Raw genomic sequence first — 57,671 nt, forward strand, 5'->3', positions numbered from 1 at the left:
ATTGGGCCATATTCCAAAGCAACCTTGTTTCGGTCTTCTTTAACCTTCTCATTGGCCAATACTTCGCGAACTTCCATAGGAATGTTTAAGTTAATGGTTTCTCCTTTTTTCCAGCTTCGTGTAAGCGTTATGTATCCATTTTTGATGGAAGCCTCAACCTGTTCTCCATTCACCTTTATTTGTGGTGTTGCATGTACTTTCTTTTTGTATGAATACAGTGTTCCCGGGAGTACTTCGTTTCTGGCCCAGCCCGGAATCCTTAATTTTAGGGTAAAGTTTGATTCGGTTTCGGGAGTGACCGTTAATTTTACATTTCCGTCCCACGGATAAGCGGTTTCCTGGGCAATTTCCAGATTTGTATGCGCTAGGTTAATTTTTGCATGATTGGATGCGTATAAATTAACAAAAACGGTATCGGCTGTTTTAGAATAAATTAGCCCCGGCAAGGAAGGGATAAACCGAATAACATTGGTTGGACAGCAAGAGCAATCAAACCAATCCTGCCGTGTACATGCACCCCTGTTGAATTTATAGACCCCATCTGATTCCAATGCATTTGGATAGAAAAATTGAGTACCATCGAGTGAAAGTCCGGAGATTAAACCGTTGTACAACGTTCTTTCGATTACATCGAAATATTTTACGTCCCCGGTCATATTGTGCAATCTATGATTCCAATACACATCTCCAATGGCGGCACAGGTTTCGCTGTATGCCGTTAAGTTTGGAAGTTCGTAATTTTCTCCAAAAGCCTCTCCTTCATGCTTCGCGCCTATTCCACCGGTAATGTACATTTTTTTGTTGACCATATTCTCCCAAAGCTTGCTTATTGCTTTTGCATATGCCGTATCGTTTTCAATTGCGGCAATATCGGTCATTCCCGCATACATATAAATTGCCCTTACAGCATGCCCCACTACTTCATCTTGTTGAACTACCGGAATATGGTCTTGGGTATATGGACCAAAATCTTTTCTTCCTTCATGGTGCCCTCTTCCGTCAAGAAAATACTTAGCTAGATTTAAATATTCTTTTTTATCGGTAATTCTGTACAGCCTTATCAATCCGGTTTCAATAATTTGATGTCCTGGAACTGTATGTATTTTGCCTTCTTCCGGACCAAAGGTCTTCACCATTAAATCGGCGTTCTTTAATGCAATTTCCAAAAAGTTTTTCTTTCCGGTTGCTTCAAAATGTGCCGCGGCAGCTTCATATAAATGCCCTGCGTTGTATAATTCATGGCTAGCCTCTAAAGATTCCCAACGCTTTCCTTGGTCAACGTTTACCCATGTTGCTGGCGGATGCGCTGGATTTATGGTTCGCCATGTAGTTAGGTAACCATCTTTTTCCTGCCCTACTTTTACAATGCTTATCAGGGAATCCAATATTTTTTCAAGTTGTGGATTTGGGGTACTAATTAACGAATAAGAAGCCCCTTCAATAATTTTATAAACATCGGTATCGTCAAAGGGCATGGCGCCTTTTACCTCGCCTTCCATTTTTCCTCCAGCCACAAGAAAGTTATCTAACCGCCCTTCTTGCTCGCATTTTTCCAGTGCATATTCAATTGTTTTGTTCTGAACCTTTTCAATAATGGGAAGCCAGAAATCATCGTTTAATTTTACATGCTGAATGTTAACCGATTCTATTTGGTACCCTTCTATTTTTTCTTGTTCCTCTTTTTTTTCTTCTGAAGAATTACACGCAACTAAACAAAAGCTCAAAAAAGGAATTAATACATATATTTTTGTGATTCGTTTCATAATTTCACACTTGCTTATTGGCTATTTACCTTCAATCACAACCACAGAAAAAGGAGGCAAATCCACACTTAACATTCCTTTTTTCAATTTAAAGTCCTTAAATTCTCTAGACTGGACCTTATTTGGTTCCTCAAAAGTATTATGATCCTGAAGTTTCTCGGAACTTAAAATTGTTGCCGATACATTTTTTATGTTCAATCCGTTCATATTTACAGTAACTGTGTTTGTTTTATGGGCATCTATATTTACCAAGGAAACATGAACAGTATTGTTACTGTCTTTTGAAGCAGAAGCCGATATGGCGGGCAACGATTTTCCATCAACTTTATATTTTGGTGATTCAAAAGATATTGGCAAGAGTTGTGCATCGTGGTGTACGGTATACATTTTCATTACATAATAAGTGGGCGTAAGCAACATTTTCTTTTCGTTGGTTAGTATGACTGCCTGTAGCACATTGACCGTTTGTGCTAGGTTGGCCATCTTTACCCGCTCACTGTGATTGTTAAAAATATTGAGTGTTGCGCCTGCAATCATGGCGTCGCGCATGGTATTTTGTTGATATAAAAACCCAGGGTTGGTGCCCTCTTCCACATCATACCAACCGCCCCATTCGTCTACAACAAGGTCTATTTTGCGGTCTGGATCGTATTTGTCCATAATGGCCGTATGTTTGGTAACAAGCTCGTCCATTTTTAAAGCTTCCCGCATAGTTAAAAAGTACTCTTCTTCGCTAAAATCGGTTGCAGAACTTTTATTGTTCCAATCAATTACGGAATACGAGTGAAGGGCAACTCCTTCAACAAGGTGTTTTGGAATGTCGCGCATTAAAACTTCTGTCCAATGATAATCATCGACATTTGCCCCAGAAGCAATTCTGTAAATCCCCTTATCGTTGCTCCAACTACTCATAAACGTTGCATATTGGCGGTATAAGTTTGCGTAATGTTCTGGTGTCATGTTTCCACCGCATCCCCACATTTCGTTTCCTACGCCCCAATATTTTACACCCCAGGGCTTTTCCCGGCCGTTTTCCCTACGAAGTTTTGCCATCGGGCTTTCCCCGTCATGATTTACATACTGGATCCAATCGGTAAATTCCTTGACAGTACCGCTGCCTACATTTGCCGCCAAATAAGGTTCGGCACCCAAAGCTTCGCACAAGTTTAAAAAATCGTGGGTGCCAAAACTATTATCTTCGGTTACACCGCCCCACCATTGATTTACAATAGTTGGTCTCTCTTTTTTTGGACCAATGCCATCTTTCCAATGGTACGTGTCGGCAAAGCAGCCTCCGGGCCACCTCAAATTAGGGATTTCTATAGCTTTTAGAGCTTCAATTATATCGGTGCGCACACCATCTTTATTTGGAATATCGCTATTCTCGCCTACATAAAAGCCATCGTAAATGCATCTTCCCAAATGTTCTGAAAAATGTCCGTAGATATGTTTGCTGATGATTGGTGCATCCTCTTCAACCTGTATTTTTATTTCAGATTGTGCCTTTATACCCGTTATCGAGAGTATACCGAATGCAAGCAGTGCTTTTAAAGTTTTCATTTTATTAAGATCTGTTTGGTTAGTTATTTTTATAAGTGTTAATGTTACATTTACAAATAAATTAAGAATAATCCATAAAAACAAATAAAACTTTAATCGCAATACTATTATTTTGAAGATAAGCCAAACATAGCTTAACCAAGTCTTAGCTTTATGCAGACATAAAAAAAGATCTGTTAAACTTATTTTTGCAAAAAATCTGTAAGTTTACATAAACTTATATTGCATAAATCTACCCACATGTTAAACAGTTATAGTAAAGAAGATAAGGTTTTATTAGCCGTTGATTGCATAATATTTGGTTTTGATAATGAAGAACTTAAAATTTTATTGATTAAAAGGGATTTTAAGCCCGAAAAGGGAAAATGGTCGCTTATGGGCGGCTTCCTAAAGCGAAACGAAACCCTTGACGATTCGGCCAATAGAATTTTGCACACTCTTACCGGAATAAACAATATTTACATGGAACAGCTCTACGGATTTAGTAAGATAGACCGTGACCCGGTAGAGCGAACTATTTCTGTGGCTTATTATGCACTTATTAATATTGAAGAACACAATGAAGAACTTATTGAAAAATATTCGGCCCGTTGGTTTAATGTAAAAGAAGCCCCAAAACTAATTTTTGACCACGACCAAATGGTAAACCACGCCATAAGGCGTTTACGGTATAGAACTTCCAACAAACCTATTGGTTTTGAGCTTTTACCGGAAAAATTTACCATGAGACAATTACAGAAACTGTATGAAGCCATTTTGGATGAAGAACTTGACAAAAGAAACTTTATCAATAAAATAAACAGTCTGGACATTCTTGTTAAATTAAAGGAAAAAGATATGACCTCGTCCAGAAAAGGTTCTTATTTATATCAATTTGACAAGGACAAATACGATAAAAAGGTAGAAGACGGATTTACTTTTAAAATATAAAAAAACACCACGGTACAGAAGCCGTGGTGTTTTATGATTAACTAATTTGAATTTGGCGCCCCATCGCCAAAGTACTTCCGGCAAATGGAGCATCCAAAATCCAAACCATGAATGAAGAATTATTTAAGTTGCTTTTTTTCAACTATTCCACTACAGAATCTGGAAGCAGGCCCAAAGCCTTAAAAAGCGACACCCGCTCCTTAAGCTCCTGTCCGAAAAGCTGAACGCTTAACTGTTCTGCCTCCAATGCCTGTCTTTCTGCATCTACTACATCAATGTAGTTTATAAGCCCTTTTCTATAACGCTCATTGGTTAACCCGGCCGCACTGTTGGCTGCTTGCACAAAATCCTGCTGAGCCAACAATTGTTCGTGTATCCACTTAATATTGGAAATGGAATTTTCTACTTGCCTGTACGAAACCAAAACACGTTGGTTATATGCTGCTTCGGCCTGTTTTAACTCACTTTTTCTAAGCTTGATTTCCGAACGCTTTTTACCACCTTCAAAAATTGGCAATGAGGCAGAAACCCCGGCAACCCATGTCCTGCTGTCGTTTTCGATCCAATTATCGCTGGCTCCCGATAAATAGCCAAACGAACCATTTACGTAAAATGAGGGCAACAATTGTTTCCACTGATTTTTCACTAGGCTTTTGGAAGATTCCAACATAAGCTTAGCCGATTTTAAATCGGGGCGCGTGGCTGTTAAGGAATCTTTTTCCAAGAAAATTAAATCTGGTGGCAAGAAGCTTATTTCTGTTTTGTTTATACTGAAATTACTCGCGTCCACGCCCACCAATGGTGCCAAAATAAGCTCTATTTCCGTTCTTAGTTTATGTATTCTTTTTAATTGAACCTGCACTGAAGACAACTCGGTTTTAGCCCTCAAGACATCAATTTGGCTCACCAGTCCGGCTTCATACCGGGTCGTGGTTATTTCCAGATTGTTCTGCCTTGTTTTTTCGGTTTCCTTTAAAAGGTCCTTTTCGGCATCGACCTGTAACAGCAAAAAATAATTTTGAGCTACTTCTGTAATAACCTGTAGCAAAATATCCTTTTTGTCTTCCATACTTGCATCGGCTGCCAATCGGTTTGCTTTTACATTATCAATGTTTTTACCAAACACGTCCAGCTCGTAATTTACCGTAAGCGGAATATCAAAAGTATTAATGGTAACCCTGTCCAATTGCCCCCCAAAAGGGTTTGGTCTATTTGCAGAAAACTCTTGTCTGGCGATAGATGGTTCTAAGCGCAGACTGGGCAACAATGTAGAAAAAGCTATTCTTTTTTGGGCAACTGCCTGTTCTACCCTAGCCTGAGCAATTTTTAAGTCTTCATTGTTCTGCAACGCCAGTCTTATTAAACTGTCCAGCTCTTTATACCCAAAAGCCTCCCACCATTTATCTGTCTCGATTACCGGCGTGGCACTTTTGGTAATGGTATCTGTGCCAATGTATAAAACTTCGTTTATCTGTTGGGGCACATTCCATTTCCACGTGGCAGTTGTATCTTTATCTTGACCATAACCAATTGTTTGGATCAAGAACGCCAAAATAAATATGGTTTTTAATAATATCTGTTTCATTTTTATTTTTTTACTTATCATCAACTGTTGCTTTTTTTAGTACCATTTTTCTACAGAGAACATAAAACACGGGCGTAAACAACAGTCCAAACAAGGTTACACCCAACATTCCGCTAAATACTGCTGTACCAAGGGAACGCCTCATTTCTGCACCTGCCCCTGTAGCCGTAACCAATGGGATTACCCCCAATATAAAGGCAAAGGCAGTCATTAAAATGGGTCTTAGCCTCAATCTTGCCGCTTCTTTTGCAGCCTGTTGCAAATTGTAGCCTCTGTCTTCAAGCTGTTTTGCAAATTCTACAATTAAAATGGCATTTTTACTGGCAAGCCCGACCAGAACAACCAAACCAATTTGTGTTAAAATATTATTGTCCATGCCCATTATGCCTACTCCAAACATTGCAGAGAGCAAACACATTGGTACAATAAGGATTACTGCCAAAGGCAATACCCAGCTTTCGTATTGTGCGGCCAAAAGGAGGAACACAAACAAAACGGCCAGTGCAAAGGCAATTCCTGCCGTATTTCCGGTACTTTTTTGCTGATAGGCAATCTCTGTCCATTCGTAATCAATTCCTTCGGGCAATATCTGGTCGGCCAAACGCTCCATGGCATCCAAGGATTCCCCGGAACTATGCCCAGGCGTAGTATTTCCGGTTAATGCAAGAGAAGGATATAAATTATACCGTGGTACCCGTGCCGGCCCCGAAATATTTTTTAGATCGCCAACGGCACTTAGCGGAATCATGTTTCCGTATTTGTTACGTACCCTAATATGCTCTAAATCCTCGGGCGTATATCTAAATTCGCCATCGGCCTGTGCCGTTACCCTAAAGGTTTTACCCTGCAAGTTAAAGTCGTTTACAAAGGCAGAGCCCAGATAAACTTCCAAGGCACTTGAAACTTCTTCAATGGGAACGCCCAATTTTTGAGCTTTTTCTTTATCAAGGTCAAAAAACAATTGTGGCGAACTGGTATTAAAAAATGTAAATACGTTTGTCATTGCGGGATCCTGGTTGGCCGCCCCCATGAGCTCGTAAGCCGATTTCAACAACTGTTCATTGCCTAATCCACTTCTGTCCTGTAGCATCAGTTTAAATCCGCCGGCATTACCAATTCCCCGTACAGGAGGAGGTGGAATGACAATAACGTAAGCATCGGTCATCTTACTTAACGAACCACTTAAAGACTGTTGAATATCTTCATAAGAAACACCTTTGTCCTTACGTTCTTCAAAACTTTCCAATGCCGTAAAAATTACCCCGGCATTTGATGAATTGGTAAATGTTGCCGCATCAAAACCTGTAAATGCAACCGCATCCTTGACCCCTTCAACCTTAAGTACACTATCTATTGCCTTATTTACCACTTTGTCTGTGCGTTCAAGCGAAGATCCCGGCGGCAACTGTATTACTGCAATAAAATATCCTTGATCCTGCTCGGGAATAAACCCAGTGGGAACTTTATAAAAAGCATAAACCGTAAGTGCTATAAGCCCCAAATAAATAAGCATTACCCCTTTTCTAATACCGATAAGCCTTGAGGTGAGATTTGCATATTTTACTGAAATCCAATCCATTGCCTGATTAAATTTATCAAAGAACTTGGATACAATTCCTTGAGCGGCCACATTGGTATGCCCTGCTGAATCGTCGTGCTTTTTCATTACTTTGGCAGCTATTGCCGGGCTTAATGTAAGCGACACAAAAACAGAAATCATGGTGGCTACGGCGATTGTAACGCCAAACTGGCTGTAAAACTGCCCACTTATTCCTTTTAAGAATATGGTTGGCAAAAACACGGCTACAAGTACGAGCCCCATTGCCACCAAGGCTCCACCAACCTCGTTCATTGTTTTTTGTGCGGCTTTTTTTACGCCCATGCCCTCTCTAAGGTTCCTTTCCATGTTTTCCACCACGACTATGGCATCATCTACCACAATCCCGATGGCCAATACCAATCCAAATAAGGTTAAACTATTGAGTGAATAACCCAAAGCCTGCATTACGGCAAAAGTTCCGATAAGGGAAACAGGAATTGCAAGGATCGGTATAATAGCTGCCCGCCAGGTTTGGAGGAATAATATAATTACCAAGACCACCAAAATTATGGCTTCGTAAATGGTTCCCCCGACTTCATCGATTGATTGCTGAATAAACTCCGTAGGGTTATAGGCTATACGGTACTCTATACCCTCTGGAAAATCTTTTGATGCTTCTTTCATGGTGTTGATCAAAGCATCGGCTGTTTCCAGCGCATTGGTTCCGGGACGCTGGAATACCGGTAAGGCCACGGCTGGATACTTGCTTAAATATCCTTTGGTAGCATAACTTGCAGAACCAAGCTCTACGCGGCCGATGTCTTTTATACGGACCAATTCTCCATCGTCTCCGTTTCTAATGATGATATTTTCAAATTCCTCTATTGAATTTAACCTTCCTTGAGTCTGGATATTTATTTCGAAGGCATTTTGCGTTGTTAAAGGCTGTTGGTTTAATGTACCTCCCGCAATTTGAACGTTTTGTGCCCTCAAGGCTGTTAACACCTCGTTTGGCGTCATGTCCAGGTTTGCAATCAAGTCGGGGTTTAACCATATTCTCATGGAATATTGGTCGCCCCCAAACATTCTTACCGCACCAACACCATCGATCCTTGAAAGTTTATCGATAATTTGAAAATTGGCATAATTGGCCAAATAGGTTTGATCATATGTATTTTCGGGAGAAATTAAATGGATAACCAACATAAGGTCGGGCGCACTCTTTTGGGTGGTAATACCCAATCTCCTAACAGGTTCTGGCAACCGTGGCTCTGCAATGGCCACCCTGTTTTGTACCAGTACCTGTGCATTATCTACATCTACGCCTTGCTTAAAGGTTATGGTAAGTTCCATAACGCCATCGTTTGTTGCTTGAGATGCCATATACAGCATCCCCTCCACTCCGTTAATTTCCTGCTCCAAAGGTGTCGCCACCGTTTTGGAAATTGTTTCTGCACTCGCTCCGGGATAGGTTGCGCGAACCACAACCGTTGGCGGGGCAACTTCCGGGTACTGAGAAACCGGGAGCGAGAAATATGCCAATCCGCCAACTATCATTAAAATAATAGAGATAACGATCGACAATATTGGACGCTCTATAAAAGTATGCGTGAATTTCATGTTATTGTTTCTTTTTAATTTTTATTGGATTTTGGTAAAAAAAGAGCCTCCCTTGAATCAAAAAACATGATAAAAGGCTCTTTTATAAATAGTTGAAAAATATTCGTTGCTTTTCCAAATACTTTTTAAACCATTAAATTATATGTGAACTAGAAATTTATTTATAAGCTACACTGGTAGAATCTTGTTGAACTTTAAACTTATCTTCAGACGGAGCTACCTTCATTCCCGGACGAACTTTTAAAAGGTTTCCGGTAACAATCCTATCGTCTGGGGTTAAACCTTCTTTTACAATTCTGTACTTCATTTTATAAAGTTTTCCAAGCTTGACAGGTTTTACGTGCACGGTACTATCTTCGGCAATTACATAGACTACCTTGTCTGACTGATTGGTGCTTATTGCTTCTTCGGGGATTAAAATAGCCGAGGAATTTCCTTTTATGAGCCTTAGCCTCCCGAACATCCCAGATTCTATTTTCAGGTCTGCATTGTCAAAAACAGCACGGCCTCTAATGGTTCCCGTATTCCTGTTTATTTCATTATCGACAAAGTCCATTACTCCCGTTCTACTGTATTTATCTTCTGTTGAAAGTTTTACGGTCACGGGCGTATTGCTTACACCATTTTGATTGATAAAGTCCTTTTCACTTCCTTCAAAATAAAAATGAATGGGAGCTATTTTAACAATGGTAGTTAAAGGAGTAGCATTGGCAATGCCACCGGTAACATAATTTCCTGCATCGATAAAATCGTCGCTTATTTTACCACTTATAGGCGCCTTTACTTCTGTGTAGCTTAAATTTAGCCTGGCCTGTTCCAATCGTGCGTTTGCCGCCATTAATTGTGCTTCGGCAGATTTGGCAATTTGTTTGCGCTGCTCTACTTCTTCCATGGAAACGGCACGGGAATCTTTAACCGACTCAATTCTATTGTAATCGCTTGTGGTACGATTAAGGTCGGCTTCTGCCCTTAATTTTTCGGCCTCTGCCTGTTTTAGCTCTATGTAAAATGGTCTTTGATCGATTACAAAAAGGACCTGCCCTTTCTTAACGATATCGCCATCTTTAAAATTCACAGATTCTATATAACCATTAACACGGGAGCGCACTTCAACCCTTTCTGATGCTGCGAAACGCCCAATGTATTCATCCCAATTACCTACAGAATCCTGAATTGGATGAACAAAAGGGGTCTCCAACAAAGCCATGTTTCCATGTCCGGCCGCTTTAGAATCACTACAGGAATGAAGCGTAAATGCTATTATTGCAAGCAAGGGAACCCCAAACATAATTTGCATTACTTTTCTTTTCTTTTTCATTTTTTGGATTTTTAGTTGTTTTTAATTGTAATTGACCGGTCGTCTATTAATAGTCAAAAAAAATTATTTTAAAATAAGGGTTTTCAAAAAGTATAAAAAATTGTTTAGTGGGTCTGCACATTTGTTTTCTTTCATGGAAGTAAGCATTCCTTTGTAAGCATCTTCAATAAAATCAACAATTTTACCAGCATCGATATTGGCATCAATACTGCCATCTTTTTGGGCTTCTTTAACTACATCAACAATTATTTGCCTTGTTTTTTGTTCTTCGTGTACAATGGTGGTCCTAATACTTTCGCTATGTTCTGCCATTTCGAGGCCTATGTTGCACCCCATGCATCCCAAAGAACAGTTTAACTGATCCCTAACAATAACAACTCTTTTGTTGTAATAATTAAAAAGCCTTTCTACCGCCGGAATATTTTCTTGGTTAAGAAGCTCTATGGTTGCAGCCCTTTTTAAAGAAAAATACCGTTGCAGTGCCCGAACAGTGAAATCCTCTTTTGATTTAAAATAAAAATAGAAAGACCCTTTAGGAACATCTGCGGCCGACACAATATCGTTTACGCTCGTTCCATTGTATCCTTTAGACCATAATATGTTCAGTCCTTTGTCTAAAAGATAGTCTGCCTTATCTATATTTTTAACTGTTGCTGACAATTATTTTAAATTTAAAGTGCAAATATATGACCAGTCGTCTAGTAAACCAAAATAAATGATGTTAAATTTATGTGAATTGATTATAATTAATTGATATATAGATGGTTAAAATAAATAATTGGTAAGGAATTTTAAATGCCATATTTTTATGGTGAATTTAATTTTGTGCTTCATTCTGCATAAAAACCAACATATATACAGCTATATCAAAATGAAAAATTACAGAAAAATAAACAGGGCCGAAAAGAGTGAATACCCCAGTTATTCTCAATACTATTTCGACTTGATCGCTACCAATGACAATATTTTAAACGATCTGCACGATAATTTTTTTAAAATTAAAGATTTTATTTACTCCCTTCCTACGGAAAAGCTAACATACCGTTACGATACCAATAAATGGACGATAAAGGAAATATTGGTCCATTTAATAGACGATGAGCGAATTTTTGCATACAGGGCATTGCGCTATGCCAGAAACGACGATACGCCTTTACATGGATTTGAAGAAAATGCATATGCAAGATATTCCAATGCAAACGAGCGTAGCCTGGACAATATTTTTGAAGAATATTGGAGCGTTAGGCTTTCTACCCTGTTACTTTTTGAAAACCTTCCCGAGGCATCTTTTTTAAGGGCCGGCAGTGCAATTGATATTGATGGGGTAATTAAAAACAAAAGAACGGTCAGGGCACTAGCCTACCATATTGCAGGCCACGAACTAAGCCATATAAAAATAATAAAAGAGCGTTACCTACACCAAACCGTTGATGCCCTTCAAGTTTTATTATAATAAAATTTTAAAAATAAACCACATACCACCAAATATGAAATATATATTCTTTTTATCCATAGCAATAGTTATATCCAACTGTACCAACCCCAATGCAAAACAAGCAAATGCTTCAAAATTGTTTGTATCGCTAAACAAAATGGCAGAAGCCCATAACTATTTTGCACTGGAAGAAATGTATCATCAGCAAAAAAATAAATTACAAATACCCTATTCGTTGTATTTTGAAGCAATCCTGGCAAATGCATTCAACAAACCGCAGGAATCCAACAAAACAATAACCGCGTTTTTAAATGCATACCCTGAAAAAGACAGCCTTAGCAAGAAGATGCTACAAGCCGAGCTTATTAATCATATATATTTATCTGAATATGAAAAAGCGCTAAAAACCAATGAGATTTTACAAGAAGATTATGTCACGAAATTGGATTCCCTAGAGCTGGCCGATTTAAAAAACACCCATAAAATATGGAGCGCTCTTAAAAATATAGCAAAACAAGAAGTTATTAAAAAAACAGCTGTAACGCTTCCCGTAAAAAAGGACATGGCAGGGCTTTCTACTATTTTAATAACATCCGGTGGGAAATCTATGGATTTTGTTTTTGATACCGGTGCAAACTTTTCTGTAATTCAAAAATCGGTAGCTAGGGAATTGGGTATGAAAATAATCCCGTCCAATTTCACGGTCGAAGCTGTTACCGGGCTGGAAGTTAAAAGTGACCTAGCCGTGGCAGACCAAATTAAACTTGGTGATATTCTACTAAAAAATGTAGTTTTTCTGGCTTTTAACGACACAGATCTATCTTTCCCGTCAATAGGTTACGAAATAAAGGGTATTATTGGTTTTCCGGTAATTAAAGACCTAGACGAGATTGAGATAAATAAAAATAATAACAACATTTTTATCCCAAAAAAAGCCAAGCATTATAGGTTGCACAATTTAGCCTTTGATGAATATATGCCCATTGTAAAAACCAAATACGGAGATAAGTCGCTGTATTTTAATTTTGATACCGGTGCCCAAAAAACAGCGCTTTATGCGCCGTTTTACAACGAAAACAAAGCCGCAATCGAGCAAAATGCCAAAGAGACCATATTTAAAACGGGGGGTGCCGGTGGACATATAGAAACAAAAGGCTTTATTGTTAACAATGTTACGCTAGAAATAGGAAAGGCATCGGCCAGTTTGGACAGCCTCCAGTTGTTCCCAAACACAATAGGAACACAAAAAGAAGCATATGGAAACCTTGGCCAAGATTACATTCAGCAATTTAATACCATGATTATAAATTTTAAAGATGCCTCTTTGATATTTAAATAAAGGAGATTAACTCTCTTTATCTAATAAATATTTTGTGTTTTTTTGATACAATTTCAAGCTTGATTCATGAAGTTTTCTTTGGGAACCGCCAACCACCTATTGAAATCGGTAACATATGCCTCTCCAAAAATTTCTTCGGATAAATTTTTAATGATCCTGTAATTTGCATGCGGATGGGCATTTCTGGGATCGTTTTTAGCATTGTCCAGATAATAAGAAACACGGTTATAAAGCTCTTTGTCGCAATAAATCATTTCCACCAATTTACCGCGGTATTCCAGGTCTTTAGATGCTAAGCCGGGAAAGCGCTTATAGTCGTAAAAATGCTGGCCTTCGTGCTTCAAATATATCACCTTAAATTTTTCCGAGGTTTGGTCGTACCCCTTTGTTACACAATAAAGTGCTTCGTTGGTTGCCCATCCGCCGGGATAGCGTTCGCCCAGCCTTGAATATTCCATCCAGCCCAGTGATAGAAAATCCTTCATAAAATAAACCTGTACCTTTTCGGTATGATTTACCAAATCGATGGTAAAAACCTCGGGTTCCATTGTTTTCCACACTAAAAAATCATAAAATTTTCCTGCCTTTCCAAAGCCTGTACAATAATAGCCTCTATCTTCTATATATTTTTTATAAACCGGTTCTAAATTTTTTTCGGTTACTTTTCCATCGGCATAAGCATGAGATACATTTTCCTTGTTAAAAAAAGCTATCAATTCTTGCTTAAAAATACTATCGTTGTTTTCTTCCGGATGCAACAACCCATCTCTCCAATAACCCTGAAACAATTTATGCAAGGGGTTAAGCAATGTATCTTGAGTTGAAAAATAATCATCTGTACGGTCCATACCATATTTAAAACGGCCTTCAAATTTATTCTTAAACGCAATATCCTTTTCCCTGGTTACCGATAAAGAATCCAGATATGTTAATATGGCCGGCACATCGCCTTTAACGGCGGTTCCAAACAAAAACTCATAATTAATGGTGTCTTTGGCCTTTTGTGCTGTCCCTAAGCTTGGTTTAGTTGTTAAAGCAATAAAAAATATGTAGAGTGCTAAATGTTTTAATGTCATTGCGAATCCTTTTTATTAATAAAATTATATGGTCAATACAGCTTAGTATTGTTAAAAACCATTTCTATTATAAGGACTGCCTATTTTTTTAAATGTTACACTTTTACAGCCTTAAATATGCATAATGCTGTGTTTTATTAGAAGAAAAAACGATTTTATCACCACAAGCATATTATACAAGGAGTTGATTAAAAAAGAAGCAATTATTTTTTATCAGGAAGCGGCATAATAGTACCCTGATAGCCTATCATATCCCTCTCTGAGCTGTTGACCGTAAGCGTTGTTTTTTCATTGTTGTAGACCATCAAGGTTACATTAAAAGACTCTGTATTGTTATTGGCCGAAAATTTAATCCTGTAATGTTTCTTGTTCTCGATGTATTCTATGTCCATATCTTTTACTTCCTGGTTAAATTTAATGGCCTCATCGTCGTTATAGCCACCGCCCATTTGACGTTCTCCAAAAAAAGGAAGGTATGCCTTGACCGAATCTCCTTTTACTTCCAGATAATTGGCATTTCCAGCAAGGTTTATGCGTTGGGCACTATTGCCTGGAAGCATAAGACCGCTATTGGCAATTTGCATCATACTGGAACTCATTGTAGGCATGGCCCATTGATTTTCTATCCTAAATTTCTTTTGATGGATAAGCGTATCTACCGCTGCCATTTCTGCTGAAGAAATTGCAGTATTCTGGGAACTGCCGCATCCAATAATTACAGATCCAATAACCAAAGTGCACAAAAACGATAGCGATTTCATAATAATTACATTTAATCTTGCATAACAAGATAAAGAATTTATTACAAATTTTGAAGATAAATCTTAGCTCAAACTAAAACAATATTACTATAAGGTAATTGGGATTTTGTTGTAATATGGTATGTTAACCCGGCTTCACCTTAACCGTCCATTCAAAATGAAAAGTAGAAACAATGTCGCCCATTTCATCTTTTCCAATAGATTTCATCCAGAAGGTTTGCCCCTCCCCCGTAGCCATGGTTTTTTCAATAGCCTGGTCGATTAAGTGCCCATCTTCACATATAAAAGTTATCTTTCCTTTGGCTTTTTTGGTAAAACTTGCCTTGTTATTGGCCACCAACATGGATATTTTTTTCTTTTCTTCCCTGATTTTACCAATTACAATGGCCCCGGTGGATAATTCGGCGGCCATGCCCTGTACCGCCCAAAACATCGAGTTAAACGGATTTTGGTTAATCCATCGGTGCTTTACAGAGGTTACACAATTTTTATCGTCAATTTTAACTACCCTAACGCCACATAGCCATGCAGAAGGTAACTTTATCATTGTAAACTTGTTGAGTTGCGATGGTGTAATTTTCATTGGATTCTTTTTACAGGCCGTAATTTATTCATAAATATTGAAATTCCCTGCACCTTTTTAATCTTAAATTTTTGTTAAAAATTAGTACTATGTTTTGCATAATACCTTTTTTTAGATATATATTTGCAATAGAAATTAGTTGGTTATGTATAAACTGACAGAAAATTCATCAATCAAAAACTAAAAAACGAACATGGAAACATCCATAAGCAAACATGAAAAAAACGTATCGGCAGTAATTCACCTTTCAACTTTTTCAAAATATTTTATCCCGTTCGGTAACTTTATAATTCCGTTACTTATATGGACATCAAATAAGGATAGGTTGAGTTTTGTTGACGAAAATGGCAAAGAAGCCATTAATTTTCAAATAAGCATTTTGCTCTATAGCATTGCGCTTGGAATTATTGTTATTCCCATTGTATTGTTTACAGCATGGGAGTTTGTGGGCTTTGCCGACCTTTTGGAACATAACACACACGAGATAAATTTCAATTTCGAACATTTATCGGGCTTGGGCGCAAATACTCTTGTATTGATTGTTGCAGGCATGGCCGGGGTTGGACTTTTGCTTATGGACCTGTTTTGTACCATCATTGCAACCTTAAGGGCCAACGAGGGTATTGTGTACCGGTATCCGCTGAGCATTAAATTTATAAAATAGAAAAGTATAATTTTAAATAAAGGCAACAATAAAATTCATCATCATCATCAATCCTAACGATATATATCGGGGGAAAATCAAAAAACGAACAGTTTAACAAAAAGTATCATGAAACCATGAATATAGAAAACACAAAAGCACAAATGCGCAAAGGGGTTTTGGAGTACTGCATCTTGTCTATTATTGAAAATGAAGATAAATATGCATCGGAGATTCTTGAGACCCTAAAAGACGCAAAAATGCTTGTGGTAGAAGGCACGATATACCCCCTACTCACAAGGTTAAAAAATGCGGGATTGCTAAGCTATCGCTGGGAAGAATCTACCTCTGGCCCCCCAAGAAAATATTATATGCTTACAGAGAACGGTAAACTATTTTTAAAAGAACTCGACACCACCTGGGACGAGTTAAGAAATGCAGTCAACCTGGTAACAAAATAAAAAACACTAACAATGAACAAGACTATAAATATCAATCTGGCAAACACCTTCTTCCACATAGACGAAGATGCCTATATAAAATTACAGCGCTACTTGGATGCCATAAAACGATCGTTTACAGATTCTCAGGGCAAAGCCGAAATTATAGCCGATATCGAGGCCCGTATAGCCGAACTGTTTTCTGAAAGGTTACAGCACGAAAGACAGGTAATTACCTCTAAGGAGGTCGATGAAATAATTACCATTATGGGCCAGCCCGAAGATTATTTGGTAGATGAAGAAATTTTTGATGATGCCCCAAAATCGCATAAATCGACTTCAGCAAAAAGCCATAAACAACTTTTTAGGGACATCGACCGGAAATATATTGGCGGTGTATGTGCCGGCTTAAGCTATTACCTGGGTATCGACGTGCTTTGGGTACGCTTGCTGTTTATATTGGTAACGGTACTATCGTCTGGTTTTGGAATATTTATCTACATTTTATTTTGGATATTAGTTCCAGAAGCAGCAACAACGGCTCAAAAAATAGCCATGACGGGAGAGCCCGTAAACATTAGCAACATTGAAAAAAAAATTCGTGAAGGTTTTGACGATGTTACCGAAAAGGTAAAAAGTGTTGATTATGACAAAATGGGCGCCTCGGTAAAAAAAAATTCCAAAAGTTTTTTCGATTCGCTGGTTAGCGTACTAATGTTCTTGCTAAAAGTCCTTGCAAAATTTATCGGTATTATTGTATTAATTGTTGCCGCCATTGTTTTAATAAGCCTTTTTGTGGGCCTATTTACGGCCGGAACCATAGATATTTGGGGCGCGCAACCATGGCGGGAATTTATTGACATTACCGTAAATGCACCGGTTTGGCTTATTTCGCTGCTTACATTTTTTGCCGTTGGCATACCGTTCTTTTTCTTGTTCTATTTAGGACTCAAGATTTTATTGAACAATTTAAATTCCATTGGCAATTTTGCCAAGTTTACACTGCTTGGGGTTTGGCTTTTATCTATCATCGGTTTGATTTCATTGGGAATTAAAACCGCTACGGATTATTCTTTTAATGCACTGTCGACCGAAACCGAATCCATTGCGCATTCCCCGTTGGATACCCTCGAAATTAGAACGGTGGAAGCTATCGGGTTAAAAAATAGGTATTACAGGGATTCTGATTTTGATATTGTTATAAACGACGGTGAAAAGATGATCTATCGCGAAGATATGGAGTTTAGGGTAGAACAATCGCCCGATGAAGAAATCCGCATAGAAATTGAGAAAAAATCGCAAGGAAGGAACTACGATGATGCCTTTGAAAGGGCAGACGATATTGAATATTCGTACAAACTTGAAAATAATGTTTTATATTTAAACAATTATTTAACAACCGATTACAAAAATAAATTTAGGGACCAAGAAATAGAAGTCACCATATATATTCCCGAAAATGCAATAGTGAGGTTTCATAATTCCACCTATTACAATATTGACGGACATATTAAAAACAATATGAATTATTACAGCAGCGGCCTGGCAAACCATGTATGGAAAATGGACAACCTTGGCGTTCTAAATTGCTTGGATTGCCCCGTTGAAGATTGGAACGATGAGAACGATGCTACGAACAAAGAGGCAGATACCCTTCAAAAAGCAGATAGCATCGTGAAAGATTCGGTTAAAGTAGATTCCATCACATTAAAAAATCAATAGACATTTATTTATCATAAATAGAATCAATAACTAATTAACAATCAATCAAAAAAACAAAATCATGAGTACATTAATAAAAGTAATTGTGGCATTGGTCATATCTATTTTCTTAACTTCCTGCAATTTTGACATCAATTTTTCCGGTGGAATTAAAGGCAACGGAGAAGTTGTAACCCAAAACCGGGAAGCCACGCAAACCTTCACTTCGGTTAAAGCTACGGAAGGATTGGATGTTTTTGTTACACAAGGCGACCAAACGTCTATTAAAGTAGAAGCCGATGAGAATGTTATCGACCTCATTGGGACAGAAATAAGAAACGGAAGGCTCCTTATTGAATGTAAGAAACAAATAGGAAGGGCAACCTCTAAAAAAGTATATGTTACATTGCCCACAATTGAATCTCTGGAAAGTTCCAGCGGTGCTTTATTGAGCAGTGCCGGAACAATAAAAGGCGATGCCATAAAACTGGATGCCAGCAGTGGCAGCGACATTAAGGTGGAATTACAGGTTAAAAACGTAAGTTCTCATGCCAGTAGCGGCGCAGAAATAGAGGTTTATGGAGTTACAGGCCATTTGGAAGCCCATGCAAGCAGTGGCAGCGATATTCACGCAGATAGGCTCAAGGCACGTAGTGTAGAAGCAAATGCCAGCAGTGGCGCCGATATTGATGTAAATGCATCCGAAGAAATTGCCATCCATAAAAGTTCGGGCGGGGACGTAGATTACAAAGGCTCTCCAAAAGTAGTGAGCAAAGTTAAAATCGATTAAACAACCGCTATAACCAACCTTGTAAAAGTCAGTTGAGATTCTTCCCAACTGACTTTTATTTTTTAGTGGTATTCCGCATTATGGCGTAATCATTTTATATCTTCGCAAAAACATTTTCAATGCAAGTCTCTTTAAAAAAATATGTACTGGAATTAAAGCACACCTTCAGTATTTCCAGGGAATCTCACGATTTTCAAGATAGTTTAGTCGTGGGCCTTACCCAAAACGGAAAAACAGGCTATGGAGAAGCTACCGCAAACCCGTATTACAAAATCACCGTTGCCTCAATGAAGGAGGAAATTAAATCTATTGAAGACGAAATCAATAATTTCGAGCTGGGCAATCCAGAAGATTTCCATGCCTTCTTAAAAGAAAGGGGATTGAGCAATTTTGCCATTTGTGCCCTCGATCTGGCCGCACACGACCTATATGGAAAGCTAAAAGAAAAACCGCTATATAAACTTTGGGGTACCTCAAATAAAAATTACCCTATTACAAATTACACCATTGGCATAGATACTATTGATAAAATGGTAGAAAAAGTGATTGAAAAACCATGGCCATTATATAAAATTAAACTTGGAACCAACAATGACCTTGAAATTATAAAAGAATTGAGAAAGCATACCAATGCTACCTTTAGAATAGATGCCAATAATGCATGGACGCCAGAGCAAACATTGGAGTTGGCCCCACAATTAAAAAAACTTGGGGTAGAATTTTTGGAGCAGCCCTTACATGCCGAAAACATTGAAGGCTATAAAGCAATTATTGATAAATGCCCCCTGCCCATAATTGCAGACGAAAGTTGTATTGTTGAAGATGATGTAGAAAAGTGTGCCGGCCTTTTTACGGGTATCAATATCAAGCTAACAAAGTGTGGCGGACTTACCCCTGCCCTTCGTATGATTAAAAAAGCAAAATCTTTAAACATGAAGGTCATGGTTGGCTGTATGACAGAATCTACCGTTGGCATTTCGGCCATAGCCCAATTATTGCCCCAATTGGATTACGTAGATATGGATGGGGCAATGCTTTTAAAACACGATATAGCCTCTGGCGTAAAAATATTGGAAGGAGGAGAAGTAGTATTTCCAAGCATAAATGGGAGCGGTGTAACATTGCTATAAAAGTTTATTTAAGTAATTACCCAGATGACACATTTTATTGATGATTTTCCCGGAAGAAACATAAAAACGGATAAAGGCGAGTTTCTTTATTTTGGCGGTACCGCCTATTTAGGCCTACAAACAAATAAAGATTTTCAAGAGCTTTTTATTAAAAACATTCGCAAGTACGGCACCAATTATGGCGCTTCCAGAAAATCCAATGTAAGGTTTTCCCTCTATGGTGAAGCTGAAAATTATTTGGCACATTTAGTAGGTTCTGAAGCTTGCGTCACGCTTTCATCGGGGTACATGGCCTCACAATTGGTCAGCCAATTTTTTAACGGCAATAAATTTGCAGTTTATGTGGCTCCCCATACCCATGAATCCCTTTTACAAACAAGCCTGTTGCCCTATAAAACATATGCCGGGCTAAAAAAAGACATAGAAAAGAACACACTAGGCACAACCCCGGTAATATTGCTGGACTCAATTGATTTCATGGGAATTAATTATCCTGATTTTGAAGGGCTTAAATCCTTACCCCTTAAAAAATGTATTGTTATTGCCGACGATTCCCACGGGTTGGGGATATTAGGGAAAAAGGGCGAAGGCATTTATAAACAGCTCCAAGCTTTAAATGCCAAAGAACTTGTAGTATGCGGATCTTTGGGAAAAGGTTTTGGAGTACAATGCGGCGCCATTTTTGGCACAAAACAAAGAATTGACCAGCTTACCAAAACTGCCTTTTTTGGAGGTGCTTCGCCCGCAGGCCCGGCAACTTTGGCAACTTTAATAGAAAGTCCGCCAATTTTAAATGCCCAAAGGGAAAACTTAAACAATAACTTAATTTTTTTTAAGTCGCTTTTAGCAGACAATAATCTTTTTATGCATATTGGACAGCATCCTACATTTACTTTTATGGATGAAGGCCTGACAAAACATCTTTATGAAAACAATATTCTTGTTACGAGCTTTAATTACCCAAAAGAAGATTCCCCGCTCATGAGCCGGATAGTAATTAGCGCATTCCATACTAAAAAGGATATTGAAACCCTTGCGGAAGCTATAAATTTATATGCATAAAAAAAGACCGAAAAAATCGGTCTTTTTTTAAAAATTTATATTTCTATTTTATTCTGGGGTATTCCACCAAAGTGGTGTTGTTAAACGTATAACAGGGCTATTATCTGGCATATTTTCATAGTTTCTATCTTCCTCATTATATTCATACATCATTGCTTCAATCCAATCATTATCATTAGGAAAAATATCCAAGTTAACATTTTCCGGTCTTTGTAAGCCAGGGTAAATATCCGAACTGTAATCCATCCTTCTCATATCAACCCAAGTTTCGGGGTTTAGCATATTGGCAATATATTTTTGAACCATAATATGCGATAAAGATATGTTGTTTACTCCTATTTCTGTATCCAATATATCAAGGTATTCGTTCATGGCAGCGGCAGGTACTTCAAGTTTTTCCATGTCTGCCTGTACCCCCATCTTTAAATCTGCAAAAGCACCAGCTTTATCACCAGATCTAAATTTTGCTTCGGCCTCGATAAATTTCACTTCACTATAAGTAAACATATAAGTTGGAGAATCCGGACTTGTATAAAAACCTCCATTTCCTTTTGAATAATTATCATCATATACTTGCTTACCACCCACCGTTTTTAGTTTTAACGTATCACCTGCCCCTACCATTATACCTTGAAAACCACCATTAACGGCTTCGGGGACAATAATGGGTAATCTTGGGTCCTGATAAGCCTCATTTATATTGAGCGGATTTTTGAGCAATTCAACAAAAAACTCTGAAAAATAGTCAATTCTCGACGATCCATATCCATCTTCGCTAAAAGGCTGATTAGAATTTTCAGCTTCTCCACCAACAAATCTAACCAAAGCATTTTCTTGATTTGATGCTATTGCCATTTCGCACAAAGCAATTATTTCATTGGCATCATATGCTAAGTCACCAGAATTTTTCTTACTTAAATGATTCATATAACGGGCTTTAATTGCATATGCAAACTTTTTCCATCTTTCTATATCTCCTTGATACAGTACATCCCCGCCTTCTTCATTTAATTTTATTTCACTTGGTTGATCCAATTCGGCAACGGCTTCATCTAATAACTGAAAAATTGTTTGGTAAACTTCTTTTTGAGTAACAAATTCCGGGGTCAAGTTCATTGAAGATTCCCCGTCATAGGTTTGGTCTGTTACAATATCACCATATTGGTCGGTTGTCATGCCTAAAATATAGGCCCTAAGAATTTTCCCGACCGCCGAATAATTTGGTGCATTGTATTCTCTACCGAGCACAATTAAATCGGCTGTATTCGGCAATGCGTATACATAAGCATTTTGCCATAAAAAATAATTCCCCGTTGTGAGCTCCTTGCTCCAAGTTTCAGAATAATAATTTTCTACATTTTGAGCCCCGTATTGTACAATGCCCAAAACTTCCCTAGAACCCCTATATTGTGCAGTTCCTGTAGTATTTTCAATAGCTCCCTGAATTCTATATTCAGGTTCTAATGAAGTTGTAGTAGGAGCTGTTTCCGAGCTGTTTACATCAAAGTAATCATCAGAGCACGAAGTACTAATAATAATTACCCCAATTCCTATATATTTTAATATTTTCATCTTTAATTGCTTTTAAAATGTGAATTTTAACCCTAAATCAAATCCTTTTGTATTTGGTGTACCCAAATTATCAATATATGTAGAACCTGCGCCAGAAATACCTGCGCCGAAGGTATTAACTTCGGGGTCTACTCCACTATAATCAGTAATTGTAAGCAAGTTTCTTCCGGTGGCATATAATTCTAATGCTGAAAGGGATAGTTTATCTAATATTTGCTGTGGAAATTTATAAGATAAGGTAACATATCTCAGTCTTGCAAAAGAACCATCTTCTATAAAGTTTTGAGAATTCAATGAATAATAATCTGTATAATATGCTTGATCTTTAACACGTGTTACCTCTTTTGGGTTTCCATCTGCATCAACACCTGTTAAAGTTATATTTTGTCCCCTGTCTAAGGTGTTTACACTTTGTCCGTAATATATCATTGCAGATTCCGTCGCATTATATATATCTTGCCCCTGAACTATGTCAAACAAGAATGAGAGAGACATATTCTTGTAGCTTAAATTATTGGTAATCCCCAATGTCCAGTCCGGCATTCTGTTCACATTTGTATATGTTTGGTCTGATAGAACAGGGAGATCCCTTGTGTCAATAATCATGTTTCCGTTGGCATCCCTTTCGGGTTGTTTCCCTCTTAACCCAAACAAAGAGCCATCTAGAATGGCTGCGCCCGCAGCTGAATTTCTGAATGTCCATGAATCCGACAGATATACTTCGTTTAAAAATCCCGGTAAATCTTCTACCGTACTTTCGTTCATGCCAAAATTAAAATCCATCGACCAGAATAACCCATCATTTTTGGGCCGTAAAATCTGAGCTGAAAGCAACGCTTCTATACCTTGGTTTTTAATAGAGCCCCCATTAAGCGTGGCATAAAAAGTACCTGTTGTTGGGGGAACGCGAATATCTTTTAATATTTGGTTATCAGACAAACTATAGTAATATGACATGTCTAGCGATATCCGGTTATTTAAAAAACGTACCTCTGCCCCGACCTCATAACTATCTGTAAATTCGGGTTCTAAATTTGGGTTGCCCACATTCACACCGTTCCATGCATAAGCAGAACTTGCCGCGCCATTTAAGTTTTTTCCTAAAGAGCTTTCCAAAGCCCCTATTGGCGCATCTTTTCCTACTTTAGCCCAAGTACCCCTTATTTTTAAATAATTAAGTCCACTATCCGATGAAATATCGAACAAATCAGTAAGTACCGCCGATGCCCCCACAGAAGGATAAAAGAAAGACCGCTTATCCTTTGGCAATGTAGAAGTCCAGTCGTTTCTTCCGGTTGCAGTTATAAACAAAGCATCTCTCCATCCTAATTTTAGCTCTCCAAAAAAACCGACAATACGCTTTCTTTGGATAAGCTCACTTATGCTTTGGTCTTCCATTGCCACATTTGCTATGCTGTATATTCCTGGCGCCTGAAACCCATCTCCCGTAGTGGTGGTTGTACGGATATCGAGTTCTTCAACCGAGTTACCGGCCATTGCGTCTAATGTAAAATCTTCTGTTATCTCCTTATTATACCTAAGCATAAGTGTTGAAGTAAACCGAGAGTAGTCTTTCTCGAATTGACTTATATAGCCATCTTCCCTATTGTCTACCAACGAACCATCGCCTGTTACTTTTTTATTAAATTCATTGTAATCATCTGTTCCTACCCTGTAGGTCAAATTAAAATCATTTAAAAAATTATAATTCAAGTTAATTACCCCTATTAATCTTTTTACATCGTCTGTATTGGGGCTATTTGCTATGCTCCAATATGGATTATCGAATTCCTGACCGCCATAAAAAGCTTTTTGGGAACCATTAGGGTTTAAATAATCTTTGGCATCTACCGTAACCGGATATGCCAATAAACTATTAAAACTTCCTCCAGTTGCATTTCCTTGCTTTGTACTGGAAATTTTTGTGTTGATATAATTTCCGGAAATGCCAATACTTAAATTTTTACTGAATTTTGAATTTGCATTTATTTTAAAAGATGTTTTATCATAACTTGTACTTGGAATAATTCCATCTTGAGACACATCGCCTATTGAAAAATATATATTACTTTTTTCATTTCCCGTAGAATAACTAACATTATGATTTTGTGTTATTGCCGTTTTATAAAAGTCATCTATATTTTTATAGATTGGAGTTCCAGGGCTTATTTGCTCTCCCCATGAAAAGGATGAACTTGGATTAATATCTCCTTCTGTATCCTGTTCGCCTTGACCATATGTAGTTTGTACGTCTGGTGTGCCCAATATTTTATCTACAGAAAGGGAACCTGAGTAACTTATTTTGCTAATCCCGGCTTTCCCTTTTTTGGTTGTAATAATTACCGCTCCGTTTGATGCTTGAATACCGTACAAGGCAGCAGCTGTCGGTCCTTTTAAAATTGATATATCTTCTATATCTTCCGGATTAATGTCGGAAGCCCTATTGGTACTTGCAACTTCAAGGCTTGAATTAGTTGAATTGTCTATTGGAATACCGTCTACAACAAACAAAGGTTGATTATTACCCGTAATAGAATTACCTCCCCTGATAAGTATTACTGAAGAAGAACCGGGTACACCACCTGAACTTGCTATTGTTACACCCGAAACTTTTCCCTGGAGCCCATTAACCATGTTGTTTTGGTTTCCCTCCAATAATTGCTCTGATGATACCGCTTGAACTGCATTGGCTAATGATTTCTTTTTTGCTGTTTCACCTAATGCAACCGACACTACTACCTCATCCAGACTGGTTGCATCTTCCTGTAATGTTACATCTATTGTTGTATTGCTGCCTACTTGCCTTGTTTGGGTTTTCATCCCGAGGTACGTATATGTCAGAACAGCGCTTGTAGATGCCTCTATTGTATATTTACCATCAAAGTCTGTAGTAGTTCCATTGCTTGTACCTTCTATCATTATCGATACCCCCGGCAATGGGGTTCCCTGTACATCGGTTACCGTACCACTTATATTTTGAGAAAACGCAAAGCTATACAGTAACAATAATGATATTGTTAAGAAAAGTTTTTTCATAGTTAAGTTAAATTTTAATGAAAAGTTAAAGTATTAAATAATACTTAAAAATTTAACTTTTTTAACAGTATTTGTTATATTCTGTAAATCAACACTTTACAACTATCGATTATTAATCTGTAAATTTTTTGAGGTAAATTTTTGCATAAAAAAACCCCTGAAAATCAATTCAGGGGTCTTGCTATAATAATGGTTTGTTTTTTTAGTTCTCGGCTTCACTTTTTACTACCAACCTGAAACCTTCACCATGTATATTGAGTATCTCTACATCGTCGTCCTTTTTAAGGTATTTACGTAGTTTTGCTATGTATACATCCATACTTCGGGAGGTAAAGTAATTATCGTCCCTCCATATTTTGGTAAGGGCGAGTTCCCTTGGCATTAAATCGTTTTCATGCAGTGCAAGCAAGCGCAACAACTCGTTTTCCTTTGGTGAAAGTTTTATGGGTTCTTCGTTTTTATAGGTAAGAAAACGCAATTTTGAATTTAGGTGAAACCCTCCTATTTCAAATTCAAACTGCTTGCTATCGGCTAGTGACTCCGTAGATTTTCTTTGGATTATTGCTTTTATTTTAAACAATAACACTTCAGAGTCGAACGGCTTGTTTAAATAATCGTCGGCTCCTACTTTGTAACCCTTTAGCACATCTTCTTTCATGGTCTTTGCCGTTAAAAAGATAATAGGGATGTTCTCATCTTTTTCCCTTATTTCTTTTGCCAATGTAAATCCATCTTTATACGGCATCATTACATCGAGTATGCAAAGGTCGTAATGATCTTTTCTAAATTTTTCATACCCTTCCATTCCATTTTTAGCCAAAGTAACATCAAAATCGTTCATCGATAAATAATCTTTAAGAACAATTCCGAAATTGGGATCATCTTCTACTAATAAAATCTTTTTATTTACTGTTTCCATATTTTTATATTAAAGGTAACTTTACAAAAAAGGTACTTCCTTTATCTTTTTCACTTTCGGCGTAAACTTCGCCCTGGTGGTCCTCAACAATGCTCTTTACATATGCAAGGCCTAATCCGTGGCCTTTTATGTTATGAATGTTCCCTGTTGATTCCCTATAAAATTTTTCAAATATCCGTTTCAATACTGCTTTGCTCATCCCTGCACCATGGTCTGTAATTTTAACAACAATGCTATTCTTCACCACTTCGGTATAAACATCGATTTCTGGTGCATCCGGGGAATATTTATTGGCATTATCCAGTATATTCACTAAAATATTGGTAAGGTGAAAATCGTTTCCTAATATTTCACTCCGCTCTGCATCCAAATGGGCTTTTATATAGCCGCCCCTGTTTTCTACCATTAATTCCACATGGGCTATTGCTTCATCAATTAAATCGTGTACATCTACTTTGTCCTTACTTATATCCAACTGGTTTTTTTCCAATTTTGATATCCGCAATACATTTTCAACTTGTGCGTGCATCCTTTTATTTTCGTCCCTGATCATTTGCAAATAGCGTTTTACCCTATCTTTATCTTCAAAAGCCTTGGGGTTTTTCATTGCGTCCAATGCCAAGTTGATGGTTGCTATCGGAGTTTTAAACTCGTGCGTCATGTTATTGATAAAATCTGTTTTTATCTCGGATATCTGCTTTTGTTTTATCAATTGATACAGAGCACTTGAATAGGCCACGATAATAATTAGGGTAAACACCACCGATAACAAGGCCATTTCAATAATGGAAGAAATTAAAAATTTCTTTTTCTCGGGAAAGCTTACAATTAGATCGTAGTTACTGTGCCCGTCGCTATCTATAAATAATGGTGTTTTGTACCTTGATGCCGCCAATTGAACGGTATTTCCTGAATGTACCCGCGTGGCGAGGCCCTTGCTAAATACCCCGTACTCGAAATTTAAGTTAACACCCCGGTTTTTTAGCTCTTTTTGCATGAGCAGTTCTATTTCTTGGGGCGTTACCCTTTTATGGATGGGCACCCTATTGGCCGCTTCTTTAAAAACATCGTCGAACTGTGCTTTTTCCAGTGCAGAGAAACCCCCAATTTTCTCGATGCGCTCTACGGGAGAATACACCTTACCATCTATACCGTATTCTTCTTTAAAAATTCGAGTTGTTCTCTTGCTCGTATAATTTTTTATGGTTGAAGAATCGGCATTAGTGTTATCAAAGAACGTTGAAGATATACCATAATCTTCCTCTAAAATTCCATGAGAATATATATATGTCTCATTGCTATTCCTATCTTTCTCAACAAAGAAGAATTCTTTGAGGTTCGACTCTTTTAGTGTACCAATACTGTCCCTTAGCGATATGTACTTATCAAAATAATCCCGAATCTCCCTATCCTGTATTTTTCCTGAAACAGAATGTAATACTTGGGAGATGGTATTGGAAAACTGTTCTTCTTTATCTTCTACTGCTGTTTTAATCCAATAACCTTGAACGAATATAATCCCCATTAAGGACAAACTCATCAAAATTACCAGAAGTACAAATAAGCGTCTACTCATTTGGTCAAAATTAAGGCTTTGTAATTAGGTATGTTAAGCATTTAACCTAACGTTAACAAAAATGTTAAATTTTTTGGTTCAATTAGTTTTTTTGACTAAAAGAGAATGTATTCTTTCAACCAATTGGCGGGTGGTCTCTATGTGTATGTTTTCAATAACATAATCGGATTGCTTTACTTTTTCGCTTTCACTCCATTGGTGCTTCATTCTTTCTTGAACGGCTTCCATAGTTGTATTATCGCGCTCTACAACCCTTTTTATTCTCACGTTTAAAGGTGCCGTAACGGTAATAATTACATCGCAGTCCTTATTGCCACCGCTTTCAAAAAGGATTGCTGCCTCTTTTATTACATATGGGGCGTCTTGCTTTGCTGCCCATTCCTTAAAATAGGTGGCTACCGCAGGATGTATAATTTGATTAAGTTCTTGTAGTTTTGCTGGGTCGGGAAAAACCTGTGCGGCCAGGTATTTGGTATTGGGCTCGTTATTTATATATGCCTCCTTGCCAAAAGCGCCTATAATTGCTTTTTTTACATTGCCATTTGTTTGCATTAATTGTTTAGCTTCGGTATCGGCAATAAAAACGGGGATCCCATGTTTTTTAAACATGGAGGCTACTGTAGATTTACCACTGCCAATTCCGCCGGTTAGCCCAACTATCATTATTATTGTTTTTTAATCAAAAACTCTACTTTTCTATCTAAAATCGTTGCAGAACTTATAAAGCCCGGTTTTTCCGAAATTTCGGGAATGAGGTATGTACTGCTATCTGAAACGTTTTTATAATCGCATATTATTTTAAAAGTGCTTTCATTGACTTTTTTTAATTCAGAGATCGGGGCTTTACAGAGTACTTTTACTTTATCGGGATATAATTTCAGGTTTATTTTATTGGGCAGGTTTTTAACCTGTACCGGAACGAGCACTATTTTTTCGGTGTACCGTTCTACTTTTCCCAGAACGTTTACCTGTTTGGTTTCCAGCTCCAAATCTGCCACGGAATCGGGAACCATTAATTTTAGTTCATGCTCAAAATCTTCCTGGATGTTTTTGTATTCTTTTTCTTCGGTTTCTATAAGCTTTACTTTGTCCACCACATCTTCCGGCCCCCTTACCCAAACGCTATCCGGTTCAACTAAAAGCGAATCTCTTAATTGGTGGTCTTCTGCAAAGTCCAACTCTACATTTGCGACCACTTTTACCTGTTTCTTTTTGTTGACCCCTAAATTTAAAATCAGGGAATCGGCGGCTATTCTTCTTACAATAATCGATTTATATTGCGTTGCAATTGCTTCTTCTATATCCTGGGGAAGCATGTAGTATTTGTTTTTCTGCTGCGTAAAGTCGGAAAGTGGCAAATATAAATCCCGCTTAAAGATTCTGTAATTTAATATTTTAAATCCGGAAGTTTCAATATTTACTTCTAAATTTTTCTTTGGCGTTCCTAAAATTAGCTTATCCTCGGGTAGCCCACTGTAATTCAACTTAAAATTTACATGCGAAATATAAGTGTCTGATAGCGATATTAAAAACCAAATAAAAATCGACACCACCAAGAACATCAAAAAAATAGATGCTTTTGGTTTGCGTAATACTCCTTTTATATATTGATAAAATTTCTTTGCCATTAATTAAAAAAAAGCTTCGGAAAAATAGCTTCCGGTTTTCTATTGGAAAAGGTAACTAAAAAAGTAGATTTAACAAAAGCCAAACCATAGCCAAAAAATTGAATCATTACTGCATATAAAGATAACGTTGCAATTTTAATGCTATTGTTCTTTATGGCGGCTTCTATAAAAACGGCCACAAAATAACAACCGTAAAGAAGGATAAACAGGTTAATGCCCGCACACCATAAAAGTATGGACGCCAAGAACCCAATTACAAAAAGAGAAGGAAACCAATACGTTATTTTTTTTGTTTCCGGGTGCCATTTATTAAGTATCGGGCGGGTCAAACCAAACTTTTTTACCTGCAAATAAAATTTTTCCCATGAAATCCTGCGTTTATGGTATACAAAGGCTTTTGGAAACAAAGCCGTTTCGAAACCGTTTTTCCATAGCCTAATTGTTAGATCGGGGTCTTCCCCCGGATGTATTTTGCCAAATCCTCCCGTAATGCTGAAAGCTTTTTTTGAAAGCCCCATATTGAAGCTCCGCGGTTGAAATTTGTCCACGGCCTTTTTCCCGCCCCTTATGCCTCCAGTTGTTAAAAAGGAAGTCATACTGTAATTTATGGCCTTTTGAATGTTTGAAAAAGACGCATGTGCCGCATCTGGCCCTCCAAAACAATCTACATACTTATTTTTTAGTGCTTTTTGTGCTTCTGTTAAATATTGTGGGGGCAATATACAATCGGAGTCTAAAATGATAAAGTAATTTCCCTTGGCTACTTTCATCCCGTAATTACGGGAATCCCCCGGTCCTGAATTTTCCTTGAAATAATAAGAAACCTTCATTTTAGTAGCAAATTGTTTCACTATTTCTTCTGAAGAAACGGTCGATCCATCTTCAACGATTACCACTTCAAAAGGAATGTTCCCGGTTAGTAACTGCATACTTTCCAGCAACTCTTTTATTTCATCTGGCCTATTGTAAACCGGAATTATAAAGGAAAAATCAAGCTCCATATCTTATCTTTCTAAATTAAAAAGCTGTCTAAAAAGTGTAATCCGGTTTAATACAGTTTATCACTTTTTAGACAGCTTATATACGGTTTTCTATTTAGGTTTAGTCTTCCTTCATGAATTTTTCCATCACTTCGTTGCTCACCCCGGTATTAGAGAAGCCTCCGTCATGATATAGGTTCTGCATGGTTACTTTCCTTGTAAGGTCAGAAAACAAACTTACTGTATAGTCTGCACAATCTTGTGCGGTTGCATTACCGAGCGGCGACATCATATCTGCATAGGCTATAAATCCGTCAAAGCCTTTTACGCCCTGCCCCGCCGTTGTAGGGGTTGGGGACTGAGAAATGGTATTTATGCGCACATTTTTTTCTCTTCCATAGAAATACCCAAAACTTCTGGCGATAGACTCTAGATATGCCTTGTTATCGGCCATGTCGTTATAATCGGGAAATACACGTTGTGCTGCCATATACGTAAGGGCCACAATGCTTCCCCACTCGTTCATGGCGTCTTTTTTGTAAAGGGTTTGGCAAACTTTATGGAAAGACAATGCCGAAACATCCCATCCTTTGTTGGTAAAATCGTAATTTTCATCGGTGTAATGTTTTCCTTTTCTTACGTTTACAGACATTCCAATGGAATGCAAAACAAAGTCAATTTTACCACCAAGGATTTCCATTGATTTTTCAACCAGGTTTTCCAATTCCTCGATATTGGTAGCATCAGCAGGAACAATCTCCGAGCCTGTTTTTTCGGCCAATTCTTTAATCTGCCCCATACGCATGGCAATGGGTGCATTGGTTAAAACAAACTCTGCTCCTTCTTCATGAGCTTTAACTGCTGTTTTCCAAGCAATTGAATTTTCATCTAATGCTCCAAATATTATTCCTTTTTTTCCTTTTAATAAATTGTATGACATATACTTTTGGTTAATTGCTTCTTCAAAACTTTTCTGCTTCAAAAATATTCAATTTATTTATAAAAAACCCCTTTTTTAAGCTTTCTTTAGCAGCAGCTCTTTGGCATGGGCCATAGCCGAAGCCGAGATATCTTTGCCCCCCAACATTTCGGCAATTTCATGTATGCGCTCTTGTGGCGTAAGCAGTTTCATTTGCGATGAAGTAACCCCATGGCTATCTTCTTTGAAAACTTTAAACTGTGCATCGCCTTTTGCTGCAACCTGGGGCAAGTGGGTTATGGTAAATACCTGCATGGTTTTGCTCATTTGGTGCATAATATCGCCCATTTTATTGGAAACTTCCCCAGAAACCCCTGTATCAATCTCATCAAACATAATTGTAGGCAAGTGCATGTATTGGGCCAACAACGACTTAATTGCCAACATGATACGCGACAATTCGCCGCCCGAAGCTACTTTTTTAAGTTCGTTAAAGCTACTTCCTTTGTTTGCGGAAAACAAAAAGTGCAGCTCGTCTTTTCCGTTCGAAAAGTATGTGCCGGTCATATTTACCGAAATTTTAAACTGTGCGTTTGGCATGCCCAATTCTGCCAAAACAGCTTCCAGATGCGCAGTCAATGTTGGTATTGCCGCTTCTCTGGCCTTGTGTATTTTTTGGGCCAATGCATCGAGTGCTTCTTCCTGGCGCATAACATCCAGTTGCTTCTCTTTTATTTCGTTTTCGAGGTTTTCGGTTTTGGAAACGCTTTGGGCCAATTCGTCCTGAACCAACAACAAATCTTTTATTTCCAAGACATTGTGCTTTTTCTGAAGCGCATAAATTTGCTGTAACTTGGCATTGACCTCCTCCAACAATTGTGGGTCTGCTTCAAGGTTTTCCTCCATGCGCTGTATTTCGGCATGGATATCGTCCAGTTCTATCAATGCAGACTGTATACGGGTATGCAATTCCTTATAAGAAGGTCCGAAATTAGAAAGTTTATAAAAAATTGTTTTCAACTCGCTCAATCCGGCAAGGGTGCCCACTTGCTCCTCGCCCAATATTTGAAGTACATGCGATACACTTCCACCAATTTCTTCAACATTGTTTAACCGCTCATAAGTTTCTTCCAGCTCTTCCATCATCCCCACTTGTAAGTTTGCCGATTGCAGTTCTTGCAGTAAAAATGAATTATAATCGTATTCTTTATCGGCTTCCTGTTGAAAATCGATAAGGTTTTTTAATTCTTTTTTTGTTTGAAGGTAATGCGAAAGCTTTTCGGCATAATCGTTCAAAAAGTTTGTGTTTTCGGCCACCCCGTCTATTACCTGAAACTGAAAGCTATTATCGGTAAGCCGTAAGGTCTGGTGTTGGGAATGAATATCTATAAGGCGCTCGCCCAACGACGAAAGCACGTCTAAAGTAACTGGGGTATCGTTTATAAAGGCCCGGGATTTCCCACTTGGCAAGATTTCCCTTCGAATAATGGTATGCGGTTCGTAATCAAGGTCGGTTTCAATAAAAAAAGGTTGCAACTGATAGTTTTCAATGGCAAAACCCGCCTCGATAATACATTTTTCCTCGCTGTTTTTAATACTGTTCAAATCGGCCCGTTTCCCCAAAACCAAGGAAAGCCCACCTAAAAGGATTGACTTTCCAGCGCCTGTTTCTCCAGTAATGGCCGTTAAACCATTGTTGAAGGTAACCTGCAAGTTATCTATTAATGCGTAATTCTTTATTGTAAGAGTTCTTAACAAGGCTTTTCGGTTTAATTATGCCAAAGATAAATTTTATTTCAAGTTGAATAAAACATTGTTTGTTATTTCTTGACATCAAGATATTTATTGAAGCGACAACTACTTTTCATGAATTTTACTCACTAAATTAAGATTTAAGATGCTCTAATGCTTGTGCTGAAACGTTAAATATTTTCCACTTAATACCGCGTATGCTCGTACCAAAGTGGTTTAATTGAAGTGTTTCCTTCTCTATTTTACAACTGACGGAATAAAAAAACTTTGCTCGTCAATACGTTTTTATGTGATGCTTAATATTTAATCCTCGACCAAGTGTCTGAATAAAGTGGAGCGATCTCGTTTAGGGTTTCGGTAAGTTTAACGATATCTACTTTGGGCCCGCCCGAGAATACATTGGCTATTTCTTCCGACTTGGCATCGAAAAAGGCCTGTAAAACAAAAGAGTTCGGACGCACATTGTTAAGCCTGTCAAACAATTTCATGGATCCCGCAATAGATTGTTTCGCAAGTGTTGCATTGTCCACAATATTGTCCATCCCCAAACGGTGGTAATTGTACAGCGCCAAGCGGTATTCCTTAAAGGTATTCGAAAGCAAATTGTCTACCAGTTCAAAACGTGTACGGTTTCCATCGGTTTGCTGCCAACCGCTATACCCGCTCCCCTGTGCCAAGCCAACAATATTCTGTGCTTGTTTAAAATAAGGGGTTCCTCCTTCTTTTGAAAAAGTATCGGCATCTATTCCCAAAATAATATACACGTAATAGGTAATTACGGCAGTCAAATTAGAATCGAAGGAATTGGGGTTGAAGTATAAAGGCGCATATTCCACATAGGCGAAGCTAAAACGCTTATCCTGATAATTAAATACCGGGGACTGGTACGTGGAGTTATAAACCGGCCTGTTGGACTGTACCTGTATGGTTCCATGAAATGCGCTGTTTTCATACCTGTTAATGGTAATCATCATACTACATTCTATGCGTTCTTTAGGAGACACGTTCCTGTTTGTCCATTTGGTTTGGTTTACATAATCGTTTAGCGATTTTTCCAGTGTCTTGAATATCTGTTTATTGGTCTGGTTTACCTGATCGGAATTGACAATAACAGTACAGCTCAATTCCTGAGCGAAAGAAAATTGCAAGGCGCATAATAATGCAACAAATAAAAGCTTCTTAATCATCCAGACGTTTCAGTATTTCGTTAAAGATATCGGTTGCTACTTCCTGTTTTGGTTTTAAGAAAAACGCTACTTCAGTTAAATTCTTATCTATAAAAGTAACTTTATTTGTTGGTTTTCCAAAACCTGCTCCTTTATCGTTTAACGAATTTAACACAATTGCGTCTAAATTCTTACTTGATAGTTTATTTTTTGCATTTTCCAGTTCGTTATTGGTCTCTAATGCAAAGCCCACCAAAAACTGTGTTTCCTTGATTTCGCCCAACGAAGCAAGAATATCTTTTGTAGGCGCAAGGTCGATTTGCATGACCGCCGTTTTCTTTTTTATTTTCTGACTGGCGACGGTTGCAGGCTTGTAATCGGCTACAGCAGCCGAAAGAATGGCTATATCCACTTGGTTGTATACTTGGTGGACTGCATTGTACATTTCTTCTGCGGAAGTAATCCTTACAAGTTTTATATGCGAATGCTGGATATCCAAATGCGTGGGGCCCGAAATCAAAAATACCTCGGCACCCAAATTAACGGCTGTTGTTGCTAGGGCATAGCCCATTTTCCCACTGGAATGATTGCCAATAAAACGCACGGGGTCTATGGCTTCATATGTCGGCCCTGCTGTAATTAACACTTTTTTGCCTTTCAGCGGTAGCTTAGACACTATATCTTTTTCTATAAAAGCGATAATTTCTTCGGGTTCGGCCATTCTTCCTTGCCCAATTAAGCCACTTGCCAACTCTCCATGCCCGGCAGGAATGATAATATTCCCAAAAGATTGAAGTGTTTTAAATGATTTTTTTGTTGATGGGTGCTGGTACATGTCCAAATCCATTGCGGGAGCAAAATACACGGGGCATTTGGCCGATAAATAAGTGGCAAGCAAAAAATTATCGGAAGTTCCGGATGCCATTTTGGACAAGGTATTTGCAGTTGCAGGGGCAATTACAAAAATATCGGCCCAAAGGCCAAGGTCTACATGGTTGTTCCAGACTTCGTTTTCTTCTTCATCTGTAAAAGACGTATAAACTTTATTTTTGGACAACGTAGAAAGCGTTAAAGGGGTGACGAAATCTTTTGCATTTTCCGTCATTACCACTTTAACGCTTGCTCCGGCCTTGATAAGTAGCCTTACCAAATAAGCCGATTTATAAGCGGCAATGCCACCGGTTATACCAAGTAATACTTTTTTGCCGCTAAGTATGGACATGCCCTACTCTTTTTCTGTATTTCTGTAATAAATCTTGTCGTTCAACCACTCTTCTACCGCAATAGCGTGTGGTTTTGGAAGTTTTTCGTAAAATTTAGACACCTCGATCTGTTCTTTGTTTTCAAAAATTTCTTCAAGGCTGTCCGTATACGTAGCAAACTCCTCCAGCTTCTCAATCAGCTCCTTCTTAATATCGCCATTTATCTGGTTAGCACGCTTAGAAATTATCGATATGGCCTCATAAATGTTGTTTGTGGGCGCATCAATCTCGTTTCTATCGTAAGTAACTGTAGAAACCGGTGCTTCAGAATTTCTTAATTCGCTCATAACTTTATCTATTTACTGTATTGTTCTATTAATTGTTTCAATTCTATCATTTCAGCATCCAAGTCCTTATCCATTTTTTCGGCCTTGCTTTTGTACTGTGTATTTTCGAATTCGCTTATTAACTTTTGGTAAGCTGCTTTTGCATTGTTAATACGCTCTTCTTTTTTTGATGGGATACTGTTTACCGCCAAATTGTATTTTGCAAGATAGTCGTAATACAGTGCATCTTCTTTGTAAACCGACCCGGGAAACTCTTTGAAGAATAATTCAAAAGATTTTATCGAGGCATTATAATCTGAAATCCTATTGTACTGTTTTGCAATTTCAAAAGCTTTTTTCTCCAATTTGGCCCTCATGTCGGCTGCCATTTTATTGGCCTCGTCCATGTATTCTGAGTTTGGATATGTATTGATAAAAATCTGTAGCCTATCAATGGCTTTATTCGTTTCTGTTTGGTCCAAACTATATCGTGGAGAAGTTAAATATTGGCTTTTTGCTCCTAAAAATGCTGCTTCTTCTGCCTTATCGCTTCGCGGATATGATTTTGTAAACCTTTCAAATTGATAAGCCGCTAAATAATAATCGCCTGTTTGGTAATAAGAGTTTGCAAAAAAGTATACCAACCGTTCCCCTTGTGGTTTGCCTACATATTGAGGGACAATTTGTTCAAAAAGTCTGTTGGCCCGTTTGTAATCTCCTTCATCGTAGAGTTTTTCGGCCAATTCGTACTTTTTCTTAACGTCGCTATCCTTTAATGTTTTTTGGTATTCACTACAACTGGTGAGCACAAATGCAAAAAGAACTACTAAATATGTATACTTCATATTCTTTAAAATCCCAATGGGTTTATTTCCGACCTTTGGCCGAACTTGTTATACTGCTGTTTTCCTTTACCCCGATCAACTTTTCCAAGGCAGTCGATTTATCGGGCAAAATTAGTTAAATATCTGTAATTTAAAAAACTATTTTGTGCCGTGAAAATAAGGCAGTTTCCAACAAGATAACATAGTAACTGTTTTTTTTATTAAAAATTTAACGTGTACACCTTTAATTTACTTGCATTAGGGGGACCAAACTTTGTTTACGGCAATACACGGGCAAGGGCTTGAGCAATAAAAAAATCCACGAAAACTTTGTTGAAAAAAATCCGCGGATTTTACTTTTATGTTGAAGTTACACAAGGTAATTTTCAATAAATAAGCTTGTTAACCATTTATTTTATTGGTTTCTAAAGCGGCAAAACTGCTTATTTTTTCTTTAAGTCCGTTACTTGCTTGCACCAATGGAAGCCTTACATTTCCAGAACATAGGCCAAGGCTTTCAAAAACAGCTTTTATTCCGGCCGGGTTACCTTCTTCAAAAATATAATCTATTATATCCATTAATTGGAAATGCAAATGGTTGGCATCATCCAGATTTCCCCGTAATGCATAACGCACCATTGATGAAAACTTTTTGGGAAACCCTTGACCAATTACAGAAATAACCCCGGCACCTCCGGCCAATACCATTGGCAGGGTTATCATATCGTCTCCGGATATTACCAAAAAATCTTTGGGCTTGTCTTTAATAAGCCTCATTGCCTGTACAATATCGCCGGCCGCTTCTTTGACCCCGATAATATTTTTAAAATCTTTTGCCAAGCGAATTATAGTTTTGGGCAATACGTTAGAGCCTGTCCTTCCCGGCACGTTGTATAATATTATGGGTAAAGGCGACACTTGTGCAATGGCCTTAAAATGCTGGTAAATGCCTTCTTGCGTAGGCTTGTTATAATATGGAGAAACAGACAGGATAGCATCAAAAGCACTTAAATCGGTTGTTTGTAGTTCTTCAACAATAGCTGTTGTATTGTTTCCGCCAACACCAACTACCATGGGTACCCGTCCTTTATTTGCCGTTGCTACGATTTTTTTTACTACCTGTTTTTCTTCCTGGGTAAGCGTTGCAGATTCTGCGGTAGTCCCCAAAACTACCAAGTACTCTACCCCACCTTCTATTACATGGTTTACAATATTTGCAAGTGCCTCTACATCTACACTTAAATCTTCCCTAAAAGGAGTTACCAAGGCTACGCCCGTCCCTAAAAACTTTGACATATTATATTCTTTTTAAAATGGTAAGGTATTTAACCAGTTCGCTATTGAACTGAGAAAAATCCTTTTCATTTACTTTCAACACTAAATTGTTTATCGCTTCACTTTCTTCAGAGATTCCAACCTTGAGACTACTTTTGCTCAATACTGAAACGAGTTCTAAATAAATGTTGGGTTCTGTAAAATAATTAATCACAATATCATACTCACGCTTTAAAAAACTGCCGAGCTCATCGGTTTTTATTTTTCCGTTCATGCCAATGGAGCTATCGGAAAAAACCGGAATCAAGTAGTTTACATTCTTGTACATTTTATCAACATAGCCCAGGATAAATATATTTTCGTTGCTTATATTTATTGCTTTGGCAATGTTTAAAAGTGGCTTATAATCAACCAATTTATCATAATCGATTATTATAGCCAGCGAATGCAATACCCCGTCGCCCTTATCCGAGCCCATAGGCTTTGAAAGTGCTTTCTGTATTGTCTTTCTAATTGATTTTTCTTTAAGGCCTTTAAAAATCATTTACATTTCCCTTATTTTTGCAAATGTAAAACATTCAATACATCCTGAAATTAAAATTAAGAATCTTATGCGTAATAATTCGAAACATTTTGTTATATTTATAACAATTATAAGTTTCATTTCATGTAACAGCAGTCCCGATAGGCTAAGCAGCATTTCAGGAAAAGAAATAAATATTACAGATTCCATTAAGGGCGTGGACAGTTTAAAGAAGTTTATTGCCCCCTACCGCGAGCATATTGAAGAAGTTTTGGATGCACCTTTGGCATACAACCCCACATATTTAAATAAAAACGACGGCAAGTTAAATTCCAGTATTGGAAATTTAATGGCCGATGTTGCTTATGCAGAATCAAACCCCATTTTTAACACGCGTACAGGAAAAAATATAGATTTTGTATTGCTTAACCACGGTGGTATCAGGGCCGTGATGTCCAAAGGCAATGTTTCCCGGAGAACTGCTTATGAAATTATGCCCTTTGAAAACCAAATCTGGATCTTGGAGCTTTCAGCAGATAAAATAAAGGAATTGGTGGCATACCTTGCTAAAAACAAAACCGCGCACCCCATTAGCAAACAGGCACAACTTGTATTGAATGCCAATGGTACGGTAAAATCTTTTACCGTTAACGGAAAACCCATCATGGAAAGTGAAACCTACTTTGTGGCAACTTCAGATTTTTTGGCAAATGGCGGCGACCATATGGACTTTTTTAAAGACCCCATAAGCAAAACCGATATTAATTACCTGCTGCGGAACGAACTGATAGATTATTTTGAAAAAATAGACACCATTAAAGCTGGCATTGACAACAGATTTATAAAATTATAACATCATGAAAAGAAGGCAATTTATAAACCAAACTGTTGCAAGCACGGCTTTTATTACTGCAACGGGCGTATCGCTTTCGGCATGTGGTACAACGCGTAAAAAACATATTACCATCCTGCATACCAACGATGTGCATAGCCACATAGACCCCTTCCCGCCTACGCATTCACGCAACCCTAATCAGGGCGGTGTTGCCAGGAGGGCTACTTTAATTGAAAGCATACGAAAGGAAAACCCGCACACACTGCTTTTGGATGCCGGAGACATCTTTCAGGGTACGCCATATTTTAATTTTTACGGTGGGGAAATCGAGTTTAAATTAATGAGCATGCTTAAATATGATGCCGCCACATTAGGAAACCATGATTTTGACAATGGTGTAGACGGACTTTATACCCAATTGCCCAATGCTTCTTTTGAAATACTGAACGCCAACTACGATTTTTCCAATACCATTATGGATGGCCATGCCAAACCTTATACCATTTTTATAAAAGATGGGGTTAAAATTGGGGTCTTTGGACTGGGCGTTGAACTTAACGGGCTGGTAAACAAAACGCTGTACAAAGAAACCAAGTATCTGGATCCGGTTGAAAAGGCACAAGACATTACCCGCGTCCTCAAAGAAGAAAAACAATGCGACTTGGTTATATGCCTCTCGCATTTAGGCTATAAATATCAGGACGACAAAGTTTCTGATATTGTCCTGGCAAGAAATACCCAAAACATCGATTTAATTATTGGCGGACATACACATACATTTATGGACAAGCCCGTTGTGGAGACCAACAAGCAAGGAAAAAAGGTACTTATTAACCAAGTAGGCTGTTATGGCATTTATTTGGGGAGGATAGACTTTTACCTGGACAACACAACGGCCAATTCCAACGGAATTAGTATAAGCGTTTAAACCTGAATTTAAAAGTGGCAACAAACCGCATCAGGAAAAAGTAGCCCACTACCCTGGCCACAACCTTGGTAAGGTCGAAAATAAACATTTCCGATACAAAATTATCGATGGCCATAATTATCTCTACCACAAGGTAACACAATGCAATAATGACCAAATAGAGGTTTACCTTTTCTTCATTATTAAAGAAATTAACCAAGGAGAAAATTGTAAAAAGGCTCAATATTACCGAATACACAATAATAAAAGGATAAAGGTCGCCCATTTGGCCGCCAAAAATATCTTTTATGGAATAGTTAAAATAAATAAACCAAAGAATAATTACCGGGATGGCCGAAAATATAAGTTTCTTTAAATCGAGGTTGTTAATTGCCGAAAAGCATACATAAATATATATTATATGGTTGATGCCAAAAACGCTCAGGAATATTTTTGCCGCGGTACTACTGTGCCAAAGCAAAAAAATATCGCCTATTAAGCCCGTAACCAATATTGCGCACGGAATAATATGGTGCCTCGGTGAAAAAAAATAATAAAAAAGAAAAACCACAATAGGAATACTCACCCGGGCAATATTCTCTATTAAATTAAGGTCTATGACCTCTGCGATAAAATATATGGCGCTGAGGCCATAAAATAAACTTAGAATTTGCTTTTTGTTCATATCATATCCAAAAACTCTTCTTCAGAAATAATGGAAACACCCAGTTTTTCTGCTTTTTCTTTTTTGCTGGGACCCATATTGTCTCCAGCCACAACATAGTTGGTTTTTGATGATATGGACGAAGATACTTTTCCGCTGTTATCGTCTATCAGTTTTTTAAGTTCGTTTCTAGATACCTTTTCAAAGACTCCGGACACCACAAATGTAAGTCCTTTTAACCTATCGGTAATATTTTCAAGTTGTTCTGCCGAAATTTCCAGTTGAACGCCATAATTGCGTAACCTGTTGATTATATGCACGTTTTTTTCATTTTGAAAAAACTCCACAACACTTTCGGCTATTTTAATTCCTATTTCGTCTACCTGTACCAATTCTTCAACAGAAGCTTTCGTAATAGCATCAATAGATTTGTATTCCTTAGCCAGTTTCTTGGCAACTGTTTCGCCTACAAACCGTATTCCAAGGGCAAACAATACCCTTTCAAAAGGAATTTCTTTTGACTTTTCCACGCCTTGGACCAAGTTTTCTGCCGATTTTTCCGCCATCCGTTCCAAAGGCACGATGTCTTCTTTCTTCAACGTATACAGATCGGCATAATTTTCAATAAGTCCTTCTTTAAAAAGCAATTCTACGGTTTCCCCGCCAAGGCCTTCTATGTCCATGGCCTTACGGGAGATAAAATGTTGTATGCGTCCTGTAATTTGGGGAGGGCATCCGTAGGTATTGGGGCAGTAGTGCTGTGCTTCGCCTTCTTTCCTTATCAACGGCGTACCACATTCGGGGCAATTGGAAATATATTCAACCGGGGCGGCATCAGGGTCGCGTTTTGTAAAATCCACAGCCACGATCTTTGGAATAATCTCCCCGCCTTTTTCCACAAAAACCTCATCGCCTATGCGCACGTCCAGTTTTTCTATCTGGTCGGCATTGTGCAACGATGCTCTTTTTACGGTAGTTCCTGCCAATAATACGGGCTTTAGGTTTGCCACCGGGGTAATTGCCCCCGTTCGCCCTACTTGGTAAGTAATACTTTCCAGCACGGTAGAAACCTGTTCGGCCTTAAATTTGTATGCCATGGCCCAGCGCGGGGCCTTGGCGGTATAGCCCAGTTCTTCCTGTTGCTCGAAACTATTTACCTTTACCACAACTCCGTCTATTTCATATGGAAGTTCGTGGCGGTGCTTGTCCCAATGGTTTACAAAATCCATTACCTCGGCGGTAGTTTTGCACAATTTGGCCACTTCGGGCACTTTAAAGCCCCATTCTTTGGCCTTTTTTAAGCTTTCAAACTGACTTTCTATACCTAAGTTTTCGCCAGTAATATTGTACAACAAACAGTCCAACGGGCGTTTGGCAACTTCTGTGCTGTCTTGAAGCTTCAAGCTTCCGCTGGCCGTGTTCCGGGGGTTCATATACGGTTCTTCACCGGCTTCTATACGGTCTTGGTTCATTTTTGCAAAACCTTCCAGTGGCAGGACAATCTCCCCACGTATATCAAACTTTTTAGGGTATTTGCCCCTTAACCGCAACGGCACAGAACGAATTGTTTTTACGTTGTTGGTTACATCGTCGCCCTGAAAACCATCGCCCCGCGTTACCGCGCGCACCAAAATACCATCTTCATACGTTAGGCTCATCGAGGCCCCGTCATATTTTAATTCGCAGGTAAACTCCACCTTAACATCTCCTAAAATACGCTGCATGCGCTTTTCCCAGTCTTCCAGGTCTTCTTTAGAATAAGAATTGTCCAAAGAATACATCCGGTAGGTATGCTGTACCGTTTTAAAATTTTTGGTAACCATACCGCCAACGCGCACGGTGGGCGAATTGACATCGAAATATTCGGGGTGCTCGGCCTCCAACGCCTGTAGTTCCTTGAGCTTCACATCAAACTCATAATCAGATATTTCGGGGGTATCCAATACATAATAATTATAGTTGTGCTGTGTAAGTTCCTTGCGCAATAAGGCTATTTTTTCTGCTACGTCCACGTTGAAGTTAAATTAAAATGGTTATGAAGAATCATCTAAAAAAACAAATATAAGGTTCCCGGACTAATTTTTACAATTTATAATGGCCATCTGTATGGCCGTTTTTTAAAAATTTCCTTCGGAAGAAAATAAAAGAAGTATTATTTCAATAATTACTTTTATATAGTGGCAATGTTTTGATGCAATGCACAAAAAACTGAAAAAATATACAAAAGACAAACAATTAGCCATACAGATAGTCTAAAGCAATACACAAGAATACCAGAGCAGTGCACGAGAATGCAAAAGCAGTGCATGAGAATGCCAGAGCAATGCATGAGAATACCAGAGCAGTGCATGAGCATACAATTTAATAGGAAGCCATATTAAAGTTGTAACAATCTTGTACCTTTAGCTACTAATAAAATAAAAAACACTTAAACCCTATTTGTGACACAAGAACTGGAACATAAGTTTGTGAGTGAATTGGAAGAAAACCAGAATATCGTACATAAAATATGTAAGATATATACCGATGACCCAGAGGCCCACAACGACCTGTTCCAAGAGATTACCATACAACTGTGGAAGGCCTACCCAAAGTTTAGAGGCGATGCCAAGTTTAGCACATGGATGTACCGAATAGCTTTAAACACTGCCATTACCCTCTACCGGAAGTCGAAACGGCAGGTAAAGACACAAGATTTCGACACTGTACTTTACAAGGTAAAAGCAAAGGAATACGACGATACCGAGGAAAAGCAACTCCAACTGATGTATGATGCCATTAAACAGCTTAACGATATAGAAAAAGCACTTGTTTTTCTATACCTGGAAGATAAAAATTACAAAGAAATAGCCGATACGATAGGTATAACCGAAGTAAATGCCCGCGTAAAGATGAATAGGATAAAAACAAAACTTAAAAATATATTGAACCCCTGATGGACGAGTTAGATTTTTTAAAGAAAGACTGGCAAGAAAGGGAAAAGGAACTCCCCAAGCTATCTTATAACGATATTTACATGATGATGTGGAAAAAGTCTTCCTCATCGGTTAAATGGATATTCTACATTAGTGTAATAGAGCTTACATTTGGTGTTTTAATGGGCATATTTTACCACCCCTCTTTTGAGAAAGAGCTGAACCTGCCCCCTGCATACAATTACCTAACATATGCATCCATCTTGGTAATTATCTATTTTATAATTCGGTTTTTTAGAAATTACAAGCGTATTTCCACAACTTCATCGGTTAAAGGGCTTTTGGAAAATATCATTAAGGCCCGTAGGACCGTGCGGCAATATATTATTTTCAACCTTTCCTTTGCGGGTATTGTTTCTATTGGCAGTATTATCTATCTTTATATACAACAAAGCGGCGGCTGGAACAGTTTTGCAGCCCAGGCCACGCCCAAGGACTACCTTGTTATTTTTGTCATATCGGTTTTGGCCACTGCCATTATCATTGGTTTCTTTTTAGGGATATATTACCTTCTTTATGGCATATTAATGCGGAAACTTAAAAGAAATTACAACGAAATCAAGAAAATGGAGCTTTAAAAGCACCGGGGACAGCTTCTATTTATCCCCGTTTGTTGTAATGAGGGTTTTTTCAAACCTATAGCCGCAGCCCTCCACGCAGGCAGGCTCTATAGGGGTAAGTTCCAAGATGGATTCATTATACTTTATTTTGGCCACCAGTTTTCCATCGGCAATCTTTAGGGGCTCATCAAGGGTATCGCATGCATAGTTGAGCGTTAACTGGTTTTCATTTAAAACATAGGTGCCCGTATTGCATTTAGAGAATTGAGAAGACGTAAACGTGCCATTTTTTAAAAAAGTATATGTATAAATCCCTTCGGCGGTTTCCCAATCTCCGGTTCCGTCTCCCGTATCCATATAGCTTTCGGTCAACTGCCATGTTCCATGGATCGAGCTGCCGTTTATGGTGGCATTGTCGTCATCGTCACTACAACTTTTCAACAATATTGCATACACTATAATAACGGATAACTTTAATATACGTTCCATCCCCTTTTTTTTTATTTAGATGAAGTTTTTATGTTTTGGTTGCGTGGTATACTACCGGGAATTATAAACTTTCTTTCAACCACACGGCATAATATGAAGCATTTAGGGTTTATCCCTGCCAATAAACCTTTCTTTACCGTTTAGGAAGTTTATGGCACGTTTTATATTTCTTTGGATGCTCTCCTCGGTTTTTAGGGATGCTATATAACGTACAATTTCTTTTTGCAATGAAGGGGGAAGGCCCGTAAATACTTTTTGGGCATTTTTGTCTTTGTTCAAGGCCTCCAATAGTTTTGGGTGCGGCTTGATGGTCCTGTCGCTGGGATCGTATTCAATAGTTATTTCAACGGTTTCGCCAATACGTTTCGGAGAATTTTTCAACATGGCCGTGTTGACATAAAACCGCCAGTCGCCTTTATATTTCACCAATGTCTGCACATACTTTTTTCTGTTAATGGTGCCACGAATGGGAACAGGGCCTTTGTTTTTCCCGGCTTGTTTAAAAATTTCCGTCAATATAGCTTCAGGAACATGCACAAATGGGTTAATCCCGATAATTTCTATGGTTGCTTTAAATGCAAGCATGCAAGTTGTTTAAATACGGGCAATCCATCAATACTTCCATTTTCTGGTTTTGTTAAGATCTTCCATTTCTGCAATGGCCTGTTCGGGGATAACTTTTAGAAAAGATGGGTGCTGCTCTATGGCGTATTCTATTTTTTCTACAATCTCATTAATGGATTCGTTCTCGTAGTCTATTTCCAAGGGTTCTTTTATTACCATGGACTGAAGGATGCCTTTTTTCTTTATACGGAGGCCCTTTCTGTCGAAAGAGCGCCTAAAACCATCTATAACCACCGGGATTACAATAGGTTTGTATTGTTTAATAATGTGTGCAGTCCCTTTCCTGATGGGCTTCCAAGGTCTTGTTGTACCTTGAGGAAAGGTTATTACCCAACCGTCTTCCAGTGCCTTTTTTATATTGGAGATATCGCTCATTTTAACCTGCCTGTTTATATCCTGCCCTCCGGCGCGCCAAGTGCGTTCTATACTTATGGATCCGGCATAGGCAAGTATTTTGGGGAGCAGTCCCGATTTCATGGTTTCCTTGGCCGCCACATAATAAATATTAAGTTTTGGCTGCCATAAATAGGTTACATCCTTAATGGAGTCTCCGCGTCCGCTTAAGCTGGCATTAAACACATGGAACATGGCCACTACATCGGCAAAATAAGTTTGGTGGTTGGAAACAAAAAGGACCCCGCTTTCCGGAAGGTTTTTTATAACCTCCGAGCCTTCAATCTGCAATTCGTTAAAACCGCGATAACGCCTGTGCGTCATAAGTCCGGCAATACGGATAAGCCATTTTTTTAAAAATAATATGTGTCCGAAAGGATTTCGTTTAAACAACCCCATTGAGTTATAGTTAATAGTTTGCGTGTTAAAAAAACATCAAAAATACAAAAACTTAGCCTTACAATAGTTTTTTAAACATTTCTTTAACCTCGCTTAGCATCATGGCGGTGGCTCCCCACACTGTATAATCGTTAAGTTTAAAAGCGGGCACTTCTATGTTTGTTGCATAAGATGTGGTTAAGCTTTCCTCGAAGACCACGGTATCGTCCATAAAATCGGTAAAGAGTACTTCTATAATTTCTTCAACCTCATCGTCTTGTTTTGTAAATACGAGATTATTGGTAGAAACCCCTATAAACGGCTGTACCAAAAAGTTGCTTGGCGGGATGTACACCGAAGACATTTGTTTTACCAGCTCGATTTTTTTGGGCGATACGCCCACTTCTTCCCATGTTTCCCTAAGTGCCGTTTCTTCTATGTTTTTATCAGATAGCTCTACCTTTCCGCCGGGAAAACCTACTTGGTTGGAATGTACCCCGTTGTAGGTCTTCCTTAAAATTAACAACAACCGGGTCTCTAGGGCTTCATCTGGATAAAAAAGGCTTATTACACCTGCTTTTCGTGGGTTTTTATTTTCTAGCTTTAACTTTTCCAGTTCCTGTACCCGGATGGCGGGGGCCATTTTATTGTGCGATTCTTGCCCGGGTAGCGGCATATTTTTTATTTTTGGAATCAAATCGTAAAAATCAGTAAACTTCATATGCAATATTATACCGTTAGAGCATTTACAATATTACTACTATTTATTTTATCCGCTTGCGGCAATTCCTCTAAAAAAGAAAAGGGAACCAGTAGAGAAAAAACAAAAGATACCGTTAAAATAGATTCGGCCGCCATTAAAAAAGCCCAAAAGGAAAAAGAAGAAGAAAAAAGGTTTGTACTGACCGAAGATAATGCCATTCCGTTTTTATTTGAATATCAAAAAGAACACAAAGAACACAAAGTGCGCATACATACTTCTAAAGGCAGCTTTGTAATAGATTTATATGAAAAAACGCCGTACCACCGGGCCAACTTTATTTATTTGACCAAGAAAGAATATTTTAACGGCACCTATTTTCACCGGGTGGTAAAGGATTTTATCATTCAAGGAGGAAATACCGATATGGTTTCTACCGCAAAACGGAGGGACAGCATTGGGTTTTATTTATTGCCCCCAGATACCCGAAAAGGTTATACACACAGCAGGGGAACGGTTTCCATGCCAAGTAGCGACGATGTGGCAAACCCGCACAAACTGGCTTCTCCTTATGAGTTTTTTATCGTTACGGCAAAAAATGGTGCGCATCATTTGGATGGGAAGTACACGGCGTTTGGCAAAGTTGTTTCTGGAATGGACGTGGTTGACAAAATAAATAATGTGCCCACCGGTGACGACGAATGGCCGCTAACGAACGTTGTAATAAAATCGGTCGAGATTATTGAATAATATTACGGGTGCTGGTTTCAGGTTTTTTTAGTTGTTACGCTGTTACGCTGTTATGTTGTTATGAAGCTATGTTTGTTGAGAGTTGAGAGTTGAGGGTTTAGAGTTCAAAGTTTAAAATTCATCTAACAACAATCAACGAGTAAAGTTCATCACTTCGAGTCGCTTTTTCGATGTTCACATTACTTGGCCTATTAACTAATAACAATTAACATTTTCCCTAGTCACTTTCCCCTTTTCCCTTATCACTATTCGAGGTTTCAGTTTTTTTTCGTTGGTCTATTCACCAATAACAATTAACATTTCTCTGAACCTCCGAACCTTTGAAACTTTGCAACTTTGAACCTCTACTCCTCTTTTCCATAAACCGACGGGAGCTGCAATTTGTATTTAACGGCCAGCAACCGCACCAGAATAACAACGATTATGGGAATTGCAAACACAATATTGCTTTTAATATTAAACAGTGTTAAAACAAAATAACTTATCCCGCCCAAGATACAGGCCGTTGCATAGATTTCTTTTCTAAATATCACGGGAATTTCATTACACAGGATATCCCTCAATACCCCGCCAAAACACGCACTTATGGTGCCCAATGCAATGCACATAATGGGGTGCAGTCCTGCCGCTATCCCCTTTTCTACGCCCACAACGGTATATAGCCCAATACCAATGGTATCGAAAAGGAACAGCGATATATTAAGGTATTTTAATTTACTTCTGAAAAAAACGGCAAAGAGCACGGTCCCGATTACCACATACATATAAGTAGAATTTATTAACCAAGTAACCGGTTTTACGCCCAAAAGTATATCGCGCACGGTTCCCCCGCCCAAAGCAGTTACAAAGCCAATAATAAAAATGCCAAAAGCATCAAGGCGTTTGTTCATGGCAACCATAACACCAGAGATGGTAAAGGCCACCGTACCCAATAAATCAATGATATAATAAAACATTTACATATGTTGTGTATAGTAATTATAATCTTTTAAAACAATTCTCACAAAGGTATGTGTTTCATTATGAACGGGAGTGATTCCCGTAACTTCCACTATTTTCTTTTTTAGTTTCAGCATCGTTTTATGGTCGGATGCCAATCGGGCCCTTTCAAATGTTTCCTTGATAATCCTTGCGTCGTTGTCCGACAGTTTTATTACCTGCGGATAGGTGGGCTTGTAATCTTCCTTTAAATTTTCAAGAATGGTATGGTCTATGGTTACCTTGTCTTTTAAGCTAATTACAGAAGTCCCGGCAGTAATATCGCCCAAGCGCTGGTTTTTGTCGCTAATTATAATGGAGACCAAACCTATAATTCCGCTCATCATATTAATATCTATAATCCTAAAAAACCACCTTACAATATAATCGGGAAACGACGCTTGGTAACCGTCTATTTTTACCACTTTTATTTTTACTACTTTTTTCCCGATGGTCTGCCCTTCTAAAACCGATTCAAAAATTAGGGTATAAAAAATTATGGGCAGTAAAAAAACAATAATAATAGCCGCTTGCGACCACTGGTCCATTTGTTTCATTATGTCCCACAACCCCAACATGTTAAATATTACATAACCTATTGTCGATGCATAGGCTATTTTGATAAGAAAATCAATCCCGTATGCCAGAATTCGCTCTCCTACCGAAGCCGCTGTAAACATTATGTTCACATTTTGTGTTGTGTTAATTTGTAACTCTGACATTTTCTTGCTTATTTTAGACTTTTTATTCTACATGAGAGAAGTCGCATTTATCAAGCAAAATAAAGAAAAATGGCTCAGTTTTGAAAAGGCTATTTTCAATAATAGATTTAAAGATCCCGACGATCTCGCTTCCCAGTACGTACATTTAATCAACGATTTGGCATATGCGCAAACATATTATCCTAAAAGTAAGGTAATTAAATATTTAAACCAGTTGGCCGCCAAAGCTTTTCAGAAAATTTACAGGATCAAAAGGCAGGACACCAATAGGTTTCTAACTTTTTGGAAAGTTGAAGTCCCTCTTATTGTTTATCAATATAGACGTTACGTGGCCTATGCGTTTATTTTATTTTTATCGTTTGTTGCCATTGGTGTTATTTCGGCCGCCAACGACGATGCTTTTGTCAGGTTGATATTGGGCGACGACTATGTAAATAAGACCTTGGAAAACATTCAAAACGGGGATCCTGTTGCCATTTATAAAAGTGGGAGCAATTGGGGAAGTTTTATAGGTATTACCCTTAACAACCTTTATGTAGGCATCCGTTCTTTTATTTATGGGGTTTTTGGCGGTTTGGGAACCGCTTGGGTTTTATTGCAAAACGGTATTATGCTGGGCGCTTTTCAATATATGTTCCAGGCCGAAGGAGTTTTATGGGAAAGCATACGCGGTATCTGGATTCATGGAGCAATGGAAATTTTTGCCATTGTAATAGAAGGTGCTGCGGGGCTTGTGCTCGGGGCAAGTATTTTGTTTCCAAAAACACTGTCCAGAAAAGAATCGTTTAAAATTGGTGTAAAAGATGGGGTTAAAATATTAATAAGCACCTTCCCCTTTACTTTTGCGGCAGGTTTCCTGGAAGGGTTTGTTACACGTTATTCCAATGCCATGCCCCATTTCTTGTCTGTCGGCATTATTTTGCTTACGCTGGGCATCATTTCATATTACTATTTAATTTACCCAAAAACTGTATACAAAAAACTACAAAAAGCATATGCAACTCTATAAATCCAGAACTTTTGGCGATTATTTTTCTGATACGTTTTCTTTTTTAAAACAAAACGGAAAACATTTCTATAAAAATTATTTCATTGTAAACGGCGTTTTTATTTTAACGCTGCTGGTGGTCGTTTTTATTTTTTCAAAATTGTATACTTCCTATTTAACTTTTGACTCGTACAGCACACAAAACGGCGTTTTTTCTCCCAGCTTTATAGATAACTACCCCATATTGTTTTTATTGCTGTTTCTTGCCTTTTTTGGACTTATATTGCTTGTTGGAATAATAAACTATGCCTACACCCCTATCTATTTTATTTTATACGAAAAACATACAGGGTGCAATTTTACAAAGCAGGAAATTATAAAAGCCCTGAAAGCAAATGCCGGGAAATTTTTTATATACCTTCTCGCCGGACTGCTTTTGGCCATTCCGGTTTTTATTTTTGCCTTTATTGCATGTGCCGTACTTATTGTTACCATAATTGGCATACCGTTGGTATTAATTGTTCTATCATGGCTGGCACAGTTTTATTTTATTGCCTTTATAGAATACCTAAAAACCGATAAAGGGGTTTTTGACTGTTTTTCTTACAGCTTTTCCATGGCCTTTAAAAAGTTTTGGGCAACAAACGGCTGTGTTTCCCTGTTTTATATTATCGTTCAGGCCGTACAGACCATTATAACCATGATTCCCTATTTAATTGCCATCGGGGCCATTGTGGTTGGCGCAGATAGCTATACAGACACATCTCAAGAAACCACCGCTCCGTTTGTAACCATCATAACGGCAATTTATGTGCTCTCCTTTTTTCTGAATTTATTCCTCATTACCGTTCTTCAAATGAATCAGGGGATAATTTATTTCAGCTTAAAAGAAGATACAGAAAGTATTAATGCCAAAAGCATAATTGACGAAATAGGAACCTCTTAAAATAGATATGAAGCTTAAACCACTATTTTTATTTTTACTAATAGTATACGGAGCCATTTATTCGGGCTTTTCGCAGGAAACCCAGCAAAAGGTTTCCCGGGATACGTTGCAGATAGATAAGGCTGCCCCGTTGTCCCGGCGTCATTATTCGGAAGATTTTAAAGAGGCCTACAATTCAGATGCGTATCAATACGAAACCACAAGCAAGCCAAACGGATGGTTTGCCCGGTTCAAGGCATGGCTTATAGACCTTGTTGGCAGGTTATTTGCCATTGAAAACCAAGTAGAGGCCGGAAGGCTTACCACTATTATTAGCCGTGTTTTTTACTTTCTGGTTGTCCTTGCGGTTATCTATTTTATTGTAAAAGCCGTTCTCAATAAAGAAGGACGATGGGTTTTCGGGAAGCGTTCCGATAAAAAAACAATCCAGTTTGAAGATGTGGAAAGCAACATATATAAAACCGATTTTAATACATTGATTGCAGAGGCGACCGCTACTAAAAATTACAGGCTTGCCATTCGGTATTATTATTTATGGCTTTTAAAGGAACTCTCTGAAAAAGAATTTATTGAATACGACGTAGAAAAAACCAACAGCGACTACTTTAACGAACTACAAAACGAAGAGCTGAAATCGAAATTCTCTTACGCATCATATCTATACAATTATATCTGGTACGGCGAGTTTTCCATCCAGGCCGAACAGTACAATACGGCATCAAACCGATTTGAAAATTTTATCAAAAACATTAAAAAGTGAGCAAGACCCTAAAAATATATATCGGTATATTGGTCCTGCTGTTTTCGGTGGCCATTATTTTTGAAATGAACAGGCCAAAACCCATTGACTGGAGCCCTACTTTTAACGAAAAACACACCATTCCATATGGGTTAAAAGTTTTTTATCAAGAATTGCCCGCTATTTTTTCAGGCGACAGCATTACGGACATAAAAGTAACTGCTTTTGAGTTTTTTGACAATTATTACAATTGGGCAGATTCTACATACACCATCAACGGGAATTATTTAAAAATAGACCAATCACTTGACATTGACAATACTTCTTATGATGAAATTTTAAGTTTTGTGGCAAAGGGAAATACGGCATTTATTTCAACTGAAACATTTCCGCAACTATTAAAAGACAGCCTTCATTTTAAAACAGTAAATAAATTCGATTTCAAGGGAGATGCTCTTTTTACCTTGTCCAACAATGCTTTTAAAAACGACTCCTTAAAAACAGAAAAAGGGTTGAGCAATATTTATTTTGAAAAATTGGACAGTGCCAACACTACCGTTTTAGGCTATCAGCGCTTTAAGAAACACCATATAAATTTTGTGAAAATAAAGTATAAAAAAGGTACCGTGTTCTTGCACACACAACCCTATTTGTTTACCAATTATTACCTATTGAGGAAAAATAACTACAGATACGTAGAAGACCTTTTATCGTATATACCAAAAGGTACGGTATATTTTGACACACAGAACAAATATGGCTCAGAAACAATATCTTCATCGCCATTACGGTATGTTTTTAGTCAAAAATCCTTAAAATGGGCCTGGCTGCTGGCACTCTTGTTCGTAAGCACTTTTATGCTCTTTAATGCCAAAAGGAGGCAACGGATCATTAAAATTATAAAACCATTGCCCAATACCACCGTGCAGTTTACCAAAACAGTGGCCAATTTGTATTACGAAACCAAGGACCACAGCAATATAATAGATAAAAAAATAACGTATTTTTTAGAAAAAATAAGGAGCGATTATCATTTGGATACACAAGTACTCAACGATGTATTTATAAAACAGTTATCACAAAAATCGGGAACCGATATTACAAAAATAAAGCAATTAACAAACTTCATTGTATTTTTAAAATCCAAAGACACGCATACGCCTCAAAATGTAATCGACCTAAATAAACATATTGAAGAATTTTATCAGAAAAAATAAAAAACATGGATATATCAATGGATAATCAACCGGAAAGCCAAGACCCGCAAAAGAGCAACGACGACCTGTCTTTTCAAAACAGGGTCGACCTAAGCGAGCTTCAACAGTCTGTAGACCAAATAAAAAAGGAACTTGAAAAAGTAATCGTTGGCCAAAAAAACATGATAGACATGTTGTTGACCGCCCTTTTGGCAAACGGACATGTTTTAATTGAAGGGGTGCCCGGAATAGCAAAAACCATTACGGCAAAATTATTGGCAAAAACACTTACTGTAGATTTTGGCAGGATTCAATTTACACCAGACCTTATGCCTTCGGATATATTGGGGACTTCTATTTTTGATTTAAAAAAATCGGAATTCGAATTTAAAAAAGGGCCCGTTTTTACCAATATGTTGCTTATAGACGAGATTAACCGGGCCCCGGCAAAAACACAGGCTGCCCTTTTTGAAGTAATGGAAGAAAAACAGATTACCATTGACGGGCAACGTTACCTATTACCGCCGCCATTTATGGTATTGGCTACGCAAAACCCAATAGAACAAGAAGGTACCTACCGTTTGCCAGAAGCCCAATTGGACCGTTTTTTGTTTAAAATAGATATTGATTATCCTTCTTTGGAAGAAGAAATTGAAATTATCGAGAGGGAGCATGAACTAAAGGAAAACAAAAAAATCGATAAGGTTACCCCTTTTCTTTCTTCGGAAGCCGTGGTTAAATATCAAAAAATTGTAAACGATATTATTGTTGAACCGCATTTAATAAAATATATTGCACAGCTTGTCAACAATACCCGGAACAATGAATTTTTATACATGGGGGCCTCGCCAAGAGCATCAATTGCCATTTTAAAAGCTTCTAAAGCTTATGCCGCCATAAACGGAAGGGATTTTGTTACCCCAGAGGACATTAAGGCCGTTGCGCTTTCTGTAATTCAGCATAGAATTATTATTACCCCCGAAAAGGAAATGGAAGGGATTACGGCCAAGCAAATTGTAGGGCAGATTATTCAAGCAATTGAAATCCCGAGGTAATCTCGTTAATTGATGAATAGTTAAGTGTTATTAGTAAAAATGGAAGAGAGAAAAAGGAAAAGAAAATCGTTAATTGTTAATTGTTAATTGATGTTAGTGAAGCCAGCCTTAAACTCTCAACTCTAAAACAAACAAAACATTGAAATTTATAAAATCCCTATACATAGAAAACCGGTTTTATTATCTCGCAAGTGCTATTGTGGTGATGTTTATATTGAGTTTTGTTGTGCCATGGCTTTTCTTTATTTCGCAAATTGCACTGTTTGCATTAGGAGCTTTCTTTTTGTTGGATATATTGATTCTCTTCTTTGTTAAAAAAGGGCTGGTGGCACACAGGGAAACCCCGGACAAGTTTTCAAACGGAGATGAGAACATTATTTTAGTCCATCTGGAAAACCGGTATAATTTTCTTATAAAAACAATTATTATTGATGAGACCCCCGAACAATTTCAGCTTAGGAATTTTAAACTATCCAAGAGCTTAAAGCCACACAAATTCCAAACTTTTCAATATAAATTAAGGCCTACACAACGTGGCGAATACCATTTTGGGTACTTAAACGTGTATGTAATGAGTTTTATGATGCTGGTGAGCAAGCGTTATAAATACAACAATAAGGCTATGGTGCCCACTTATCCGGCCTTTCTTCAACTTAAAAAATACGATTTGTTGGCCATTTCCAACAACCTGCATATGTACGGTATTAAAAAAATGCGCAGGATCGGGCATACCATGGAGTTTGAGCAAATTAAGGAATATGTTCAGGGAGACGATATTAGGACCATAAACTGGAAAGCCACCGCTAAGAAAAACCAGTTAATGGTTAACCAGTTCCAAGACGAAAAATCGCAGCCCGTCTATTCCGTTATCGATAAAGGACGGGTCATGAAAATGCCCTTTAACGGCCTAAGCCTTTTAGATTACGCCATTAACGCCACCCTTATAATTAGCAATGTTGTATTAAAAAAACATGACAAGGCTGGCATGTTTACATTTTCGAAAAAAGTGGAGAACACAGTGGTTGCAGAACGCCGTAATAGCCAAATGACACTCATTCTGGAAACGCTTTACAACGTTGAAACAGATTTTTTTGAAAGTGATTTTGGCAGACTTTATGCAGATGTAAAAACCCACATCAACCAAAGAAGCTTAATGTTTCTATATACCAATTTTGAAACACTGGACGCCCTTCACCGTCAACTTCCTTATTTAAAAGCTATTGCCAAAAACCATTTGTTGGTGGTTGTTTTCTTTAAAAATACTGAACTCGACCAGCTCATTAATAAAAAAACGCATATTATTGAAGAAATTTACGACAAAGTAATTGCCGAAAAGTTTGCTTTTGAAAAAAGGTTAATTGTAAACGAGCTAAAAAAATACGGTATCTACTCCATTCTCACCACCCCAGAAAACCTTACCATAGACACCATTAACAAATACCTGGAAATAAAAGCCCGTGGACTTATCTAAAAATAACAGCTCATCATAAAAAAATAACAACTCGGTAATTAAAAATAGTATCAAGGCTTTTCATTTTAGTTCTTTGAGACATCAATTAATCTAAAAAGAATTACATCATGAAAACACTCGCTTTATTTTTTGCGTTCATTACTTTACATACATTGAACGCCCAACAAACTCCTAAAGACACCACTGGAATTACTATTGATGTGGTAATAGAAAACATAACCAATAACAATGGTAAAGTGCTTTTATCCTTAAATACCGAAGATACATTCATGAAAGGTAAAGGTATTATGAACCTCCAAAGTGATATTAAAGACGGAAAAATCCATGTTAAATTTACAAATGTACAGCCTGGAGAATATGCAATTCTGGCGTTACACGATGAAAATAACAACAAACGCATGGATTTTGATACCGGGGGAATGCCCATGGAAAGTTATGGCATGTCCAACAATGAAATGATTTACGGACCGCCGCAATTTAGCGATGCTAAGTTTATTGTTGAAAATAAGGACCTTGCGCTAAACATCCGTTTCTAAGTTTATAATTAGGTTTTTAAATGATTTACAACTGCAACTATAAAATTTTCTAATAGTTTTGTACTTTTGTGCCCAAAATTATAAAGAATGACCATTACCCAATTACAGTACGTTCTTGCAGTTGCAGAACATCAAAACTTTACACATGCCGCAGAAAAAAGCTTTGTTACACAGCCTACGCTTAGTATGCAAATACAAAAGCTTGAGGACGAATTGGACATATTGATTTTCGACCGGGGCAAAAAACCCATCCAATTAACGGCTGTTGGACAAAAAATAGTTGAGCAGGCCAGAAATATTGTTAATGAATCTTATAGAATTCAAGACATTGTAGACCAAGAAAAAGGGTATATTGGCGGCGAATACCGCTTAGGCATTATACCAACGGTGATGCCAACAATTTTACCGTTGTTTTTAAAGAATTTTGTAAAAAAATACCCGAAGGTAAATCTTAAAATAGAGGAACAAAACACGCAAACCCTTATTGAAAAACTAGAAGACGGGCATTTGGATGCAGCCATAGCAGCCACCCCTCTGGACAATGAAAACATTAAGGAACGGGTACTATATTACGAACCCTTTGTTGCTTATGTTCCTGATAACCATAGGCTGAACCAATTAAAAAAGGTAAAAGTTGGGGATCTGGACATTGATGATATTTTACTGCTTGAAGACGGACATTGCTTTAGGGACGGCGTTATTAACCTTTGCAAGTCTAAAAAAGGTTTCAAGGAAGATAAATTTCAATTGGAGAGCGGCAGTTTTGAAACCATGATGAAGTTAGCCGATGA

The 57,671-nt window shown here is 38.0% G+C and carries 54 protein-coding genes (2 of these 54 running past the window's edge); 22 read left to right on the top strand and 32 right to left on the bottom strand.

All coding sequences use genetic code 11. The features are described from left to right. Both UXI14_RS00580 and UXI14_RS00585 read right to left on the bottom strand, forming a co-directional pair. A protein-coding gene (locus UXI14_RS00580) for a glycoside hydrolase family 127 protein (RefSeq protein ID WP_335964329.1) crosses the window boundary here: on the bottom strand, positions 1-1,763 show its 5' portion. 223 nt of this gene lie to the left of the window's left edge; only the first 1,763 of its 1,986 coding nucleotides appear in the window; it begins with the start codon at positions 1,761-1,763; the stop codon falls past the left edge of the window. Between the two features lie 21 nt (positions 1,764-1,784). Beyond that, positions 1,785-3,323 carry an alpha-L-arabinofuranosidase C-terminal domain-containing protein gene (locus UXI14_RS00585; protein WP_335964330.1) on the bottom strand — a complete coding sequence of 513 codons (1,539 nt, stop codon included), beginning with the start codon at positions 3,321-3,323 and terminating at the stop codon, positions 1,785-1,787. A 240-nt stretch (positions 3,324-3,563) separates the two neighbouring features. Between UXI14_RS00585 and UXI14_RS00590 the strand changes: the two genes are divergently transcribed. Further along, on the top strand, positions 3,564-4,253 hold the full coding sequence (locus tag UXI14_RS00590; RefSeq protein ID WP_335964331.1) for an NUDIX domain-containing protein: 690 nt from the start codon (positions 3,564-3,566) through the stop codon (positions 4,251-4,253). A gap of 142 nt (positions 4,254-4,395) precedes the next feature. Here UXI14_RS00590 and UXI14_RS00595 read toward each other — a convergent pair whose 3' ends face one another. The 4 genes from UXI14_RS00595 to UXI14_RS00610 all read right to left on the bottom strand — a co-directional run bounded on the left by UXI14_RS00595 (position 4,396) and on the right by UXI14_RS00610 (position 10,976). Then, a complete protein-coding gene (locus tag UXI14_RS00595) occupies positions 4,396-5,838 on the bottom strand; it encodes a TolC family protein (RefSeq protein ID WP_335964332.1) in 1,443 nt (480 codons plus the stop codon). Positions 5,839-5,848: 10 nt separating this feature from the next. Further along, entirely contained in the window at positions 5,849-8,998 is a 3,150-nt protein-coding gene (locus UXI14_RS00600; protein WP_335964333.1) for a multidrug efflux RND transporter permease subunit, read from the bottom strand. Positions 8,999-9,155: 157 nt separating this feature from the next. Next, entirely contained in the window at positions 9,156-10,316 is a 1,161-nt protein-coding gene (locus UXI14_RS00605) for an efflux RND transporter periplasmic adaptor subunit (RefSeq protein WP_335964334.1), read from the bottom strand. A 63-nt stretch (positions 10,317-10,379) separates the two neighbouring features. Next, entirely contained in the window at positions 10,380-10,976 is a 597-nt protein-coding gene (locus UXI14_RS00610; RefSeq protein WP_277898926.1) for a TetR/AcrR family transcriptional regulator, read from the bottom strand. A 211-nt stretch (positions 10,977-11,187) separates the two neighbouring features. On the opposite strand from UXI14_RS00610, the gene UXI14_RS00615 reads away from it, so the two are divergent. Next, complete coding sequence (locus tag UXI14_RS00615; RefSeq protein WP_335964335.1) at positions 11,188-11,769, top strand: DinB family protein; 582 nt, start codon at positions 11,188-11,190, stop codon at positions 11,767-11,769. A gap of 34 nt (positions 11,770-11,803) precedes the next feature. Continuing rightward, positions 11,804-13,090, top strand: a complete 1,287-nt coding sequence (locus UXI14_RS00620; RefSeq protein WP_335964336.1) for a retropepsin-like aspartic protease — start codon at positions 11,804-11,806, stop codon at positions 13,088-13,090. Between the two features lie 53 nt (positions 13,091-13,143). On the opposite strand, the gene UXI14_RS00625 is transcribed toward UXI14_RS00620, so the two are convergent. The 3 genes from UXI14_RS00625 to UXI14_RS00635 form a co-directional block, all read right to left on the bottom strand. Next, a complete protein-coding gene (locus UXI14_RS00625) occupies positions 13,144-14,166 on the bottom strand; it encodes a hypothetical protein (RefSeq protein WP_335964337.1) in 1,023 nt (340 codons plus the stop codon). Between the two features lie 203 nt (positions 14,167-14,369). Further along, entirely contained in the window at positions 14,370-14,927 is a 558-nt protein-coding gene (locus UXI14_RS00630; protein ID WP_335964338.1) for a DUF4251 domain-containing protein, read from the bottom strand. A gap of 124 nt (positions 14,928-15,051) precedes the next feature. Then, positions 15,052-15,510 carry a DUF4442 domain-containing protein gene (locus UXI14_RS00635; protein WP_335964339.1) on the bottom strand — a complete coding sequence of 153 codons (459 nt, stop codon included), beginning with the start codon at positions 15,508-15,510 and terminating at the stop codon, positions 15,052-15,054. 193 nt (positions 15,511-15,703) lie between these two features. Between UXI14_RS00635 and UXI14_RS00640 the strand changes: the two genes are divergently transcribed. The 6 genes from UXI14_RS00640 (at position 15,704) to UXI14_RS00665 (ending at position 21,276) form a co-directional block, all read left to right on the top strand. After that, positions 15,704-16,174, top strand: coding sequence for a DUF4870 domain-containing protein (locus UXI14_RS00640; protein ID WP_335964340.1), 471 nt, complete (start codon positions 15,704-15,706; stop codon positions 16,172-16,174). 116 nt (positions 16,175-16,290) lie between these two features. Further along, entirely contained in the window at positions 16,291-16,614 is a 324-nt protein-coding gene (locus UXI14_RS00645; protein ID WP_277898919.1) for a PadR family transcriptional regulator, read from the top strand. A gap of 12 nt (positions 16,615-16,626) precedes the next feature. Further along, positions 16,627-18,315 carry a PspC domain-containing protein gene (locus UXI14_RS00650; RefSeq protein ID WP_335964341.1) on the top strand — a complete coding sequence of 563 codons (1,689 nt, stop codon included), beginning with the start codon at positions 16,627-16,629 and terminating at the stop codon, positions 18,313-18,315. A gap of 61 nt (positions 18,316-18,376) precedes the next feature. Continuing rightward, positions 18,377-19,084, top strand: coding sequence for a head GIN domain-containing protein (locus tag UXI14_RS00655; protein ID WP_277898917.1), 708 nt, complete (start codon positions 18,377-18,379; stop codon positions 19,082-19,084). Between the two features lie 119 nt (positions 19,085-19,203). After that, the gene (locus UXI14_RS00660) at positions 19,204-20,214 is read left to right on the top strand and encodes a dipeptide epimerase (protein WP_335964342.1); all 1,011 of its coding nucleotides are present in this window, start codon (positions 19,204-19,206) and stop codon (positions 20,212-20,214) included. A 24-nt stretch (positions 20,215-20,238) separates the two neighbouring features. After that, the gene (locus UXI14_RS00665) at positions 20,239-21,276 is read left to right on the top strand and encodes an aminotransferase class I/II-fold pyridoxal phosphate-dependent enzyme (protein ID WP_335964343.1); all 1,038 of its coding nucleotides are present in this window, start codon (positions 20,239-20,241) and stop codon (positions 21,274-21,276) included. Positions 21,277-21,324: 48 nt separating this feature from the next. On the opposite strand, the gene UXI14_RS00670 is transcribed toward UXI14_RS00665, so the two are convergent. From UXI14_RS00670 to UXI14_RS00740, 15 genes are all read right to left on the bottom strand, one after another. Beyond that, entirely contained in the window at positions 21,325-22,848 is a 1,524-nt protein-coding gene (locus tag UXI14_RS00670; RefSeq protein WP_335964344.1) for a SusD/RagB family nutrient-binding outer membrane lipoprotein, read from the bottom strand. 12 nt (positions 22,849-22,860) lie between these two features. Beyond that, positions 22,861-25,884, bottom strand: coding sequence for a SusC/RagA family TonB-linked outer membrane protein (locus tag UXI14_RS00675; RefSeq protein ID WP_335964345.1), 3,024 nt, complete (start codon positions 25,882-25,884; stop codon positions 22,861-22,863). 202 nt (positions 25,885-26,086) lie between these two features. Further along, positions 26,087-26,803 carry a response regulator transcription factor gene (locus UXI14_RS00680; RefSeq protein WP_277898912.1) on the bottom strand — a complete coding sequence of 239 codons (717 nt, stop codon included), beginning with the start codon at positions 26,801-26,803 and terminating at the stop codon, positions 26,087-26,089. A gap of 4 nt (positions 26,804-26,807) precedes the next feature. Continuing rightward, positions 26,808-28,379: a HAMP domain-containing sensor histidine kinase gene (locus UXI14_RS00685; RefSeq protein ID WP_335964346.1), complete on the bottom strand. Its 1,572-nt coding sequence runs from the start codon at positions 28,377-28,379 to the stop codon at positions 26,808-26,810. 78 nt (positions 28,380-28,457) lie between these two features. After that, positions 28,458-29,042 carry a dephospho-CoA kinase gene (gene coaE, locus UXI14_RS00690; protein WP_335964347.1) on the bottom strand — a complete coding sequence of 195 codons (585 nt, stop codon included), beginning with the start codon at positions 29,040-29,042 and terminating at the stop codon, positions 28,458-28,460. Between the two features lie 2 nt (positions 29,043-29,044). Next, positions 29,045-30,007 carry a YbbR-like domain-containing protein gene (locus UXI14_RS00695; RefSeq protein ID WP_335964348.1) on the bottom strand — a complete coding sequence of 321 codons (963 nt, stop codon included), beginning with the start codon at positions 30,005-30,007 and terminating at the stop codon, positions 29,045-29,047. Beyond that, positions 30,007-31,008, bottom strand: a complete 1,002-nt coding sequence (locus UXI14_RS00700; RefSeq protein ID WP_335964349.1) for a glycosyltransferase — start codon at positions 31,006-31,008, stop codon at positions 30,007-30,009. Before UXI14_RS00700 ends, UXI14_RS00695 begins: the two co-directional genes overlap by 1 nt. Before the next feature lie 100 nt (positions 31,009-31,108). Continuing rightward, positions 31,109-31,927 carry an SDR family oxidoreductase gene (locus tag UXI14_RS00705; protein ID WP_277898908.1) on the bottom strand — a complete coding sequence of 273 codons (819 nt, stop codon included), beginning with the start codon at positions 31,925-31,927 and terminating at the stop codon, positions 31,109-31,111. A 75-nt stretch (positions 31,928-32,002) separates the two neighbouring features. After that, positions 32,003-33,664 carry a DNA repair protein RecN gene (recN, locus tag UXI14_RS00710; RefSeq protein ID WP_335964350.1) on the bottom strand — a complete coding sequence of 554 codons (1,662 nt, stop codon included), beginning with the start codon at positions 33,662-33,664 and terminating at the stop codon, positions 32,003-32,005. A gap of 290 nt (positions 33,665-33,954) precedes the next feature. Beyond that, entirely contained in the window at positions 33,955-34,845 is an 891-nt protein-coding gene (locus tag UXI14_RS00715) for a DUF4835 family protein (RefSeq protein ID WP_335964351.1), read from the bottom strand. Next, a complete protein-coding gene (coaBC, locus tag UXI14_RS00720; RefSeq protein ID WP_335964352.1) occupies positions 34,838-36,046 on the bottom strand; it encodes a bifunctional phosphopantothenoylcysteine decarboxylase/phosphopantothenate--cysteine ligase CoaBC in 1,209 nt (402 codons plus the stop codon). Before coaBC ends, UXI14_RS00715 begins: the two co-directional genes overlap by 8 nt. 3 nt (positions 36,047-36,049) lie before the next feature. Next, complete coding sequence (locus tag UXI14_RS00725; RefSeq protein ID WP_277898904.1) at positions 36,050-36,373, bottom strand: DNA-directed RNA polymerase subunit omega; 324 nt, start codon at positions 36,371-36,373, stop codon at positions 36,050-36,052. An 8-nt stretch (positions 36,374-36,381) separates the two neighbouring features. Further along, on the bottom strand, positions 36,382-37,197 hold the full coding sequence (gene bamD / locus UXI14_RS00730; RefSeq protein WP_277898903.1) for an outer membrane protein assembly factor BamD: 816 nt from the start codon (positions 37,195-37,197) through the stop codon (positions 36,382-36,384). A gap of 381 nt (positions 37,198-37,578) precedes the next feature. Beyond that, positions 37,579-38,472 (bottom strand): 4-hydroxy-tetrahydrodipicolinate synthase, encoded by an 894-nt coding sequence (gene dapA, locus UXI14_RS00735; RefSeq protein WP_335964353.1) that lies wholly within the window; start codon positions 38,470-38,472, stop codon positions 37,579-37,581. Between the two features lies 1 nt (position 38,473). Further along, positions 38,474-38,995, bottom strand: a complete 522-nt coding sequence (locus UXI14_RS00740) for a hypothetical protein (protein ID WP_335964354.1) — start codon at positions 38,993-38,995, stop codon at positions 38,474-38,476. 67 nt (positions 38,996-39,062) lie between these two features. On the opposite strand from UXI14_RS00740, the gene UXI14_RS00745 reads away from it, so the two are divergent. Together UXI14_RS00745 and UXI14_RS00750 are read left to right on the top strand one after the other, a co-directional pair. Then, positions 39,063-39,827, top strand: a complete 765-nt coding sequence (locus tag UXI14_RS00745; RefSeq protein ID WP_335964355.1) for a 5'-nucleotidase — start codon at positions 39,063-39,065, stop codon at positions 39,825-39,827. A 4-nt stretch (positions 39,828-39,831) separates the two neighbouring features. Beyond that, positions 39,832-40,737, top strand: a complete 906-nt coding sequence (locus UXI14_RS00750; RefSeq protein ID WP_335964356.1) for a metallophosphatase — start codon at positions 39,832-39,834, stop codon at positions 40,735-40,737. On the opposite strand, the gene UXI14_RS00755 is transcribed toward UXI14_RS00750, so the two are convergent. Both UXI14_RS00755 and ligA read right to left on the bottom strand, forming a co-directional pair. Then, positions 40,721-41,401 carry a lysoplasmalogenase family protein gene (locus tag UXI14_RS00755; RefSeq protein ID WP_335964357.1) on the bottom strand — a complete coding sequence of 227 codons (681 nt, stop codon included), beginning with the start codon at positions 41,399-41,401 and terminating at the stop codon, positions 40,721-40,723. The two genes, UXI14_RS00750 and UXI14_RS00755, sit on opposite strands and share 17 nt — an antisense overlap. Continuing rightward, positions 41,398-43,392: an NAD-dependent DNA ligase LigA gene (gene ligA / locus UXI14_RS00760; RefSeq protein WP_335964358.1), complete on the bottom strand. Its 1,995-nt coding sequence runs from the start codon at positions 43,390-43,392 to the stop codon at positions 41,398-41,400. The genes UXI14_RS00755 and ligA overlap by 4 nt, the downstream gene beginning before the upstream one ends. 429 nt (positions 43,393-43,821) lie before the next feature. Between ligA and UXI14_RS00765 the strand changes: the two genes are divergently transcribed. Together UXI14_RS00765 and UXI14_RS00770 are read left to right on the top strand one after the other, a co-directional pair. After that, positions 43,822-44,316 carry a sigma-70 family RNA polymerase sigma factor gene (locus tag UXI14_RS00765; protein ID WP_335964359.1) on the top strand — a complete coding sequence of 165 codons (495 nt, stop codon included), beginning with the start codon at positions 43,822-43,824 and terminating at the stop codon, positions 44,314-44,316. After that, positions 44,316-44,933 carry a hypothetical protein gene (locus UXI14_RS00770; RefSeq protein ID WP_335964360.1) on the top strand — a complete coding sequence of 206 codons (618 nt, stop codon included), beginning with the start codon at positions 44,316-44,318 and terminating at the stop codon, positions 44,931-44,933. The genes UXI14_RS00765 and UXI14_RS00770 overlap by 1 nt, the downstream gene beginning before the upstream one ends. Positions 44,934-44,951: 18 nt before the next feature. On the opposite strand, the gene UXI14_RS00775 is transcribed toward UXI14_RS00770, so the two are convergent. The 4 genes from UXI14_RS00775 to UXI14_RS00790 all read right to left on the bottom strand — a co-directional run bounded on the left by UXI14_RS00775 (position 44,952) and on the right by UXI14_RS00790 (position 47,520). Next, positions 44,952-45,404 (bottom strand): lipocalin family protein, encoded by a 453-nt coding sequence (locus tag UXI14_RS00775; RefSeq protein WP_335964361.1) that lies wholly within the window; start codon positions 45,402-45,404, stop codon positions 44,952-44,954. A gap of 102 nt (positions 45,405-45,506) precedes the next feature. Then, entirely contained in the window at positions 45,507-45,989 is a 483-nt protein-coding gene (locus UXI14_RS00780; RefSeq protein WP_335964362.1) for a YdeI/OmpD-associated family protein, read from the bottom strand. A 27-nt stretch (positions 45,990-46,016) separates the two neighbouring features. Continuing rightward, entirely contained in the window at positions 46,017-46,820 is an 804-nt protein-coding gene (locus UXI14_RS00785; RefSeq protein ID WP_277898892.1) for a lysophospholipid acyltransferase family protein, read from the bottom strand. A gap of 58 nt (positions 46,821-46,878) precedes the next feature. Next, a complete protein-coding gene (locus tag UXI14_RS00790) occupies positions 46,879-47,520 on the bottom strand; it encodes a CoA pyrophosphatase (protein ID WP_335964363.1) in 642 nt (213 codons plus the stop codon). On the opposite strand from UXI14_RS00790, the gene UXI14_RS00795 reads away from it, so the two are divergent. After that, positions 47,521-48,249, top strand: a complete 729-nt coding sequence (locus tag UXI14_RS00795; RefSeq protein ID WP_335964364.1) for a peptidylprolyl isomerase — start codon at positions 47,521-47,523, stop codon at positions 48,247-48,249. It begins immediately after the preceding gene. Between the two features lie 344 nt (positions 48,250-48,593). Here UXI14_RS00795 and UXI14_RS00800 read toward each other — a convergent pair whose 3' ends face one another. Together UXI14_RS00800 and UXI14_RS00805 are read right to left on the bottom strand one after the other, a co-directional pair. Then, a complete protein-coding gene (locus tag UXI14_RS00800) occupies positions 48,594-49,205 on the bottom strand; it encodes a trimeric intracellular cation channel family protein (protein ID WP_277898889.1) in 612 nt (203 codons plus the stop codon). Further along, positions 49,206-49,949, bottom strand: coding sequence for an RDD family protein (locus UXI14_RS00805; protein WP_335964365.1), 744 nt, complete (start codon positions 49,947-49,949; stop codon positions 49,206-49,208). Positions 49,950-49,980: 31 nt separating this feature from the next. On the opposite strand from UXI14_RS00805, the gene UXI14_RS00810 reads away from it, so the two are divergent. The 8 genes from UXI14_RS00810 to UXI14_RS00845 form a co-directional block, all read left to right on the top strand. Continuing rightward, positions 49,981-50,958: a stage II sporulation protein M gene (locus UXI14_RS00810; RefSeq protein WP_335964366.1), complete on the top strand. Its 978-nt coding sequence runs from the start codon at positions 49,981-49,983 to the stop codon at positions 50,956-50,958. Beyond that, positions 50,945-51,883 (top strand): hypothetical protein, encoded by a 939-nt coding sequence (locus UXI14_RS00815; RefSeq protein ID WP_335964367.1) that lies wholly within the window; start codon positions 50,945-50,947, stop codon positions 51,881-51,883. Before UXI14_RS00810 ends, UXI14_RS00815 begins: the two co-directional genes overlap by 14 nt. A 7-nt stretch (positions 51,884-51,890) precedes the next feature. Further along, the gene (locus UXI14_RS00820) at positions 51,891-52,643 is read left to right on the top strand and encodes a DUF4129 domain-containing protein (RefSeq protein WP_335964368.1); all 753 of its coding nucleotides are present in this window, start codon (positions 51,891-51,893) and stop codon (positions 52,641-52,643) included. Then, on the top strand, positions 52,640-53,839 hold the full coding sequence (locus tag UXI14_RS00825; RefSeq protein WP_335964369.1) for a DUF4350 domain-containing protein: 1,200 nt from the start codon (positions 52,640-52,642) through the stop codon (positions 53,837-53,839). The genes UXI14_RS00820 and UXI14_RS00825 overlap by 4 nt, the downstream gene beginning before the upstream one ends. Before the next feature lie 5 nt (positions 53,840-53,844). Continuing rightward, complete coding sequence (locus tag UXI14_RS00830; protein ID WP_335964370.1) at positions 53,845-54,873, top strand: MoxR family ATPase; 1,029 nt, start codon at positions 53,845-53,847, stop codon at positions 54,871-54,873. A gap of 139 nt (positions 54,874-55,012) precedes the next feature. Beyond that, positions 55,013-56,344 (top strand): DUF58 domain-containing protein, encoded by a 1,332-nt coding sequence (locus UXI14_RS00835; protein ID WP_335964371.1) that lies wholly within the window; start codon positions 55,013-55,015, stop codon positions 56,342-56,344. A 107-nt stretch (positions 56,345-56,451) separates the two neighbouring features. After that, entirely contained in the window at positions 56,452-56,880 is a 429-nt protein-coding gene (locus tag UXI14_RS00840) for a DUF2141 domain-containing protein (protein WP_335964372.1), read from the top strand. An 87-nt stretch (positions 56,881-56,967) separates the two neighbouring features. Beyond that, positions 56,968-57,671, top strand: partial view of a LysR substrate-binding domain-containing protein gene (locus tag UXI14_RS00845; RefSeq protein ID WP_277898880.1) — the 5' portion only. 238 nt of this gene lie beyond the right edge of the window; 704 of the gene's 942 nt are visible here — the first part of the coding sequence; its start codon is at positions 56,968-56,970; the stop codon falls past the right edge of the window.

Source organism: Galbibacter sp. PAP.153 (assembly GCF_037029175.1).
Lineage (GTDB): Bacteria > Bacteroidota > Bacteroidia > Flavobacteriales > Flavobacteriaceae > Galbibacter > Galbibacter pacificus.

Coding starts and splice junctions, on each gene's coding strand:
- UXI14_RS00585 (WP_335964330.1), bottom strand. CDS start 3,323: ATGAAAACTTTAAAAGCACTGCTTGCATTCGGTATACTCTCGATAACG.
- UXI14_RS00590 (WP_335964331.1), top strand. CDS start 3,564: ATGTTAAACAGTTATAGTAAAGAAGATAAGGTTTTATTAGCCGTTGAT.
- UXI14_RS00595 (WP_335964332.1), bottom strand. CDS start 5,838: ATGAAACAGATATTATTAAAAACCATATTTATTTTGGCGTTCTTGATC.
- UXI14_RS00600 (WP_335964333.1), bottom strand. CDS start 8,998: ATGAAATTCACGCATACTTTTATAGAGCGTCCAATATTGTCGATCGTT.
- UXI14_RS00605 (WP_335964334.1), bottom strand. CDS start 10,316: ATGAAAAAGAAAAGAAAAGTAATGCAAATTATGTTTGGGGTTCCCTTG.
- UXI14_RS00615 (WP_335964335.1), top strand. CDS start 11,188: ATGAAAAATTACAGAAAAATAAACAGGGCCGAAAAGAGTGAATACCCC.
- UXI14_RS00620 (WP_335964336.1), top strand. CDS start 11,804: ATGAAATATATATTCTTTTTATCCATAGCAATAGTTATATCCAACTGT.
- UXI14_RS00625 (WP_335964337.1), bottom strand. CDS start 14,166: ATGACATTAAAACATTTAGCACTCTACATATTTTTTATTGCTTTAACA.
- UXI14_RS00630 (WP_335964338.1), bottom strand. CDS start 14,927: ATGAAATCGCTATCGTTTTTGTGCACTTTGGTTATTGGATCTGTAATT.
- UXI14_RS00635 (WP_335964339.1), bottom strand. CDS start 15,510: ATGAAAATTACACCATCGCAACTCAACAAGTTTACAATGATAAAGTTA.
- UXI14_RS00640 (WP_335964340.1), top strand. CDS start 15,704: ATGGAAACATCCATAAGCAAACATGAAAAAAACGTATCGGCAGTAATT.
- UXI14_RS00645 (WP_277898919.1), top strand. CDS start 16,291: ATGAATATAGAAAACACAAAAGCACAAATGCGCAAAGGGGTTTTGGAG.
- UXI14_RS00650 (WP_335964341.1), top strand. CDS start 16,627: ATGAACAAGACTATAAATATCAATCTGGCAAACACCTTCTTCCACATA.
- UXI14_RS00655 (WP_277898917.1), top strand. CDS start 18,377: ATGAGTACATTAATAAAAGTAATTGTGGCATTGGTCATATCTATTTTC.
- UXI14_RS00660 (WP_335964342.1), top strand. CDS start 19,204: ATGCAAGTCTCTTTAAAAAAATATGTACTGGAATTAAAGCACACCTTC.
- UXI14_RS00665 (WP_335964343.1), top strand. CDS start 20,239: ATGACACATTTTATTGATGATTTTCCCGGAAGAAACATAAAAACGGAT.
- UXI14_RS00670 (WP_335964344.1), bottom strand. CDS start 22,848: ATGAAAATATTAAAATATATAGGAATTGGGGTAATTATTATTAGTACT.
- UXI14_RS00675 (WP_335964345.1), bottom strand. CDS start 25,884: ATGAAAAAACTTTTCTTAACAATATCATTATTGTTACTGTATAGCTTT.
- UXI14_RS00680 (WP_277898912.1), bottom strand. CDS start 26,803: ATGGAAACAGTAAATAAAAAGATTTTATTAGTAGAAGATGATCCCAAT.
- UXI14_RS00685 (WP_335964346.1), bottom strand. CDS start 28,379: ATGAGTAGACGCTTATTTGTACTTCTGGTAATTTTGATGAGTTTGTCC.
- coaE (WP_335964347.1), bottom strand. CDS start 29,042: ATGATAGTTGGGCTAACCGGCGGAATTGGCAGTGGTAAATCTACAGTA.
- UXI14_RS00695 (WP_335964348.1), bottom strand. CDS start 30,007: ATGGCAAAGAAATTTTATCAATATATAAAAGGAGTATTACGCAAACCA.
- UXI14_RS00700 (WP_335964349.1), bottom strand. CDS start 31,008: ATGGAGCTTGATTTTTCCTTTATAATTCCGGTTTACAATAGGCCAGAT.
- UXI14_RS00705 (WP_277898908.1), bottom strand. CDS start 31,927: ATGTCATACAATTTATTAAAAGGAAAAAAAGGAATAATATTTGGAGCA.
- UXI14_RS00715 (WP_335964351.1), bottom strand. CDS start 34,845: ATGATTAAGAAGCTTTTATTTGTTGCATTATTATGCGCCTTGCAATTT.
- coaBC (WP_335964352.1), bottom strand. CDS start 36,046: ATGTCCATACTTAGCGGCAAAAAAGTATTACTTGGTATAACCGGTGGC.
- UXI14_RS00725 (WP_277898904.1), bottom strand. CDS start 36,373: ATGAGCGAATTAAGAAATTCTGAAGCACCGGTTTCTACAGTTACTTAC.
- bamD (WP_277898903.1), bottom strand. CDS start 37,197: ATGAAGTATACATATTTAGTAGTTCTTTTTGCATTTGTGCTCACCAGT.
- dapA (WP_335964353.1), bottom strand. CDS start 38,472: ATGTCAAAGTTTTTAGGGACGGGCGTAGCCTTGGTAACTCCTTTTAGG.
- UXI14_RS00740 (WP_335964354.1), bottom strand. CDS start 38,995: ATGATTTTTAAAGGCCTTAAAGAAAAATCAATTAGAAAGACAATACAG.
- UXI14_RS00745 (WP_335964355.1), top strand. CDS start 39,063: ATGCGTAATAATTCGAAACATTTTGTTATATTTATAACAATTATAAGT.
- UXI14_RS00750 (WP_335964356.1), top strand. CDS start 39,832: ATGAAAAGAAGGCAATTTATAAACCAAACTGTTGCAAGCACGGCTTTT.
- UXI14_RS00755 (WP_335964357.1), bottom strand. CDS start 41,401: ATGAACAAAAAGCAAATTCTAAGTTTATTTTATGGCCTCAGCGCCATA.
- UXI14_RS00770 (WP_335964360.1), top strand. CDS start 44,316: ATGGACGAGTTAGATTTTTTAAAGAAAGACTGGCAAGAAAGGGAAAAG.
- UXI14_RS00775 (WP_335964361.1), bottom strand. CDS start 45,404: ATGGAACGTATATTAAAGTTATCCGTTATTATAGTGTATGCAATATTG.
- UXI14_RS00780 (WP_335964362.1), bottom strand. CDS start 45,989: ATGCTTGCATTTAAAGCAACCATAGAAATTATCGGGATTAACCCATTT.
- UXI14_RS00785 (WP_277898892.1), bottom strand. CDS start 46,820: ATGGGGTTGTTTAAACGAAATCCTTTCGGACACATATTATTTTTAAAA.
- UXI14_RS00790 (WP_335964363.1), bottom strand. CDS start 47,520: ATGAAGTTTACTGATTTTTACGATTTGATTCCAAAAATAAAAAATATG.
- UXI14_RS00795 (WP_335964364.1), top strand. CDS start 47,521: ATGCAATATTATACCGTTAGAGCATTTACAATATTACTACTATTTATT.
- UXI14_RS00800 (WP_277898889.1), bottom strand. CDS start 49,205: ATGTTTTATTATATCATTGATTTATTGGGTACGGTGGCCTTTACCATC.
- UXI14_RS00805 (WP_335964365.1), bottom strand. CDS start 49,949: ATGTCAGAGTTACAAATTAACACAACACAAAATGTGAACATAATGTTT.
- UXI14_RS00810 (WP_335964366.1), top strand. CDS start 49,981: ATGAGAGAAGTCGCATTTATCAAGCAAAATAAAGAAAAATGGCTCAGT.
- UXI14_RS00815 (WP_335964367.1), top strand. CDS start 50,945: ATGCAACTCTATAAATCCAGAACTTTTGGCGATTATTTTTCTGATACG.
- UXI14_RS00820 (WP_335964368.1), top strand. CDS start 51,891: ATGAAGCTTAAACCACTATTTTTATTTTTACTAATAGTATACGGAGCC.
- UXI14_RS00830 (WP_335964370.1), top strand. CDS start 53,845: ATGGATATATCAATGGATAATCAACCGGAAAGCCAAGACCCGCAAAAG.
- UXI14_RS00840 (WP_335964372.1), top strand. CDS start 56,452: ATGAAAACACTCGCTTTATTTTTTGCGTTCATTACTTTACATACATTG.